Origin of the sequence: Acinetobacter portensis (assembly GCF_010646905.1) — a bacterium.
GTDB classification, from domain to species: Bacteria; Pseudomonadota; Gammaproteobacteria; order Pseudomonadales; family Moraxellaceae; genus Acinetobacter; species Acinetobacter portensis.
Genome location: NZ_JAAARQ010000002.1, coordinates 1,384,117 through 1,441,787, shown reverse-complemented (window position 1 = coordinate 1,441,787; position 57,671 = coordinate 1,384,117). Strand labels below are relative to the sequence as shown.

Below are 57,671 nucleotides of genomic sequence, written 5' to 3'. Positions count from 1 at the left end.
CCTCCAAATTTGCCTTTTGCCAAATGTATTAATCAATTGAGAAACCTAAAAATAAATTTTTTGAATCTTGGTAATCTAATTTTCTGCCCTGAATATCAATGCTTACTCTTTTTTAAGAATAGACAACTTATAGAAATTCATTTTTTACAGAGTTAGCATTAAGCCTTACATTGCTTTTTGATATGATCACACTTATTAAGATCTAATTTTATCGGTGATAAAAATGGCTGTAGAACGTTTACATATTCAAAAACGCTTTTCTGAAATTGCGATTTCAGGCAACTTAGTCCATCTTGCAGGACAACTTGCTTCAGATTTAACGCTCGATATTAAAGGTCAAACTCAACAGACTTTAGATTATATTGACCAATTTCTTGCAGATGCAGGCACAGACAAAAGCCATATTTTATCTGTGATGATTTTTGTGAAAGATATTGAAGTTAACTATGCACCAATGAATGAAGTTTGGGATGCATGGGTTTCAGATATTGATGCCCTACCGCGTACATGCATAGAAGCAAACATGAATAAATCTGAAATTTTAGTTGAAATGACTGTGGTTGCTGTTAAACCATAATTCAAGTTCGATAAAAAAGCATGCAAATCGCATGCTTTTTTTTAATTTGTTAACTTCAATTGTGATGTCGATTTATTGGCATAAAATTCATATTTTTTTACAGGAGCAATATCCTGTTCAATAAGATCTAGATCATCAAAAACTTTAAACTCATCTTTTAATTGCTGAAGCTTGGGTACGCCATAAAAATGACAAACTCGATACCCTGCCAATTTTAAAAGCTGATCTTGGTAAATTGCATCTTTATGCTTTTTCGCTACTGAGTAATCTTCTACAACAACAATTGCAATGACTTCATTTTGCTGACCTAAAACGACAAAATCAGCAATCATATTTCGATATTTTGAACGTGTATGATTAAATTTTGTTGTTAATAATGAGTCAAAAGAAACATGTGCTAAAACTGTATATTTAGGCAAAACTTGCTTTAAACGAGAAAAAGTGAGTTGCTCATTTGCAGTGAAAATTGCACGTTGCTTCAACTTACTATCGTGAGGCTTTACACCAGACCTTAAATTTCTAACCGCTAAAAAAACAATTAAGGCTAAAAATAAAGCTCCTATTAAAAAATAAATAATCATGACTTAATCCTTTAACTTTCTTTTTATGTTTTTAAATGAACATATTGCTCATTCATATCATTACAAAACCAATTTCATTCTTATTAATTAAAATCAATTTCAAGTTAATTCTTATCTTAATCAATCAACATTCCATATTGACCAATCATGCTAAAAGAGATAAATACCCTGTTAATAACTAAATCACTTTATCTTAAAAATTATTTTGAAAGTGAGTTTTTTACAATAATCATTAGAAATTTCCGATGAAATCACTCCAATAAAAAAGGACTCCTTAGAGTCCTTTTTCCACAACTAAATTAAGCTTTTGATTTAGGTTTAGACTTTCCTTTTGGTTTTGAACCACCAAATGGTTTTTTCGCATCGCCCGTTTCACGAGGAGGTAAACCCGTATGTTGCGTTAAAATTTGACCACGTTCAGGACGTTTCTTTGTATTTGAAGGGCGACCTTGACCGTTTCCAGCCTTTTGATTACGTGCCACATTTTCAGCACTACGTTTTTGTGAATCACCAGCAACTGTCGAGTTTTTCTTACGTGCCGATTGATACTGACCTTCCGTACTAGACGCAGGTTGATAAGTCGGAATTAAATGATGTTTCGAGTTACCAATTAAATCAGCACGTCCCATTTCCTTTAATGCTTCACGTAATAAAGGCCAGTTATTCGCATCATGGTAACGCAAGAATGCCTTATGCAAACGACGACGCTTATCACCTTTCACAATATCGACAGTTTCAGTATAACGTGCCACTTTCGCAAGTGGATTTTTACCTGTGTGATACATGGTTGTTGCAGTTGCCATTGGTGATGGATAGAAAGTCTGTACCTGATCGGCACGGAAACCATTCTTTTTCAACCAAATCGCAAGGTTCATCATGTCATAATCGGTGGTACCCGGATGCGCTGCGATGAAGTAAGGAATAAGGTATTGTTCTTTACCTGCTTCTTTACTAAAACGATCAAACATTTGTTTGAAACGATCATAGGTTCCAATACCCGGCTTCATCATTTTATTGAGTGGGCCTTTTTCTGTATGTTCAGGCGCAATTTTAAGGTAACCACCAACATGATGCGTCACTAATTCTTTTACATATTCAGGGTTTAAAACGGCTAAGTCATAGCGTAAACCTGAACCAATCAGAATCTTTTTAATGCCTTTGAGTGAACGTGCTTTGCGATACAACTGTGTTAACGGTGCGTGGTCGGTATGTAAATTTTGACATACACCAGGAAAAACACATGATGGCTTACGACAGTTTTTCTCAATTTCAGGATCTTTACATGCCAAACGATACATGTTGGCTGTCGGACCACCTAAGTCTGAAATAATACCTGTGAAGCCCGGTGCTGTATCACGAATCTTTTCAACTTCACGCAAAATTGATTCTTCAGAACGGTTCTGAATAATACGACCTTCATGCTCAGTAATTGAACAGAACGTACAACCACCAAAACAACCACGCATGATATTGACAGAGAATTTAATCATATCAAACGCAGGGAAACGCGCATTAGCATAAGATGGATGTGGCAGACGTGCATAAGGCAAGTCAAACACATAGTCCATCTCTTCCGTCGTTAACGGAATTGGTGGAGCATTCAACCAAACATCACGTTCGCCATGCTTTTGAACCATTGCACGAGCATTACCCGGATTGGTTTCTAAATGCAAAATACGGTTCGCATGCGCATATAAAACAGGATCTGCAACAACCTCTTCAAATGCAGGCAGACGAATAACAGCCAATTCACGTGGCGGTAATTTATGCTTAATCGCTTTAGAAGATGGCTGTAACTGCACAATTTGCGTATCGGGCGCTAAATTATCACCCTCTCGAACAATCGGATTTGAAACAGGTTCTTTCTGGAAACCTTGATATTGAGTTGGGCTTTCTTTACCTTTCTCAATTTCACAGCCTTCTAAATCTTCAGTCATCACATAAGGGTTGATGATTGGATCTACACGACCAATAGCATCCACATCATTCGATGCAATTTCAACAAATTTGGCTTTAGACGCACGGTTATGTTTATTAACAATGAATGCTGTACCACGAACATCTGTAATGTCTGTGATCTTTTCACCACGCGCTAAACGATGCATGATTTCAGTAATTGAACGCTCGCCATTACCGTACATCAATAAATCGGCTTTAGAATCCATCAACACCGAACGACGGACTTTATCTGACCAATAATCATAATGTGCAATACGACGTAACGATGCTTCAATACCACCTAACAAAACAGGCACGTCAGGATACGCTTCACGCACACGCTGACAATAAACTGTTGCCGCGCGGTCTGGACGTTTATTTGGAACATTATCTGGAGAATATGCATCATCAGAGCGGATTTTACGATCTGCTGTATAACGGTTGATCATGGAATCCATGTTCCCTGCCGTTACACCCCAAGCAATATTAGGTTTGCCTAATACACGGAACGCATCAACATTGGTCCAATCAGGCTGAGCAATAATACCCACACGGAAGCCTTGCGCTTCTAGCGTACGGCCAATAATGCCAGAACAGAAAGATGGATGATCGATGTACGCATCACCGCATACTAAAATAAAATCACAACTGTCCCAACCGAGTTGATCCATTTCCTCGCGTGACATCGGCAAAAATGGCGCAGGGTCAAAACAAGACGCCCAATATTTGTCGTAATCAAACAACGCAGTTGGCGCTGTCTGCATGGTATAAGCAGTAGACATGGCTAGCAATTCTCGGCTGGCAGATGATAGGAGATCTAAAATAGATCAAAGATGAAAGCCGATCATTTTACCATGAATTCCACTCAACTTGCTCGATTGAAATTTATACAAAATATTTTAGTCAATCATTCGTACATAAAATATAAAACCCAATAGCCTTATAATCACATATAAAACCAATTAATAATAAATTAATAAAATATGTATTACTTCGCATTTATATATTATAATTAAAAACTAATTATCATTATAAATAGCTTATTCTATTATTATTTATAATATAAAAATAAAAAATATAATTAACAATATTGTTTAAATATAAAACCATCAAAAACTTATTATTATTTATGATTTGATAACACCTTGAAAATAGTAGAGTATTAAGCTAGGTTTAAAAAATAAATAAACCTTTTATATATTTAACGGGGTAAAAAATGGCTAAAGTTTCATTAGATAATTTAACTGATATTGACGGTTTTGTTGCTGCTGCACTCGTAGATAGCGAAAGCGGTCTTGCATTGGCAACTCAGGGTAATGGCAGTATAGATTTAGAATATGCTTCTGCAGGTAATACCGAAGTTTTACGTGCAAAACGTAAAGTTGCAAATGCATTAAAATTAGATGACACAATCGAAGATATTTTAATTACATTAGGCAAGCAATATCACCTGATTCGCCCTTTAGTTTCTAACGAAGCATTGTTCTTATACCTTGTATTAGATCGTTCAAAGTCTAACTTAGCAATGGCTCGTCACGAATTAAAAGCTTTTGAAAAAGAATTAGATTTTTCTTAATTATAAAAAACGACCTTTCTAAACCTTTTAGGGAGGTCGTTCAAAATTAATAAAATTGCGAGTAATTATATGGGAAATAATATTTGTGTTGCGATCGTTGGTCTGAGCCTCAATACCACCAATCAACTTAAATCATTATTCCTTAATGCAGTAAATGATGGACTCAAAATCACATGGTCAAATATTTCAAATTCAGAATTAGACTTTGTAATATTAAATCAAAATTTTATAGATTCCCCTGCTGCAATTAATATAAAAGATAAGAACATTCTTATAATCACAATTCATCATGACAAAAATAAAGATAATACTATAGAAAATAACCAGCTTTATTTGCCATTTTCAAATTTAAATATGCTAAAAGAATGGATTTCACAACATATTAAATACGAAGAAAAAACAAATACTATTAATAGGGAAAATATTAATTTAATAGATACATTTAATACTATTTTCCATTCCAATCATTCAAATTTCTTTTTATGTCATATTAATAATGAACAAAATTTTGTTATTGATAGAAAAATGCATGAAATTTGGATATCAGATCATTTTGAATTTAATCATATTGAATCTTTAGCAATTGAAGCACTAGACTTTAATCAAGCAGTCAATTTTAGATCACAAACAAAGAAATATGATCTTAGCTTATGGCTATGGAATTACTTATGGTTAAATCTAAAACACGCACCAAATTCAAGTAAATCAACATGTTATAAACTAAAATATTGGCCACAACCAAATAAAAACATTCCTAAAGAAACCTTAAAAATCGCTTCTTGCTTACAGTATGGCGCAGAGATCGACACCATTACTAACCATTTAGAGATTGATCCAAAGCTTATTCATAAATTTATTTATATTGGTTTGGCATGTAACCTTCTCGAAAAAATTCACCCAAATGAAGTCAAATTCAAACTAAACAGTGAAGAAAATACATCTTCCACATTACGAAACTTTTTTAGCAAAATGCGAAAAAAACTGGGGATATAAGGACCGCTTTTGATTTTACATCCACACAAAATTGTCTTTGCTGGCTCTATGGGCGCTGGTAAATCTGCTGCAATACAATCACTATCTGATGTGCCTGTATTTACAACTGAAGCAATCAATACAGATCAAGACCGCCATAATAAAATGTTTACCACAGTCGGCATTGATTATGGAGAAATCACACTTGATGATGGCGTAAAAATTGGACTATATGGAACACCAGGACAACAACGCTTCGACTTTATTTGGTCAACCATCAGTCAAGGTGCTCTCGGCACAATTATTCTTATTGATCATACTGCCGATAACCCTTTAGAAGATTTAGATTTTTATTATGAAACCTTCAGAAAAACAAATAATAATCTAATTTTTGCAATTACCCATATTGATGAAAAATCTACGATACATACCTCTCAATATAGAGAATGGATTTCGCAACAAATACAAATGTATCCTCTCTACTTTATTGATGCCCGAAAATCAGAAGACATCCTTTTACTCATAGATACTCTTTTAAGCCAATCAGAAATCTCCCTTAGCCTCTCAGGTAACATGAATCATGCATGACCATTCACGAAAACCACCAGAGTCACTCATTCACTCATCACATCGTGCAATTTCAGATGTTTTACTTAATGTAAAAGGAATCGACTATATTCTATTGTGTACTGCAGATGGCTTTGAAATTAGCTCCGTACATAACAAGAATATTTATAATTCAAGCAAATTAGCAGCTGTAAGTAGCTCAATTGTCGCCATGATTTCTGCATTTATGCATGAAATTGATTTAAAAGGCTGCCAAAGTATCACCTTAGATGCTGAAAATGGCAAAGCCATATTAAATGCAATTCCTAATAAAAATTACCCAATGATTATGGTGGCTTTAACGAGCAAAGATATTTTATTGGGACAAGCTTTATTCTTTATAAAAAAATGTACGGAAGATATTGTCCTGTCAGATTCACACTATACAAACTAAATTTAAATCCCGATTTATTCGGGATTTTTTATGATGATTTTCTAATTTTAAGGCTCTAGCTATAATTTCTTATTTTTTAAGCATAAAAAAACACCCCCTGTCATAATACAGGGGGTGTTTTAGAATTAATGAGCTGGCGATGACTTACTCTCACATGGGTAACCCCACACTACCATCAGCGCTAAGAGGTTTCACTTCTGAGTTCGGGAAGGGATCAGGTGGTTCACTCTTGCTATTGTCGCCAGCACAACTGTTTATGCTTACTCGCTATGGTCTTAATTGCTTTCGCATGCCTAGCTTTCGTCAAATGAGTTATTAACAGATATTTGAGTTAAAGTTTAAGTTCTAGCGTTCACTAAATCAAGCATTTTGCTTTGAAATCTTTCGAAACAACAACTGTTTGGGTGTTGTATAGTCAAGCCTCACGAGCAATTAGTATTGGTCAGCTTCATGCATCACTGCACTTCCACATCCAACCTATCAACGTCGTAGTCTTCAACGGCTCTTTAGAGGACATAAAGTCCTTGGGAAATCTTATCTTGAGGTAGGCTTCCCGCTTAGATGCTTTCAGCGGTTATCCCTTCCGAACATAGCTACCCGGCGATGCGACTGGCGTCACAACCGGTACACCAGAGGTTCGTCCACTCTGGTCCTCTCGTACTAGGAGCAGATCCTCTCAAATTTCCAACGCCCACGGTAGATAGGGACCGAACTGTCTCACGACGTTCTAAACCCAGCTCGCGTACCTCTTTAAATGGCGAACAGCCATACCCTTGGGACCTGCTTCAGCCCCAGGATGAGATGAGCCGACATCGAGGTGCCAAACACCGCCGTCGATATGAACTCTTGGGCGGTATCAGCCTGTTATCCCCAGAGTACCTTTTATCCGTTGAGCGATGGCCCTTCCATACAGAACCACCGGATCACTAAGACCTACTTTCGTACCTGCTCGACTTGTGGGTCTCGCAGTTAAGCGCGCTTTTGCCTTTATACTCTACGCGTGATTTCCGACCACGCTGAGCGCACCTTCGTACTCCTCCGTTACTCTTTAGGAGGAGACCGCCCCAGTCAAACTACCCACCAGACATGGTCCTCGCTCCAGATTATGGAGCAGAGTTAGAACCTCAATATTACCAGGGTGGTATTTCAAGATTGGCTCCATCGCAACTAGCGTCACGACTTCAAAGCCTCCCACCTATCCTACACAAGTAAGATCAAAGTTCAATGTCAAGCTGCAGTAAAGGTTCACGGGGTCTTTCCGTCTAGCCGCGGGTACACCGCATCTTCACGGCGAATTCGATTTCACTGAGTCTCTGCTGGAGACAGCGCCCCCATCATTATGCCATTCGTGCAGGTCGGAACTTACCCGACAAGGAATTTCGCTACCTTAGGACCGTTATAGTTACGGCCGCCGTTTACTGGGGCTTCGATCAAGAGCTTCGCTTACGCTAACCCCATCAATTAACCTTCCAGCACCGGGCAGGCATCACACCCTATACGTCCACTTTCGTGTTTGCAGAGTGCTATGTTTTTAATAAACAGTTGCAGGGGCCTGGTTTCTGTGGCTGTCAACCGCTCAGGAAGTAAATTCCGTCACCGTCGACAGCGTACCTTCTCCCGAAGTTACGGTACCATTTTGCCTAGTTCCTTCAGCAGAGTTCTCTCAAGCGCTTTGGTCTACTCGACCTGACCACCTGTGTCGGTTTCGGGTACGATTCCTGTGTAACTGAAGCTTAGAGACTTTTCCTGGAAGTATAGTATCAGCCACTTCGCTAATAAATTAGCTTGCTATCAGTTCTCAGCATAGAGTACCCCGGATTTGCCTAAGATACATGCCTACAACCTTTCACCTGGACAACCAACGCCAGGCTGACTTAACTTTCTCCGTCCTCTCATCGCATTACACAGAAGTATTGGAATATTAACCAATTTCCCATCGACTACGCCTCTCGGCCTCGCCTTAGGGGTCGACTCACCCAGCCCCGATTAACGTTGGACTGGAACCCTTGGTCTTTCAGCGAGCGAGTTTTTCACTCGCTTTGTCGTTACTCACGTCAGCATTCGCACTTCTGATACCTCCAGCATACTTCTCAATACACCTTCATCGGCTTACAGAACGCTCCCCTACCACTTGCAATAAATTGCAAATCCGCAGCTTCGGCATGTAGTTTTAGCCCCGTTACATCTTCCGCGCAGGCCGACTCGACTAGTGAGCTATTACGCTTTCTTTAAAGGGTGGCTGCTTCTAAGCCAACCTCCTAGCTGTCTATGCCTTCCCACATCGTTTCCCACTTAACTACAATTTTGGGGCCTTAGCTGGCGGTCTGGATTGTTTTCCTCTTGACTACGGACGTTAGCACCCGCAGTCTGTCTCCCGGATAGTACTCATTGGTATTCGGAGTTTGCATCGGTTTGGTAAGTCGGGATGACCCCCTAGCCGAAACAGTGCTCTACCCCCAATGGTATTCGTCCGAGGCGCTACCTAAATAGCTTTCGGGGAGAACCAGCTATCACCAAGTTTGATTAGCCTTTCACCCCTATCCACAAGTCATCCCCTGGCTTTTCAACGACAGTGGGTTCGGTCCTCCAGTTAGTGTTACCCAACCTTCAACCTGCTCATGGATAGATCACCTGGTTTCGGGTCTATGCCCAGCAACTAATTCGCCCTATTAAGACTCGATTTCTCTACGGCTCCCCTATTCGGTTAACCTCGCTACTGAACATAAGTCGCTGACCCATTATACAAAAGGTACGCAGTCACCGGACGCAATGCCGGCTCCCACTGCTTGTATGCATGCGGTTTCAGGATCTATTTCACTCCCCTCACAGGGGTTCTTTTCGCCTTTCCCTCACGGTACTGGTTCACTATCGGTCAGTCAGGAGTATTTAGCCTTGGAGGATGGTCCCCCCATATTCAGACAAGGTTTCACGTGCCCCGCCCTACTCGTCATCATCATATAAGCCCTTTCGTGTACAGGACTATCACCTACTACGGTCGCACTTCCCAGAGCGTTCCACTAAAGCTTATATGACTTAATGGGCTGTTCCCCGTTCGCTCGCCGCTACTGAGGGAATCTCAATTGATTTCTTTTCCTAAGGGTACTGAGATGTTTCACTTCCCCTCGTTCGCCTCATACACCTATGTATTCAGTGTATGATACCTAGCTTATGCTAAGTGGGTTTCCCCATTCAGAAATCTCCGGATCACAGGATATTTGCCGCCTCCCCGGAGCTTATCGCAGGCTATTACGTCTTTCATCGCCTCTGACTGCCAAGGCATCCACCACATGCACTTAATTACTTGACTATACAACCCCAAACAGTCGTTAATCCCTACAAGGAGGATAACAACAGATTGTGTCTTTCAACACACTCATACAGTTTGTTGTCCGTAGATTTAACTACAGTACAGCTTCTATTAGATTCATATACCAAAACGCTTGATTCAGTTAATCGCTAGTTTCTCAGTTCTTCATTTCACTCAACAGTAACAAGTTACTGCTAAATTCAATTCAGTTCTGAGCCTTAAACAATTTATTTCAACTCAAATTAATCTGTTAATGATTGCTCTAGCCTTCGTCAGGTCTAGAAACTGTGATAAATCACAGAGATTACCAAGTCCGCGTATATTAACGCTTATACTTGTTAATCTCTATAAGCTATCTAGCTGTTTGTATGTTTCTTAGCTCATCTTACATTCATTTGACTACCAAGTAGTCAATGATGTGATGGTGGAGACTAGGAGAGTCGAACTCCTGACCTCCTGCGTGCAAAGCAGGCGCTCTACCAACTAAGCTAAGTCCCCAGCTTATCATTAGATTCAATGTATCTTTGCTTTCTGTTTGCTCAGTACTCTCATACTGCGTTAGTCAGATTTGGTGGGTCTGACAAGACTTGAACTTGTGACCCCACGCTTATCAAGCGTGTGCTCTAACCAACTGAGCTACAGACCCTCAGATACATCTTCATGAAGAACAACTTGTTGTGGATTCTTACCAATCGTCAATCTTTCGTTAAGGAGGTGATCCAGCCGCAGGTTCCCCTACGGCTACCTTGTTACGACTTCACCCCAGTCGTCGGCCACACCGTGGTAAGCGTCCTCCTTACGGTTAGACTACCTACTTCTGGTGCAACAAACTCCCATGGTGTGACGGGCGGTGTGTACAAGGCCCGGGAACGTATTCACCGCGGCATTCTGATCCGCGATTACTAGCGATTCCGACTTCACGCAGTCGAGTTGCAGACTGCGATCCGGACTACGATCGGCTTTTTGAGATTAGCATCCTCTCGCGAGGTAGCAACCCTTTGTACCGACCATTGTAGCACGTGTGTAGCCCTGGTCGTAAGGGCCATGATGACTTGACGTCGTCCCCGCCTTCCTCCAGTTTGTCACTGGCAGTATCCTTAAAGTTCCCACCCGAAGTGCTGGCAAATAAGGAAAAGGGTTGCGCTCGTTGCGGGACTTAACCCAACATCTCACGACACGAGCTGACGACAGCCATGCAGCACCTGTATGTAAGCTCCCGAAGGCACCAATCCATCTCTGGAAAGTTCTTACTATGTCAAGACCAGGTAAGGTTCTTCGCGTTGCATCGAATTAAACCACATGCTCCACCGCTTGTGCGGGCCCCCGTCAATTCATTTGAGTTTTAGTCTTGCGACCGTACTCCCCAGGCGGTCTACTTATCGCGTTAGCTGCGCCACTAAAGTCTCAAAGACCCCAACGGCTAGTAGACATCGTTTACGGCATGGACTACCAGGGTATCTAATCCTGTTTGCTCCCCATGCTTTCGTGCCTCAGTGTCAGTATTAGGCCAGATGGCTGCCTTCGCCATCGGTATTCCTCCAGATCTCTACGCATTTCACCGCTACACCTGGAATTCTACCATCCTCTCCCATACTCTAGTCTCCCAGTATCGAATGCAATTCCTAAGTTAAGCTCAGGGATTTCACATCCGACTTAAAAGACCACCTACGCACGCTTTACGCCCAGTAAATCCGATTAACGCTCGCACCCTCTGTATTACCGCGGCTGCTGGCACAGAGTTAGCCGGTGCTTATTCTGCGAGTAACGTCCACTATCCTAGAGTATTAATCTAAGTAGCCTCCTCCTCGCTTAAAGTGCTTTACAACCAAAAGGCCTTCTTCACACACGCGGCATGGCTGGATCAGGGTTCCCCCCATTGTCCAATATTCCCCACTGCTGCCTCCCGTAGGAGTCTGGGCCGTGTCTCAGTCCCAGTGTGGCGGATCATCCTCTCAGACCCGCTACAGATCGTCGCCTTGGTAGGCCTTTACCCCACCAACTAGCTAATCTGACTTAGGCTCATCTATTAGCGCAAGGTCCGAAGATCCCCTGCTTTCCCCCGTAGGGCGTATGCGGTATTAGCAGCCGTTTCCAACTGTTGTCCCCCACTAATAGGCAGATTCCTAAGCATTACTCACCCGTCCGCCGCTAAGTTAGGTAGCAAGCTACCTTTCCCCGCTCGACTTGCATGTGTTAAGCCTGCCGCCAGCGTTCAATCTGAGCCATGATCAAACTCTTCAGTTTAATATTGCTTAGTGCCTTAAAGGGCACCAATCTTGGCTCATCAATTTTCTGACAAATATTTCTCAAATAAACTTCGAGTAATTTCTACCATTCAATCAATGAAAATAATTTCGATCGATCAACCAGTAAAAATCCACACAAGTTGTTCTTCATAATCTCTTAATGATCTTCTTGCTACTTCGTCAGTAGCAAGCTAGGTCGGCTATATTACTCTCTATCTCTAGAAAGTCAACTAGTAATTTCAAATTATTTTAAACTTTCTTTCTAAAACCCAATCTTAACACTTCATGCTAAGTTACTGTTTTATCAGAAGTTTTAATCTTCATCACCGCCGATGGATGTGCATTCTACAGGATTTTTGATGGCTTGCAACACCTATTGAAAATATTTTATTTTGCATGTTTATTTTATAATCTATAAAACTCATAAATACATGAAATTTAAATATAATTTATTTTTAAATTAATTCATTATTATAGAATCAACAAATCAAAATAAACATAAGAACTTGTTTTATATATAATTATTAAAAACCAAAACCAATTCCTGTTTAAATAAAATTCAATTTTTGCTTCATTTACCAACAATGTGATGAATAAGCATTCAATATTCGTTTTTCATTCCATAAAAGACTTCAAATTATGAAGTTCATCCCTCTATAAAAAAAGCCACTACTAAATAAGTAATGGCTTTTTAAATCTAAAATTGCAATTTATTTAGAACTTCATACTCATGCGTGCCCAATAATTACGCCCTGTATTGTTAAATTGTTGAGTGGCAAAATCATCACCAAAGCCAGAGCTTCCCATTTTATTCAAATGCTCGGTATAGGTTTTATCTAACAAGTTATCTATACCAATAGATAAATCCACATCTTTCGTTAAGTTATAAGATCCATTAATAGACAAGGTCGTAAAGCCTGAACTTTTTTTCAGGTCATAACCTACGATATTACCCTCATTTAAACTTACTCGGTTTTGCCCATCCACAACACGCCATAACAAACCAATATTATATTTGTCTTGCACATAACGTAAGTTTACACGTGCTTCTAAAGGTGAAATTTGTGGTAAAGGTGTATTGTCTGTGGTGTTTTTACCCCAAGCATACATTGCGCTTACATCTGCCTGAATTGCATCTGTAAATTTATAGCCTATACCCGCTTCCGCACCAGCAATAACAGCATCGACATTGCGTGAATCTACCGTATTTTGCTTTCCAGAGCCCATACCCATTGAATGACCGTGTCCATGTCCACTGTTTTGTGATTTAGGATAAGTCATCAAAATATAATCTTTAATCATGCCTGTATAAGCAGAAGCCCAAGAATTAAAAGCTCCATGTACATGTTGATAGCCAAAATCAAGTTGTAAGGTTTTCTCAGTTTCTAACTTTTTAAAGGTATTGGCTGTTACACCATAATAATCTGTTTTAAATAACTCCCAATAATCTGGCACACGCTCTACATAGCCTAGACCAATATATGTTTTACCATCTTCATGTTCAGGATGTGTATTTTCAAAACGAATAAATGCACTAGGCAATGTTTCAGAACGGCTTTGCTGTGTTTTTAAAGCATCTACTTTAACTTGATCAATTCGCGCCCCTGCAACTACACGATTATCTCCTTCCAATTGATAAGTTAATTCACCAAAAGCGCCATATGATTGAAATTGCATATCAGACTTCAGTGGCATATCCATCGTATTCGATTTCATACCACCCGCATGTTTATTATGTTGAGAATCAACACCTGTAATAACTTGAAGTTTGTCCCATTCATGCGTCACAGCCAAACGCGTATTCAATGTACGGCGTGTTACCTGCATAGATGATGGATTATCAACCATTTCATGCATTGTCATATCATGCGTTTGAGGCACTTTTCTCAAACTATAGTTATCCATAATATGATCATTAAAACTATAGTTCACTTGTGCTTCAATTTTCTTAATGACATCAGTGACGTTTTTCTTTTCAAAACGCAAACCTAAGCTCTCACGAGCAAACTGAGATCCATCCATGCCACGACCTGCATAAACCACTTCACCATCGGCCTTCCCACCAGTAAGTTCTAGCCATGTGTTTTCATCAGGTGTCCAACCTAAAGCGACATCAGCATTCCAACGTTTCCAGTCAGATGGAACTGTATTTCCACTGCCATCCTTATAACTATCTGCAACTGAACGATTGGCATTTAAACGAACATACTTATGTTCATCGCCAATTGCTGTTTCAAGGTTATGATCCAAACGCCCAAATGACCCCATCAATACACTTGCTTGACCACGATAAGGCTTTTCAGAAGTCAACTTTTCAGGTGAACGTTCAAAAATAACCGTTGCAGCAGAACCTGTATTGGCATATTGAACGGTTTGTGGCCCTTTAATGACAGAAATTTGGTCATAACTTTCAGGTGAAATATAAGATGTAGGCGAATCCATACGACTTGGGCATGCACCTAAATTTTCCGTACCATCTGTCAAAATTTTAATGCGTGAACCAAACATGCCTCGAAATGTGACATCACCATTGGTTCCTGCACCACTATTTACAGAACTAAAACCTACAATACTTTGTAAGTAATCTGCACCATCTGTTGCAGGAATCGGTTGAATAGGCTGTTTTGGATCTGCTCGAACAATTAAGCCATTCGCATCGTTACCTGCTTGAGCAGTCACTGTAATTGGCGCAAGTTTTTTAGATTCACTTGAATCATTTGCCAATACAACTGGTGAATAACAAGCAACACAAATCGCAGCCGCAAGAGGCTGTAAAAAGAATTTTGGCTGAGCCATTTTTTTCTCACTTAAAACATAAATAAAACAAGGCTAGAGTCAGTAAAGACCCGAAATTAACGTTTGATTTATGCGAAAAGTGGCGGGGCTCGCCCTTGGGGGATAAGAAAAAGTCGTTGTAGAACAAACCAAACATGACTAAATGCCTGTTGGAATGCAATTAAGCGAACTTGAATACGATCAAATACTTCTTTTACATCTAACTCAGGTGGTAACACCAAATTTCCATACACAGTACAGTACTGACATTGATGATTTGCATCATGTTCATGTCCTGCATGTTCGGAATTTTTTTGATGTTCTGAATGTATAGAAGATTGATGTGAATGGGCACTGTGCGCTGAATATACCGTTGATGGTTTTAGCAAAAGTGCACGCGTAATGGTTTCACAGACCGGAGCAACTTGATATTGCTTCGGTAACAAAGGCTGTAAAAATACAGCGATCTGTAAAAATACTGCAAAAGCTGAAAACAGCAAGCCACTACGTAAGAGCAAAGGCAAATCCTAAAATTTGTCACAACTGAGTATAACAAAGCCCAATAAAAATTGGGCTTTGAGTTACAAACATTTGCTAATGAGTTAGCGTTTCACTGGAACATTTTCTTTTTGACGCTGACGAGCAGCTTTTTCAATTTTCTCACGCGCACGTTGGCGTTTAAGGGGAGATAAATAATCTACAAAAAGCTTGCCGTTTAAGTGATCCATTTCATGCTGAATACAAACAGCAAGAAGTTCATCTGCTTCTAACTCAAAAGCATTGCCCTCTAAATTTACAGCTTCAATTTTGACACGTGACGGACGTTCAACTTTGTCGTATATTTGAGGCACTGAAAGACAACCCTCTTCATAAGGTTGGGTATCTTCAGTTAATGGGGTAACTTTAGGGTTAATAAAAACCATGGGTTCATCTTTATTTTCAGATAAATCCATAACAATAAGCTGAATATGCTTGTCGACTTGCGTTGCAGCCAAGCCAATTCCTGGCGCTGCGTACATCGTTTCAAACATATCTGCAGCAAGCTGACGAATCTCGTCAGTAACTTCTTCGACTGGTTGTGCAATGGTACGAAGACGTGGGTCGGGAAAACTTAAAATAGGTAATAAGGCCATATTGCGTCCTCACTTATGCCATTGATCAAAAAACCAAAATGAAGGAATGCTTCATCGAAAAAATGTGTGTAAGATCGTTATTATAACGCAACTACATACATAATTTTAGGAATTATGATAATGAAAAAGGTTTTTAAAGACACATCTTATTTCAGTGTCTTGGGGTTAAAAAAACAGACGCTTGCACTTACTATTTGTGCAGGTCTAAGCATTGGTGTTGTAACGACAATTGAAGCATCAACACCGACACGTAATATCAATCCACCAGCATTAAAAGCCAACGCACCTAATGTTTATGTTGTAAAAAAGGGCGATACGCTTTGGGATATTTCAAAGAAATTTCTTAAAAATCCGTACCGTTGGCGCGAAATTTGGGCAAGTAATAAATACATTAAAAACCCACATTGGATCTTCCCTGGCGATCGCTTACTTATGTGTACCTATAATAATCGCCCAATTATTGGTAAAGATGAGGGTGATGGCTGTGACGGCATTATCCGTCGCTATGGCAATGGCACCGTTACTCTTCAACCTCAAGTTCGTATTGAGTCTTTGAATAACACGATTCCTGTCATTCCACTAGATAGAATTAAAAATTGGCTAGAGCGCTCAAGTGTCGTAGCTGCTGATTCCGTTAAAAACACACCATATATCGTTGGAGCAAAAGATCAGCGTGTCTTAGCGGCTAAAGGACAAAGTGTTTATGTTCGCGGAAATGGCTTGGAAATAGGGCAACAATACGGTGTTTACCGAGAAAATGATCCTTACATCATGCTTGATGCTAACGGTAAAAAATATAATGCTGGTTTAGAAATTGTTCAAGTTGCATCGGGAATTGCGACCAAACAAACAGGCGATCTCACTACATTAGAAATTACAGATTCTTATAACTCGGAAATCCGTCGTGGTTATTTCGTAATGCTAGAAGAAGATGCAATGTTACCAACACTGTTTTATCCAGTGAATGCGGATGAAGTCATTGCTGGCGGTAAAATTATTCGAATTCAAGGCTCAATTGGTGCTGCTGCAGTAAGAAGTGTTGTAAGCATTGACCGCGGAACAAACCAAGGCGTTAAAACAGGTCATGTATTTAGCGTAAACGAACTGGGTCAAACTGTTAAAGATCCTGTTACTCATGAGACACTGCAATTACCATCAGAAAACGTAGGTAGCATTATGGTATTCAAAACATTTGAAAATTTGAGTTATGCCTATGTTCTTGAAAGTGACCTACCTATAAATATTGGTTCCTTACTTACACCACCAATCATGAATGACTAGTTGAACGAAGATGTTGAATCATTTATCACAAACTCAGATCGAAACAATTGCGGTGTGGTATGTGGTTCAACATTCACTTTCTAGTTATTACAAAATAAAAGCACATTTTAAAAACTTAGAAGACTCACTAAAGCCAGAAAGCCTAATTGCTTGGAAGAATTTAAACCTCCATAAAAACCATATTCAACGTTTAGAAAAATTTCATACCCAAGAAGGTCAAACTGAGTTTCAACATTTACTTCAACATATTAAGCAATCTTCGGATTTTGTTATTACAGAAGCAGATTCATGCTATCCAACCCAACTTTTACCCTATAGCGATAGACCTCCTATTATTTTTGGGCAAGGCAATGAGCAAATTCTTCTACAACCACAAATTGCAATTGTAGGAAGTCGAAAATCTAGCCCTCATGGTCGACAAGTAGCGTATAACTTTGCCTATTATTTAAGTGAAAAAGGTTTTTATATTAATAGTGGTTTAGCGCAAGGAATAGATGAAGCTGCTCATCAAGGTGGGATCAAAAACCATCGAACTATTGCCGTAATGGGAACAGGTTTAGACATAACCTACCCATCTCAAAACCAAGCATTAAGACAAGAAATTATAAATCACCATGGTGCAGTCATTACCGAGTTTTTACCGACAACGAAGCCCTTGCAACAGCATTTCCCTCGAAGAAACCGAATTGTAAGCGGTTTAAGCTTAGGTATCATTGTTGCTGAGGCTAGTCTAGAAAGTGGTTCACTCATCACCGCTAAACTTGCAGCAGATCAGGGTAAATTAATATTTGCGATTCCTGGACATATTTATAGTGAACACCATCAAGGATGCCATCAACTTATTCGTGAAGGTGCAATTTTAATTGATCATCCTGAACAAGCAATTGAAGACTTAGCACTTCCAACGCAATGGCACAGCCAACAAAATTCTGAGCAAAATAACTCAACAGAATTAAGTGAAAAAGATTCTAATCAATCCTTAGATATTCCAAACTATCTCATTCCTCTTTATAAGCAACTCGATTGGGTTGGACAAAATATTGATCAGCTTGCAACAACTCTTCAACTTGATATTGCGACATTAACTGGTCATTTGATGGAACTAGAGTTAAGTGGTCTATGTATGCAACAATTAGGTTTATATGTGCGTTGTCGTTCCAATAAATAAGGTTCACAATAACCCTTTATTTTTTAAAGGTTCCCTCCCATGATCACCACCTCTGTTACAGAAGCCGCGAATTGCCTTAAACAAGGACAAGTGCTTGCCTATCCTACAGAGGCTGTTTGGGGTTTAGGCTGTGATCCACATAATGAGAAAGCCTTTCAGGAAATATTACGCTTAAAGCAGCGTCCTATTGAAAAAGGTGTGATTTTATTAGCAGGGCAAATTTCACAAGTCGAACATTTATTAAAAAATCTAAGTCCTGAAATACGAAATCAGATTATTGATTCTTGGAGTAATCGTAGTTCATCGGAACGTGCAACAACTTGGCTCCTACCAGCTACAGAAGATATTCCAACATGGATTAAAGGCAATCATCCCAAAGTTGCTGTTCGTGTAACAACCCACCCTTTGTGTATTGCTTTATGTAATGCATTTAATGGCTATATTGTGTCGACAAGTGCAAATACAGCAGGATTAGAACCTGCTCGCTCATTACAAGATGCAACGCATTACTTTAAAAATGAATTAAATTATTTGAACGGTGATTTAGGATTAAGCCGTGAACCAAGCAAAATTATAGATGCAGAAACAGGCGATATTATTCGCGCTTAAAAAACACCAAAAAAAGTGGAAAACATTTTCATAATATTTAGACAAAAAAAAGCTCAACCATATAGGGATGGCTGAGCATAAAAAAGGATGTGTAATCACATCCAGAGGGTCTTGCAAATCTCTGGCTTCACAATAAGCATGTTTTAAAACATAGGCTTAATTGCTTAACTGATGCTATTATTCATTAATCTTTTTTCAATGAGAAATAGAATTAAGGTATCTATTTATATAAAAAATATATTAATTAGGTGGTAAAATAATCATAATTCAAATTATGTTGCTATTTTATTGAGCATTTTTAAAAATTTGCTTTTTTATTCATCACTTAAAAATTAAATACATTAAACAAAAATAATACCTACATCATGTTTGTTTGATTGTTTTTTAATCAATTTAAAGTCATGAAGTCTTCTTTTGAGCAAGTAAAATTCCAACAATAATGATCACACCACCTATAGTGTGATAAATCGTCCACTCTTCTTTCAACCAGAAATATGCAATGAATGCAGTAAAAACTGGCATTAAATTCATAAAAACACTGGTTCTGTTGGGTCCATTTTGCTGAATAGATAACATCCAGATTAATGGTGCAATAAGAGAAGGAAAAATACCTGCGTATAAAACACTGACTGCATTTTCAGGGCGAATGGCGTCTAAACCAAACCAAAGTAAAAATGGTAAGTGATAAATTAATGCAAAAATAATTTGAACATACAAACTTAACATTAGCGGGATTTGTAATTTCCATTTTTTCAGAAACACGCCATAAAAAGCATAGAAAAATACAGCGGCAATCATAAGCAAATCACCAACATGACCACCCAAATTCACCAAGCTTGTAATATCACCCTGCGCAATCACAAAAATCAAACCACTAAACGAAAGCACACCACCAATCACAGCATATTTATTTGGATATTCTTTTAAAATAACCATAGACACAAAAATGGTAAAAATTGGAATAAATGCGTTAATAATCCCCATATTTGTTGCACTTGTATAATGTGCTGCCGCATATGATATGCCTTGATAAAGCACCATTCCAAAAGCAGATAAGACTGCAAGCTTGGCTAAATTAGGTTGAATCAAATGCCATTCTCGAATGACTTTCATCAACATAAAGGGTGTCAAAATAAGAAATGCGACAAACCAACGATAAAAACTAATACTCACAGGGGAAATATAATCTGCAACATAGCGTGTCACCGCAACATTTAACGCCCAAATAAATACGGCAATAAGTGGCAAAAGGACTGCCCACCAATGGGTTATTTTTGTTTGCTGATTCATAAATACTTCGTGGCTTTAAGATGTGTGATTATTGTGCAAAAAGTCTGAAACAATTGAAATACTGATTTTCAGACATTTGTATCGTATAGTCGACATACTTCCAATATTCTTCTTTTCATTCTTGTTTTCTTTTTCTGTGAGTATTCAATATGCTTGAACTTGAAAAATACATCGATGTAGAGGGTTTTTTCTATGAAAAAGATGATGTTGTTAGTCCACATGCATCTATTTGGGGAGATTTTAATTTTTGCCTAAACGGTATTTTAGAATATGAAATAGAGGGGAATATTCAACTATCTCCACCCAGTTATGGTATTTGGATTCCGCCACAAATCACACATCATTGTCATGAAGTTGAACAGACAAAAACGCATTATGTTGGCATTCGTATTCATCCAGAATTATGTAAAGACTTTTCATCACATGCTGAAATTTTAGGGGTAAGTCCATTTTTTAGAATTCTGATTGAAGAAATTTTGCAATTCAAATCTAAAGACAAAAAATCGCAAACTTATCGTCATTTATTACAGGTTTTATTGGATCAGCTTGTTCATGCACCGAAGTATCATCATTATCTTCCACAAAGCCACAACCCTGTTTTAAAAGATATTTTAGAAAACTTAGCCAAACCTAAAAATTTTACATGCAGTCTTCAACAAGTCATTTCCCACGCATCAATCACAGAACGGCATTTATTGCGTTTGTGCCAACAAGAACTCAACATGAGTATTTCTGAATGGCGTAATCGTGCCAAAATTTTGTACGCCATTACTCAATTAAGACAGGGCGAATCGATCAAAAAAGTGGGGTATGATTTAGGCTATAATCATAGTTCGAGCTTTATCGAATTTTTTAAGCGTTATACCAACCAAACACCAAGCCAAATTAAAACTTCTTAAGCTTTTTTCTGTGCCAAAACTACTCCAAAAATTGCCATAATTGTGCCAATTGAATGGTAATACATCCATTGTTCATTCAAGTAAATATAGGCAATGACCGCAGTAATAATTGGACCAAAATTGGTGAACATACTTGAACGATTTGGCCCTAAAGTTTGCATGGCTTTCATCCACATAAATGGTGCAACAATGGAGGGTAACAAGGCAGCGTAAAGTACAGGAAAAGCATTACTCGCATTAATGGTTTGCAAGCCAACTACGCATAATAATGGAAGATGAATCAATAGACCTAAAGCAGTTTGAACAAACAAACTTGCCCCCAAACTTATTGGAAGTTTCCAGTGTCTAAGCAATACGCCATATAAAGCATAAGACACAACAGCCACAATCATAAGTCCATCTCCAAAGTGAAACCCACCTTGGAAAATACCTGTAAAAGACCCACGACCAATTAAGAAAAATAAACCTATAATTGAAATAATACTGCCAATAACACCATAAATTGTCGGCTTTTCAGCAAGCACGATTAAGCTAACAAATATCGTAAAAATTGGAATAAAAGCATTAATAATGCTCATATTGGTCGCTGTGGTGGTATGCCCTGCCGTATAAGACAAACATTGATACACAACCATCGCTAACAATGATAAAAGCGTTAGTTTTCCAATATTCTTTAATATAATTTGATGTTCTAAAATTAATTTTTTATACACAAATGGAAAAATCAAAACAAGGGCAATAACTAACCGCCAAAAACTAATACTAATAGGTTCAATAACAGAGGCAGCATAACGTGTGACCACCATATTAGTGCCCCAAATCACCACAGGCACCATTGGAATGGCATAAATCCATAGTGATGTTTTTTCAGTTTCCACTTGCTGTGACATATTCGAATTCATTGAAAAGCGATGTTTAATTGTACTGAATTTAGTTTCAAAATATTAATAGAATATTCAATCATTTATCTAATAAAAAGTGCTGATTAATTCAGTTTTAAATCTTTAAAAACAATGATTGAGTCTTTTTATTCATTTTGCTTTAAATGTACAAATTTACCTCACAATCTACTTTAAATTCGCTTGCTCGAAAGCAAATTTAAAGCTACAACATTTGAGTTAATATTATTAGAGAAATAATCATGGCTTCTGTATACAACATTCCCCTAAAAAGCATTCAAGGTGAAGAGATCAGCCTTAACCAATATGAAGGCAAAGTTTTACTTCTTGTTAATGTTGCATCGAAATGTGGTTTAACACCGCAATATGAAGGCTTAGAAAAGCTTTATACGGAAAAGAAAAGTGCAGGATTAGAAATTTTAGGTTTCCCTGCAAATAACTTTTTAGAACAAGAACCTGGTTCAGATGAAGAAATTCAAGATTTTTGCTCGGTAAACTACAAAGTAGACTTCCCTCTTTTTTCAAAAATTTCAGTTGCAGGTACAGATAAACACCCACTTTATCAAACTTTGACTCAAGCTATTCCTGAACGTATTGGTGAAGGTCCTTGGTGGAAAGATCTTGTAGATTATGGTCTTACTCCAAATGAACCACCTGAAGTTTTATGGAATTTTGAGAAATTCCTTGTATCTAAAACAGGTGAAGTTGTTGCTCGTTTTGCACCAGATATTACTGCCGATGATGCACGTATCGTTGATGCGATTAATGCTGAACTCGCGAAGTAATTTGTAACAGTAATGTAAGCATGTTTTACAACGCGACATGCTTGCATTTATCTATAAATAACAACAACTTAAACTCAAAAACAAACCATTTAAAAACTTCACAATTCACACATTATTTTAATATTTGAATAACAAATACTTCACTATCTATCAAACACTTAGACCTAAGATAAATTCATAAACAAAGATGACATCGTCTATAGGTGAAGCATGAACACTCTCGTTAAAGTACTTGTATTCTCAATATCTACTGCTTTAGTTGCTGCACCTGCAATGGCTGCACCGCAAGATCATCAACCCAACAAAGCTCAAACTCAGTTTCAGCACAATAAAGCACCTGCTCCACAAAATCATCAGGCTCAAATGAATAAGCATTCTGCACAGCCTTTACAACAACATAAGCCTGTTGCCCAAAAAGCTGTAAAACCATCGCATGATTGGAGAGCAGGTCAAAAAGTTCCAAGTCAATTCCGTGGTCAACGCTATAATGTAGATCATATGAAGCATAGAAAATTGACCAAACCTGCTAAAAATGAGCAATGGATTAAGGTAAATAATGACTATGTTTTAACAAATGTGATTAGTCATATTATTCTTAAAGTAATTACTGGTTAATTTTGGAATATCTAAAAAAAAGAGCATCTTTATGCTCTTTTTTATGAAAAGAAATGTAACTCCTTTACAAAAGTCTATTTTTAATCCACATTCCACCTTTATATTCAAATTATATTTTATAAAAGCTGTCACTATTATGAAAAAAATTCTTCAAGGTGTATTACTTCCATTTGCTATTTTTAGTGCGGGCATTCTTTTAATTGGTTGTGAGCAAAATCAATCCCCCGAAACAACGACTGAACACAATACAACAGAGCTATCACAAGATTTAAATTCGAGTAGCGAAGTACATGAAAATTTAAAAAGTGGCAATGTTTTTTACGTTGTTCGTGATGTTGCAGATATGCAAATGAAAGCAGGAACTTATATTGAGCAGTTAAAACAAACCCAAACTAGCTTAGAAAATGCGGTCAATACGAAAGATCATCAACAATTACAAGCAACCGCCACTCAGTTACACACTCAGCTGAAAGAATTGAATCAGGTTTTAGAATCTCTTAATTTAAAAAGTCACGAAGTGGATAATATTCGTGCAAATATTTTATCTGCCAATGAAAAAGTATTAAGTACGCCTTTTTTAAATGGTGATGTCGATTTATCTAAAATTGATTTAACTCAAATTGAACAACAAATGGGTAGCGTTCAAAATGAAATGATCAAATTAGCAAGCATGATCATGTCTTCTGATGAGAAAAAGTCATCTTAATGTTTTTAAATCATCATATTTTTCTATTTCTTTGATTGAGCCAACACCATGCAAGTGATTATTTTTACAGGTGTTCAAGCTTCGGGTAAGTCGAGTTTTTATTTACTAAATTTAGCGCATAGTCATTTGCGTATTAATTTAGATATGTTGAAAACTCGGCATAGAGAAAATATGATTTTTGAAGCATGTTTAGCGTCTAAAACTAAAATGGTGATTGATAACACCAACCCGACCAAAGCAGACCGTGCACGTTATATTCAACGCGCTAAAGATGCAGGTTTTGAAGTCATTTCTTATTATTTTGAAACAGACTTAAAAAGTACGTTTGAGCGTAATAGTTACCGTGAAGGTAAAGCCAATATTCCTGAAGTGGGTGTTCGAGCAACCTATAAGAAATTTGAAATACCCAGTTTAGATGAAGGCTTTGATGAAATTTTTAAGGTGAAGATTGTTGGAAATGGGGAGTTCTTAGTTAGTTTAAATTAAGAACTCTCCTTAAAATTATTTTTTGTATTTAGTCATTATTTCCATCATTCGTTGCATACCTTCAAACTGTAGACTCAATAACTCTTCTACGCCCGATATAGACTCTGCCATTGAGGGTATTGGACGCTCTCCGAATTGAGCATCCTTATCAAACCAAAATTTCAACTGCCTATTTTTTAAACCACCCTTTATCAAATCTAATGCTTCTAGGCTTTTAGTTGATCCATTTTTTTGAGCTTCAGTTAAAGCTGTTCCAAATGTGAACTCTCTAGATTTTGATAAGTACAATCTTTTTTTAAGACGGAGATCCATGTGTAAAGTATGCATTTCCAAACTAAATTTATAATCATCTAAATCGGGTAGATTAAAAATTTCTTTATAGCTATCTGTAACTATCATCCAATCACTTTCAGTACATATACCATCTGCCAGACGATCTAAATCACAAGGGAACAGTTTTCTAATAGTAGTTGGTTGAATATCTATTCCCAAAGATAAATAGATTTTATGCGCCAATTCAGAACAGAATGAACTTTCACTTTCTACAAACTTAACATCTTTAGATTTATATACCTCAGTACTGTAGCTCTGAGCATAAAATTGGAGTGTATTTTTTAATACTAAATCCGAATCCATTTTGGCTAGTTTATTATTTCTAATTACTCTCCAATTAGCTTTGCAATTTTCCAACTCTAAGAATAGGGGTGAAAGATGCACTCCTTTACTACCAGTTGCATGTATAACAATTCCATCCCCTATATGAATCATTACATGACTACTGCATGCTTTCAGATAAAATAGTTTTTGTGCCGCAATTAGTTTTGGAGATACCTTATTACATCCTTCTACTAAAATTATGTCTCCGATTTTTAAATCAGATAGAGCATTTTTATAAATATCATCATTCTCATTATTCATAACCATTTAATTCAAACCAATCATTTTATTTTTCATCAATATACCTCTTCCATAAAAAAACCACCCTTTCGGGTGGTTTTTTCAATCTCAAACCGTCTCTTATTAAGCGCGGTTTTTGATTTTGCGGATCGTTTCCAACTGAGCAGCAGTTTCTGCAAGAGCAGCCAAAGCAGCAGCAGCGTCCAAATCGCTCTTTTGATTCGCTAACAAGTTTTCAGCATTTTTACGTGCTTCAAGAATTGCAGCTTCATCTAAGTTGTCGGCACGAATTGCAGAATCTGCAAGAATCGTAACAACGTGCGGTTGAACTTCAAGAACACCACCCGATACATAGATTAACTCTTCTGTACCGTTTTCCAACAGAACGCGAATCGCGCCCGGTTGAAGCAAAGTTACTAACGGAGCATGTCCAGGCATAATACCTAACTCACCGCCAGCACCTTTAGCAATTAGCATAGTTACAGTGCCAGAGTACAAAGACTCTTTTACACTTACAACATCACATTGCATAGTCGCCATGAGAATCTCCTAAATTAGAGTAGCTAATTAAAGTTTCTCGGCTTTAGCAATAACTTCGTCAATACCACCAACCATATAGAACGCTTGTTCTGGAATGTGGTCGTATTCACCAGCTAGAAGACCTTTAAAGCCACGAATCGTTTCTTTAAGAGATACTAATTTACCAGGCGCGCCAGTAAATACTTCAGCTACGTGGAACGGTTGAGAGAAGAAACGTTGGATTTTACGCGCACGGTAAACAACCAATTTATCTTCTTCTGCAAGCTCATCCATACCAAGAATTGCGATAATGTCTTTCAATTCTTTGTAACGTTGTAAAACGTTTTGAACTGAACGAGCAATTTCGTAATGCTCAGTACCAACTACTAATGGATCAAGTTGGCGTGAAGTTGAGTCAAGTGGATCGATCGCTGGGTAAATACCAGAAGATGCGATGTCACGGCTCAATACAACAGTCGCGTCTAAGTGAGCGAATGTAGTAGCAGGCGATGGATCTGTTAAGTCATCGGCAGGTACGTATACCGCTTGAATTGACGTAATAGAACCAGACTTAGTAGATGTAATACGTTCTTGAAGAACACCCATCTCTTCTGCAAGAGTTGGCTGGTAACCTACTGCAGATGGCATACGACCTAGAAGTGCAGACACTTCGGTACCAGCCAATGTGTAACGGTAAATGTTGTCAACAAACAACAATACGTCACGGCCTTTACCGTTTTCGTCTTTCTCATCACGGAAGTATTCAGCCATAGTCAAACCAGTTAACGCTACGCGTAAACGGTTTCCTGGTGGCTCATTCATCTGACCGTAGACCATTGCTACTTTGTCTAGAACGTTAGAATCTTTCATTTCGTGATAGAAGTCATTACCTTCACGAGTACGCTCACCAACACCAGCAAACACAGATAAACCTGAGTGAGCTTTAGCGATGTTGTTGATCAATTCCATCATGTTTACAGTTTTACCAACGCCGGCACCACCGAACAGACCAACTTTACCACCTTTAGCAAACGGGCAAAGTAAATCAATTACTTTAATACCAGTTTCTAAAAGGTCAGTAGAAGCCGCTTGTTCAGCATAAGAAGGTGCTGCGCGGTGAATCGGTAAACGTGCTTCTGTCGCAACAGGACCAGCTTCGTCGATTGGGCGACCAAGAACATCCATGATACGACCCAAACATGCTGTACCTACAGGTACAGAGATTGGAGCACCAGTGTTAACTACGTTCAAACCACGCTTAAGGCCTTCAGTAGAACCCATTGCAATAGTACGAACTACGCCATCACCAAGTTGTTGCTGAACTTCTAAAGTAGTTTCAGTACCATCTACTTGGAGAGCGTCATAGATCTTAGGAACGCTGTTGCGTTCAAACTCGACGTCGATTACCGCGCCGATGATCTGAATGATACGACCGCTATTCATTGCTGTCTCCTCAATTCAAAATAATGTTAAACGGCAGCGGCACCACCAACGATCTCAGAAATTTCCTGAGTAATCGCGGCTTGACGCAGCTTGTTATAAATAAGTTGTAGGCTCTTAATGATGTCGCCTGCGTTGTCAGTTGCAGCTTTCATTGCAACCATACGAGCAGACTGCTCACATGCGATGTTTTCAATCACACCTTGGTAAACTACAGACTCAATGTAACGAACCAATAAGCCATTTAAAAGCTCTTCAGCTTCTGGCTCATAGATATAATCCCAACCGTATTGACGGTTAAGAGACTCGTCACCTTCAGCAGCAGCTAAAGGAACAAGTTGTTCGATTTTTTGATTTTGAGTCATGGCATTTACAAAGCCGTTTGATACTAGATAAATACGATCTAACTCGCCTTTATCATAAGCATCTAACATCACCTGCACAGAACCAGTTAACTGTTCAAGACTTGGTGCATCGCCTACATTCGTAGTCGCACCAAGAACTTTACCGCCGTAGTTTTTAAAAAACGAAACCGCTTTTTGACCAATTAAAGCAAATTGAACTTCAATTGACTGCTCTTGTTGTTGCTGTACATGCTTAACAACTTTCTTGAACAAGTTAATGTTCAAGCCACCTGCCAAACCACGATCTGAAGAAACAACGATATAGCCAACGCGCTTTACAGGACGTTCAACCATATAACGGTGTTTGTATTCAGGATTCGCTTGTACCAAATGAGCAATTACACGGTGCATATTTTCGGCATACGGACGGCCTTGAGCCATGCGCTCTTGCGCACGACGCATCTTAGAAGCTGCTACCATCTGCATCGCGCGAGTAATCTTTTGCGTGCTTTTGATACTAGCTACTTTGGCGCGAATTTCTTTTAAATTTGCCATACGCTTAACCTAGTATTCGAAGGCCCTTGCGAGCCTCCGAAGGTTGATTCCGTGAACCAAACCAACACTAAATTTCAAACCAGTTGAAACTTAGTAAGTTTGAGTCGCTTTAAAGCTTTCAATACCTGCTTTGAATGCTGCTTCGATTTCTTTATCCCAAGCACCAGACTCGTCAATTTTTTGCATTAACGCAGCATTTTCTGAACGGAAGTAAGAAACAAGTGCAGCATCAAAGTCTACAATTTTCTTAACTTCAACGTCAGTCATATAACCTTCGTTAGATGCATAAATTGAAACAGCTTGGTCAGCGATTGAATATGGAGCATATTGTTTTTGCTTCATTAATTCAGTTACGCGTTGACCGTGTTCTAATTGCTTACGAGTTGCTTCATCAAGGTCAGAAGCAAACTGTGCGAACGCCGCTAATTCACGATATTGAGCCAAAGCGGTACGGATACCACCAGACAATTTTTTGATGATCTTAGTTTGCGCAGAACCACCAACACGAGATACAGAGATACCCGCGTTCACAGCAGGACGAATACCTGAGTTGAACAATGATGTTTCTAGGAAGATCTGACCATCAGTAATCGAAATTACGTTCGTTGGTACGAATGCAGATACGTCACCCGCTTGAGTTTCAATAATCGGCAATGCAGTTAATGAACCAGTTTGGCCTTTAACTTCACCGTTAGTGAATTTCTCAACGTAGTCAGCAGATACACGAGAAGCACGTTCAAGTAGACGTGAATGTAGATAGAACACGTCACCTGGATACGCTTCACGACCTGGTGGACGGCGTAAAAGCAATGAAATTTGACGATACGCAACAGCTTGCTTAGACAAGTCATCATAAATGATAAGCGCGTCTTCACCACGGTCACGGAAGTATTCACCCATTGTACAGCCAGAGTACGGAGCAAGATAAAGCATTGCTGCTGGATCTGATGCACCTGCTGCTACAACAGTTGTATACGCCATAGCGCCAGTTTCTTCTAGCTTGCGTACAACGTTAGCGATAGTCGATTGTTTTTGACCAATTGCTACGTATACACATTTAATGCCAGAGTTTTTCTGAGCGATGATCGCATCGATCGCCATTGCTGTTTTACCAGTTTGACGGTCACCAATGATCAACTCACGTTGACCACGGCCTACAGGGATCATTGTATCTACTGATTTATAACCAGTTTGTACAGGCTCATCCACTGATTGACGCCAAATTACGCCTGGTGCTACTTTTTCAACAGCATCAGTTAATTTAGCATCAATTGGGCCTTTAGCATCAATTGGGTTACCCAAAGCATCTACTACACGGCCTAAAAGTTCTGGACCAACCGGAACTTCTAATACACGACCTGTGCAACGAGCTTTTTGACCTTCTTGAAGGCTTAAGTAGTTACCTAAAACAACGACGCCCACTGAATCCTGTTCTAGGTTCAGTGCCATACCAAAAAGGCCGCCGTCGAATTCGATCATCTCACCGTACATTGCATCAGCAAGACCGTGAATACGCACAATACCGTCGGAAACCATAACAATGGTCCCTTCGTTCTTAGCGGTTGCGCTGGTGTCCAGATCGCCGATACGCTGTTTAATGAGCGCACTGATCTCGGATGGATTCAGTTGTTGCATTGCGCTATACCTCAATCTTTTTAAAGTTCAGTCTTCAAGCAATTAAGCAAGAAGACGAGTCCGCATTTTTTCAAGCTTGTTAAGCGCAGAATCATCTATCACTTGGTCGCCTGCACGAATAACTACACCAGCAATTAACTCTGGTTTAACTTCTACAGAAACGCTTACTGCTGCTTCGAATTTTTTCTCTAATGCATGTGCAAGTAATTGTTCTTGTACAGAAGTTAATGGGAATGCTGATTCAATCACAACATCCACAGTATTGTTATTCTGTGATTTGAGCTGTTCGTATTCTGCTGCAATTTCAGGTAGAAGTGATAAACGGCCGTTTTCGGCAAGCAATGTCAAAAAGTTTGACACTGCAGCGTTTTGTTCTTCACCTAAAACTTTAGCAATCACACTCACCTGCTCAGCAGGAGTAAGCTCAGGGCGATTTAAGAAAGCTGAAAATGCTTCGTCTTGCACCGCAGCACTGAGCAATTCAAGTGCTTTTGACCAAGAGTCAGTTGCACTTTGCTCAGAAGCGTACGCAAATGCTGCTTTAGCGTATGGGCGTGCCAACGTCAAGAGTTCAGCCATAATCTGCCTCTCTTAAAGTTTAGCAGCCAGCTGAGTCAGCATGGCATTGTGAGCTTCTGCGTCAACTTGTTGGCTAAGAATTTTCTCAGCACCAACAACTGCAAGAGCAGCGACTTGTTGACGTAATTCTTCGCGAGCAGAATTGATTTCAGTATCAACAGCTTCTTTAGCCTGTTGACGAATACGCTCACCTTCAGCTGACGCTTGAGTACGCGCTTCTTCTACCAATTGCGCACCGCGACGGTTCGCTTGTTCGATCAATTGAGCCGCTTGTGCTTTCGCTGCGTCTAATTCAGCTTTCACTTGAGCTTGCGCATCGGCAAGATCAGCTTTCGCTTTTTCAGCAGCATTTAAGCCATCAGCGATTTTACGCTGACGCTCACTAATCGCATTGATTAGTGGTGGCCATACAAACTTCATGCAGAATGCGACAAACATCGCAAAAGCAATCGCTTGGCCAATCAATGTGAGGTTGATATTCATTGCTATTCCTCAATAGTTTAATTTAGGAATTAAGCTGATTAACCTACAAATGGATTAGCGAAGATGAAGAACAAGCCAATACCAACACCGATCATAGGCACAGCATCTAGAAGACCTGCGATTAAGAACATACGAGTTTGTAGTTGCGGAGCTAATTCTGGTTGACGAGCTACAGCTTCAAGGAAGCGACCGCCCAAAAGACCAAAACCAATCGCTGTACCTAAAGCACCAAAAGCGATCAAGATAGCAGATGCAATTGCAACTAGACCTAAAGTGAGTTCCATGATAATTCCTCAGAGGTTAGGTTTTATACCAAGTTAAATTAAAAAAAATTATAGGCCCAACCATCTTGTGATAGTTAGGCGATACCATTAATGTTTTTCGCTAGCCATACTCAAGTATACGATAGTTAGCATCATGAAAATGAATGCTTGTAACGTAATAACAAGAATGTGGAAGATCGCCCAAGGCACAGACAGAGCCCATTGGATCCAAAACGGTAATAACGCGATTAAGATGAAGATTAATTCACCTGCATACATGTTACCGAACAGTCGAAGAGCCAACGAAACTGGACGTGCAAGGAATGTTACTAATTCAAGAATTAAGTTCACTGGAATTAATAACGCTTTTGCAACTGGGTTACTTGGGTTAAATGGGTTAAGTGCCAATTCGCCAACAAAACCACTAATACCCTTTTCACGAATACTATAGAACAAGATTAAAACAAATACAGACAATGACATACCAAGGGTAATGTTAGGGTCCGTAGATGGAACGATCTTGAAGTAAACGTGATGAGGGTCCATACCAAATACGTGTGCACCAATCAATTGAGCTGTATACGGGATAAAGTCAACTGGCAGTAAATCCATTGCGTTCATGAGGAAAATCCACACGAAAATGGTTAATGCTAATGGCGCAATTAAACGTGATTTGCCATGGAAAGTGTCGCGAACACTTGAGTCCACAAATTCAATGATCATTTCAATTGCAGACTGGAACTTGGTAGGAATACCAGAGTTTGCAGCTTTCGCTACACACCAGAATAACAAACAGAAAATCACACCGAGCGTGATAGACCAACCCATAGAATCCAAGTGAATAGCAGTGAACCCCATCTGTTGAGCTTCATCAGCAGTTTCAGCTAACTTCCAAGAACCGTCTGGCATTTTGCCATAGGTCATGTTAGTCAAGTGATGCTTGATATACTCGGTCGAAGTAAGGGCATGTTCTTCAGCAGCCATAAATCACACCTGGTCAATGTCAAATACTAATATAGAGAGAACGAATATCGCGTGCTGCTTGATATCTCGTTCAACTCCAAAAAAACTTTTCAATTTTTTGATGTGCTTAGACTCGTTTCTGAAAGCGTGATACACAAAAAGGTGCAACCCACGACATGGCTTGAACGAGAATAAAACCACAAAACAATGCTGCCGCTGACAACGGCTTAACATTGCTCAAAATTAAAATGAATCCAACGATCACTATAGCAAACTTGCCCATCATGCCCCTATACATGTTCAAAAGAACTTGCTTCGTTGCTCGTGCGCCTGCCGTTCGAAACGACTGCCAAGAAAAATAACTACTGGCTAGCCAACAAACAAGTGCACCTAAAGCCGCACTATAAGCTGCAGTTGAGTCTTTCAAGACCAACGCAATCAAGGCTGAAACAGGAATCATACATGCTTGCATGAGGACTAAAGCTTTCGCTAATCGTCGATCAATCAAGCGACTAGTTCGGCTCATATACTTATCCACTTACAGCATTAATGCTTGACAAGTTTAACAGGTGATCGATTTTTATCGGAGGCATTATAGAGTTAGCCCCCTAAACATGCAATCATTTCCCGACCTAAGTCGAGTTTTTTTGCAACTATGTAACATTGTATTGGTATTTATTTTTGTTTAATAAACACATTACTTTCGTGCATTTAATACACATTTTTGTACTTCTTGAGCCAAATTACTCCATCCAACCACAAAGTCCCCTTCCCCGCTCATACTTTCATCCACCTTCTGAAACTCAATTTCACCCAGTTTTTGATATTGATTGCGACTGGCATGACCTTCTGCAAGTAAACACATTTTAGTCAAAGGACGACTATCATTTAAGTATTTAATTTGCGTAACAGTAGGTGCCATATGAGGGTCTGAAGTTAATGCACCTGCAAATTTTAAATTTAACGAACGTTCTAAATATTGATAAGCATCATGGAATGACCAATAAGGCTTTGTATATAACGTTACATTTAATTTATTTGCAGCAACCAACATGTCTTTTGCAAATTTTTGAGCATTTGCCCAATATTCAGCACGATGTTCTGGTTTTTGTTGTGAACGTAATGCGGCAATAAAGAAACCAATTCGAACCGCATTATTTGGATCTAACCAAACATGAGTATCGACTGTTGATTTTAATGATTCACCACGAACACCACGTTGTGGTAAGGCTTGAATAATCCCTGACTCTAAAATTGAAATAGCAGATGAGTTATTTGCCAATAATTTATTGAGCGGAGCCTCATGCTGAGGTCCTAACCAAATCACCAATGATGCATCTTGAATTGTCTTACGATGTGCTGGCGTTAAAGTGACATCATGACCAGACTGATCTTTCAATAATAATATTGGCTCTTCCACACCCTGTGTAATTTTTTGAGCAATTAAATAAATTGGATGTGTAGACACAACAACCGCCTGAGACCAACTCAAACTGCTGAGTAATGTAAAAACACAAAATGCAAAAAAACGGGACATGGAAAAATCACTTAAACGCCTCAATAATGTTATAGTATAACAAATTGATAAAAATACATATCCTGAATCGAAACTCTATTCACTTCATGTTAAAATTCAATGTATATTTTTTGCTCTAAATCTATGAGGTTGCTATGGGCTTATGTTCTCATGAACATCACGATGCTTTACACGGCGTACATGATCATCACAATATTGATCAACGTCTAGCAGACGCTGAAAGTCTTTGTGCAACAACAGGAGCTCGACTCACACCATTACGAAAAGAAGTTTTAGAACTTATTCTTTCTGCTTCTGGCCCTGTGGGTGCGTATGACCTTTTGGCAAAACTAAAAGGTGGCTCCGAACGCCCTGCCGCACCACCAACCGTTTATCGGACGCTTGATTTTTTATTAGAGAAAGGCTTTATTCATCGCCTTACCTCTATTAATGCTTATATTCCTTGTTGTCACCCAAGAGAAGGACATCAGGCTGCGTTCTTAATTTGCACTGAGTGTAAATCTGTAACAGAGGCATCAGCACAAGGCTTATTAGAACAACTTGCAACCTTATCTGCTTCAGATAACTTTACCGCTTTTCATAGCATTATTGAAATTTCTGGAGTTTGTCAGCAGTGTCGCAACAAGCAATAACTGAACAACCTGTCATTGAACTAAAAGGCATCTTTGTTCATATAGATGGTAGAGAAATTTTAAAAAATGTAGATTTCACTTTATATGATCGTGAAATTGTCACGCTCATTGGTCCAAATGGTGCCGGAAAATCCACACTCATTAAAGTTCTGCTTGGTATTATTAAGCCAAAATCTGGAACTATTCATAGTTCAAACGAGCTTAAATTTGCGTATGTTCCACAAAAGTTTAATCCATCTTACAGCTTGCCTTTAAGAGTCAAAGATCTACTTAATCTTGAAGCCTGCCCTGCGGAAGTAAAAGCACAGATTATTCAAGATACAGGTATTGCAAAACTCGAAAATTCAAAAGTACAGCAACTTTCAGGTGGTGAACGCCAACGTGTTTTACTCGCACGTGCCTTATTAAGACAACCGAATGTTTTAGTCCTTGATGAGCCAATGCAAGGTCTCGATATTCAATCTGAAGCAGAACTTTACGACTATGTTCGTAGCCTTCCTGAAAAGTATAATTGTTCAATTCTTATTGTTTCACATGATTTACAGTGGGTAATGCAAGGAACTCAACGTGTTATTTGCCTAAACAAACATATTTGCTGTAGTGGATTACCTGAAAATATTCAGCAAGAGCCAGCCTACCAAGAAATTTTTGGCACCAACCGCGTTTTCTATCAACATCATCACAATCACTGCGGTCATGGTGATACTGCAACACCTTGCCAACATGATTCTCGCCCACACATTCACCCAGAACCGGAAGTTTAAGTCATGATGGAATGGTTACAACTACTATTGCCTGCATGGACGATGGGAACGCTTTTAGTTTTCTTAACCGCACCTCTAGGTTGTTTAATGTTATGGCGTCGGATGTCTTTCTTTGCAGACACGATGGCTCACGGTACATTATTAGGCGTTGCCGTTGCAGGTATTTTAAGTTTACCTCTGTGGGTAGGCGTGACATTTTTGGCATTATTATTGGTTGGTGTTCTATGGGTACTACATGACCCTCGCCTACCTAACGATGCCCTATTGGCGCTTTGCTCAGTAACATTACTATGTTCTGGTCTCTTATTAATACAATACCTACCTGCTTTACGCCCCGAATTACTTAGCTATTTATTTGGTGATTTATTACAAATTTCATGGGCCGACTTACCTATGTTTACTGTTGTAATCGCTATTGCTTTGGCTATTCTTTATAAGTATTGGACAGCACAAATTCAGATTGCAATTGACCCCGACATTGCAATGAGCGAAGGCGTAAATGCAAATTGGCAGCGTTTAATATTTATGCTTTTACTTGCTCTATTTACTGTTTTAGCTTTACGTGCTGTTGGCTCATTACTAATGGGTGCCTTATTGGTGATTCCTGCCTTAACAGCTCGCTTAGTTGCACATTCACCAAAGCAAATGGTGATTTGGGCATTTATCATTGCACAAATTGGGGTTAGCGTTGGCTTATGGTCAAGTGCAGGCTTAGATATATCTACAGGATTAAGCATTGTTTTAACCATGTCGATTCTATTTGCTCTGATCTTTATTGTGCAAAAAGTGAAGAAATTAATTTAAAACTGAATACAACTTAAAAAGCCACATTAAATGTGGCTTTTTTATTCATTGCAAAATGACAGAAAAAAAAGAGACTCCTTAGCTTGGGGGAGCGAAGGAGTCTTAAAATACAAAACTTGTGGAGTTTTTTATTGTTTTGTTCTTATAGTGAGAACTGTATCACATTATTTTTTGGTGTCAAACTTTTTTGACCTTTTTTTGATCTTTTTTAAGGTGTCGATAAAATCATGGTTTGTTCATGCTTGCTGTACAAAACTGAGCAGACTTGCCACACAAGCAAACAAAACAGCAAATGTTCGATTCATTATTTTTTGTTGTTTTGCAGATTTCAACATTCTTAAAACTTTTGCTGCCAAACCTGTATAACCCGCCATTACCACCAAATCGATACTAATCATAGTAATTGCCATGATTGTATATTGATGCCACTGTGGTTTGGATAAATCTAGAAACTGAGGTAATACCGCCAATAAAAATACCACTGCCTTCGGATTACTCATATTCACGAGAAAGCCATATAGAACAAGTTGAGTTCGAGATTTATTTGGTAGATCATTTTTAATATCTATAGATTGTATCGGTGCATTCCACTGCAAGTAAGCGAGGTACAATAAATAAGTAACACCAAACCACTTCACTACCCAAAATGCCCAAGGATTTGTCGTAAATAAAACCCCTACTCCTGCAGCAACAATTGTAATTTGTAACAAAAGTGCCAGTTGCAGTCCTAAAACCTTCCAATATCCATGACGGAATCCATAATTTAATCCACTCGACATAGATGCAATTGCACCTGCACCCGGAGAAATACTAATCACCCAACATGCAAGCATGAAAGCAATCCACATTTGATAGGACATCATTAAACCGTATAAAAAAAGATCGAAGCATTATAAAACCATTCCACTTTTCATTGCTTTAAAATTCAATGATGAATTATTTGTTTTATACTATTCAGAGCTTTCCCCATCAGGCACAATAAACAAAGTTTGTAAGAAAGATAAAATATTCAGGAGCCATGAATGACCGCCCAATCTGTAATTTTGCCATTACCATCAGATCATGCTCGATTTATTGTTTTACGTTTAAAAAATTTAAGTCTTGAAGAACTCAAAGAAAAATTTGAAGATCTATTATCAACACGTGATCGCTTAATCACACAACATCCACATGCAGAAATTAAAACTGCTATCGCATTTGGTCCAGAACTTTGGGATCAACTTTATCAAAAAAGACCTGAAGGCTTTAAACAACTAACACCCATTCAAGGCTCATTTGAAATGCCTGTTGTCCCTGCCGATGTCATTATTCACATTGCATCACAACGAGCAGACTTGTGTTTCACACTGAGCCAAGCATTCTTTGATGGTATTCAAGATAAAGTTGACGTTTTAGATGAACGTGTTTGCTTCCGCCAATTTGATGGTCGAGACTTAACAGGCTTTATTGATGGTACCGAAAATCCTCAATTTCCTGATGATCGTGCTGAAACAGCTCTACTACCTGAAGAAACAGATGAGTTCGCTGATGGTTCTTTCATTTTTGCGCAGCGTTACGCACATAATTTAGAAAAATGGAAAAAGTTAAAAGTTGATGCACAAGAACATGTGATTGGTCGTACAAAATTAGAAAGTATTGAACTTGATGACGAGATTCAACCAGAAAATTCACATGTTTCTCGCACTGTTGTAGAAGATGATGACGGCGAAGAATTGGCAATTTTGCGCCACTCACTTCCTTATGGTGATGGTAAAGGCGATCAGGGCTTATTCTTTATTGCTTACACCAACGATTTAGCTATTATTGATTCAATGCTTTTGCGCATGTTTGGTACAAGCGGCGATGGTATTCACGATCGACTTCTGCACTTTGTTACACCAAAAGATGGCGCTTACTTCTTTGCACCAAGTGAAGAGCTATTAGAAACCATTTTAGAAAATTAATATTTGTAATATCAAAAATAAAAAAAGGGAGCTTTTACTCCCTTTTTAACAAATATTACTTAATAAGTAACACGGTTATAATCACGATATTCTGGCTTCCAGAAATTCGCTTCTATTGCTTCATTTAACAAATCATCAGTTATAACAGGTGCAACACCTGCTTCCATTGCTGCCTTTGCTACTTTAAATGCAATGATTTTTGAAACCTTTTGAATCTCATTCAAATCAGGTAATAAATCTGCATCAATATTTTGTAACTTTGGAGAGCAATCTGCTAAAGCATTACTTGAAGCCATTAACATGCTTTCAGTTACACGCGTCGCACCCACTGCTAACACCCCCAAACCAATACCGGGGAAAATATATGAATTATTACATTGCGAAATATTGAATGTTTTACCTTCATACTCCACAGGTTCAAATGGACTGCCCGTTGCAATAAGTGCACGACCTTCTGTCCATTTAATAATGTCTGATGGAATAGCTTCTACACGCGAAGTCGGGTTAGATAAAGGCAAAATAATTGGACGCTCACAATGTTGAGCAAGCGTTCTAATCACTTCTTCCGTGAATAAACCCGGCTGACCAGAAACACCAATGAGTACCGATGGTTTTGCATTTTTCACAACATCTAATAATGTGATGATTTCACCTTCAGATGCCCATGCAGCAACATCTTCATGATTTTGTGCCAATTTACTTTGAAAATTGAGTAAATCTGGTTGTTCATGCGTAACTAAACCAAAACGATCAACCATCAACACACGTTTACGTGCTTGTGCATCTGTTAAGCCTTCCGCAACCATTTGCGAAACAATTTGTTCTGCAATACCGCAACCCGCAGAACCTGCACCTAAGAAAGTCACCATTTGGTCTTTCAACTGTTTACCCGCAGCGCGTGAAGCAGCAATTAAACTACCAACAGATACTGCCGCTGTACCTTGAATATCATCATTAAAACAACAAACTTTATCGCGGTATTTAGTCAATAAAGGCATTGCATTCACTTGTGCAAAGTCTTCAAATTGAATTAAAACTTTTGGCCAACGACGCTGAATAGCAGCCATAATTTCATCAACAAAACTATAGTATTCTTCACCACGAATACGCGGATGTTTTAAACCCATATAAAGAGGATCATTTAACAGTTCTTCGTTATTTGTTCCCACATCAATGGTAATTGGCAACGTGTATGCTGGACTAATACCACCACATGCTGTGTATAGCGATAATTTACCAATTGGAATCCCCATACCACCAATACCTTGGTCGCCTAGACCAAGAATACGTTCACCATCCGTAATTACGATAACTTTCACATTTTTCTTATTCACATTATGCAAAATTTCATCAACTTGATAACGATCTGAATATGAAATAAATACACCACGATGACGACGATAAATATCAGAGAAACGCTGACATGCCTCACCCACAGTTGGCGTATAAATGATAGGAAGCATTTCGCTTAAACGGTTTTCAACCAAATGATAAAACAACGTTTCGTTAGTATCTTGAATATTGCGTAAATAGATATGTTTATTAATGGCTTCATCGAATGCGCTATATTGTTGATACGAGCGCTGACTTTGCTCTTCAATGGTTTCAACAACACGCGGGATTAACCCATTTAAATTAAAAGTTGTACGCTCTTCGTCGCTAAATGCCGAACCCTTATTCAAAAGGGGTAATTCTAAAAGGGTGTTACCTGCATAAGGAATATATAAAGGTTTCTTAGACTTGGTCTTATCTGATGTCATTTCCGATCTCATTGTGGCGGTCAGCAGATGAAATAATATGGGAGAATTTATTCCATCTATATTTACTTGCTATAGCTTAACGTCATTTCACCAAGAAATGTCATTTAGTTAAATGATAATGATTTTAAGATGATTTAGCCAATGAATAAAAATAGGGTTTCTATACTTTTTCCCATTAAAATCCAATATTTTTAATAGAAAAATACCAAAAATAATTCGTTTTTTATAAAAATTTAACTTTTTATGAAATTTATCTAATCTATCAATATTCTTATTTTCAGCATTTTTTGAGATTTTGTCATTTTTTTAAGAAATACCTATTACTTAAATTGGAATAGATATTTCTATCTTTTCTATTTTGGCGGCATAATTTGTCGCATATCAACAAATACACTTGCCAATCTTCTTACCCACGGCAATAAAACCAATACAACAGGAAATGCAATTGCCCAAGACACCATCCAGTTTTCAAACCAAAATGCCATAAAACCGTCATGCCAACCTAAATTTCGAAGCATATTAATAAAGGAAATAATACCGCTCATTAAACACGATAAAAAAAATGGAATAACCACAGTTGCCCATTTCACTGGAAGTTTCGGGATATCACCAAATATCATTGGACGATTTCTCGACATTTTCTATTCCTATACGCCATTTTTAAGGGCTTTTGAATATGCCATAAAGTAGCGATTAATTCTTTTTAATTCATCAAAATTCAATAAATAGACAAAATATTTATCGAACAATATTCATTCAGTACAATTGCGTTTACCTAAAGACCTCGAAATTTGCTATATTTGTCGTTTTTCCGCGACATCTTTTTCGACTGATTATGAATACGGCAATACAAGCAGCGCTCGATCATGCAGTGCAATCCCTTCAAGCTGAAGGTGTACTCCCATCTGACTGGAATAATACTAGCATTTTGACTCGTACTAAAGATCGAAGTCATGGTGATTTTGCATCTAATATTGCAATGATTGGTTCTAAAGCTGCAGGCATGAAACCCCGTGATTTAGCCGAAAAAATTCTTGCGAATCTTCCTGAAGTTGCAGATATCAGCAAAGCAGAAATTGCGGGTCCTGGTTTTATCAACTTCTTCTTAAATGCAGATCAACGTTTTATTGTTTTAGATCAAATTCAAGCACAAAAAGATCAGTTTGGTCGTACTCAAGCCAATGCTGAAAAACGCATTCAAGTTGAATTTGTATCTGCAAACCCGACTTCTAGCCTTCACGTAGGTCATGGTCGTGGCGCTGCTTACGGTATGACCGTTGCAAATTTACTTGAAGCAACAGGTGCTAAAGTAGATCGCGAATACTATGTAAATGATGCTGGTCGTCAAATGGACATCCTTGCAACATCTACATACCTTCGTTATTTAGAGCTAACAGGTCAAGAATTGGTATTCCCTAAAAATGCATACCAAGGCGACTACGTAAAAGAAATTGCTCAAAGCATTATCGACAAAGATGGCGATGCTTATGTACACCCTGTTGCCGATGTTTATAAAGATGTTCCTGAAGATGTTCAATTTGCTGCTGAACTTGATGCAGATGGCAACAAAGTTGTGCTTTCAGGCGATAAAGAAAAACATATTGATGGCTTAATCTTTAACTCTCAAACGCTTATTGGCACAGGTTATCGCGTATTCCTTCAAGCTGCATTAAAAGCCATTCTTGATGATATTAAAGATGACTTAGGCGAATTTGGCGTAACATTCAATCAATGGTTCAGCGAAGAATCATTGACAGACAAAATTGAAGAAGCACTTCAAACCCTAGATCAACGTGGCTTCTTATACGAAAAAGATGGCAACATTTGGTTTAAATCGACCGATTTTGGTGATGAAAAAGACCGTGTTGTGAAACGTCGTAATGGTCAAACCACTTACTTTGCATCTGACATCGCATATCACTTGAACAAACTTCAACGTGGTTATACAGATATTATTGATATTTGGGGTTCAGATCACCATGGTTATATTGCTCGCGTAAAAGCAGCAATTGATGCAATGGGCTATGACTCTAAAAAATTGACTGTTCTTCTGGTTCAGTTTGTAAGCTTATGGCGTGGTGGTGAGATGGTTCAAATGTCATCTCGTTCAGGTCAATTTGTAACTTTACGCGATCTTCGTAAAGAAGTAGGTATCGACGCGGCTCGTTTCTACTACGTAATGCGTAAGTCTGAACAGCACATTGATTTTGACCTAGACCTTGCTGTATCACAAAGCAAAGACAATGCCGTTTACTATATTCAATATGCGCATGCTCGTATTTGCCGTATGCTAGAAAAAGCAGTATCTACGGGTATTAATTTCTCTGTAGAAAATGCACGTCAATTTGCTGAAAAGCTAGAGCTTGATGCTGAAGCTGAAGTATTGGCAAAACTTGCTGCATATCCTGAAATTCTAACTCGCGCTGCAAATAGCTATGAACCACATCAAGTGGGTAACTATTTGAAAGAACTTGCTGCGCTATTCCATGCTTGGTACAACGAAAATAAAGTACTTGGTGATGATGCAGAATTAACGCAAGCACGTTTATTGTTGTCTGTGAATGTTCAACAAGTGCTTAAAAATGGCTTAGAGCTTCTTGGTGTAAGTGCACCTGAGAGTATGTAAGCGAAATAAATAGCTGCAAATTATTTAATTTGCAAAATGATGGTGTCCATAAGTGACATCATCATTTATTTTAAATTACGATATACAGGGAATTAATTTCCTGTAATATCAAACAGTAAACTTACAAATGTAGATGTTCCACCTTCTTAATATACTTAAGTAACATCTAATTTGATCATGTAACAATTAATAATAAATGGGGCTCCATCGTGTTTGGAAAAACTCAACGCGGCGTATCAGAAAGACCGAATAAACCCAAAAAGCCACTTATTCCTGCTTGGCTAGGAACACTTGTGGTCATTTTAATTGTACTTTCTTTTGCTGTAGCACTTCTTTTATGGAAACCTTGGGAACCCGTTCAAGCTAAAGATCAAATTGGCCCAAATCAAGATAAAGAAGAAACAAATAAAGATTATCGTTTCTATGATTTGCTTCCGCAGCAACAAGTTACCCCTATTCCTGAACAAGCTGTTCCTGAAACAAAAGATAAAAGCCCAATTGTAATTATTGAAGCACCAGCAAATAGTACCCCTGCTTCAGAGGCAACTGCAGGGATCAATACTGAACAAAATATCGCGCCTAGAACAAGCTATATCTTACAAGTTCGTAGCTATAATGATCCTGATGCGGCTGATGCCCGCCGTGCTGAAATTATTTTAAATGGTCTCTCTGCCGATGTTATGAAAACAACGGAGCGTGGAGAAACTTGGTACAGAGTAATTTCTGGCCCTTATGATTCACAAGAATCTGCACTCATTGCACAACAGACTTTACAACACAGCGGAATTGATTCCATTGTTGTAAAACGCTAAGTTCAAATTTTAAAGAATAAAAAAGATGCTTAAAGCATCTTTTTTATTCTTTAAATTCTATAGTTTAGATAAATTTTGCTCGCGAATTTTAGCCCGATTATATGCAGGTCTAAGCTTCACTTTTTCTAAATAAGCATTAATATTTGGATATTTCCCACCGATACGATCTTGTATTGCCATCAGTGGAAATGACATATGAATATCAGCAAAAGAAAAATCACCTGCAAAAAATTCATTTTTCGCTAAATAATTTTCTAAAAACTGAATATGTTCCTTCACACGTGGTTGGGTAAATCCTGTCTTAATTCCACCTGTAATTTTCTTAGCAATAGGTTTAATTAGCCATGGTACATGTTTAGGCACATTTGTAAGCACCAAAGTCATCACCAAATATGGCATAAGCGAACCTTCGGCATAATGCATCCAATATCGATATTGGTTTAAATCTGATTTTGTATTTGGTTTAAAATTTTGTTCTAAATCATAATTTTCTTGTAAATATTCTAAAATCACCGCAGATTCTGCAATCACTTCATCTTCATTACTTAAAATAGGCGACTTACCCAAGGGATGAACTTTTCTTAATTCTGGCGGTGCAGCAAATGTTGGCAATCGCTTATACAGTCTGACATCGTACTCAAGCCCCAATTCCTCTAAAGCCCAAAGAATACGAAAGGAACGTGATTGTTCTAAATGATGGAGTGTTAACATAATTGATCTCTTTTTTATTTTTGTTTCATTTGTTTAGGCATAAAAAGGAAACATCTCTTGTTTTAGAAATATTTCCTTTTAGTTTTATACCAATACCGTATTTATTTTTAAACTTCGTAATAACGTTTTAGTTACAGGCGTTTTTGAGCAAATATCTAAAATTTTTTTCTGTAACTCTTCACTTAATGAATCTACAAAATATAGACGACGCTCCATCCACTCTTCACCTTCTTTATTGGCTTTAAAGTCCGCCTCTACAGTGAATTCACCCAATTCAATTCCTTTATGCTGAGCATACATACGCAGAGTGATCATGGTGCAAGAAATTAATCCTGCACAAACTAAATCATAAGGTGCTAACCCTTTATCTTGCCCACCAAAAGATTCTGGCTTATCGGTAATAAGTTGATGTTTACCACTTGTTACCTCACCCGACCATGGTGCTTGTAATGTTTGTACTTTTGCATTTGCAATAACTGCCATAATCATATCCTTGTTTTATTTTGATGGGTGCATTCGATCTGGGAATGTTGGGGCTTCTAAACGAGGTCCTTGGTAATTTGGAATTGTGCCAAAACGCGCATCATTATTAATCCATTGTTCACGTGCATGCTGTAGTTCTTCTTGTGTACGACCAACAAAGTTCCACCACAGTAATATTGGAGATTCAAATGGCTCACCACCCAACAATAGAACTCGAGAATCGCTGTGAATTTGAACATCAATTTCAATCACACCAGGCTCTAAAACAACCATATTATCTTGGGTTAATTCATGTCCATTAATTGTTGCTGTGCCTTCTAATGCCATAAATCCATATTCAAATTTAGGATTAAGCTTTAAGCGCGTTGTTGCCATTTCTTTTACTGCTAAGTCTACACCCAGAAGTTCTGTATGTACTGCAACAGGTGATTTTGCATTTAAGAACTCACCAACCAGAACAGTAAATTCAACACCATCTTTTTCAACCACAGGCAATTCTGGATAATGATCAAAACGTGGTGCCATATTTATTTTGGCATCAGGCAATGCAATCCAAAGCTGTGCTGCATGCATTTTTGTTTCGCTATCTGGTGCAACTTCAGTATGAGAAATACCATAGCCTGCCGTCATTAAATTGACTTGTTTAGGTCGAATTAATTGCTCAGAACCAACGCTATCATTATGCAGCATTGTGCCTTCAATCATCCAAGTAAATGTTTGCAAACCAATGTGTGGATGTGGTCCAACATCTAAGCCATCACCTTTTGGAAAACTAACAGGACCTGCATGATCTAGAAAACACCAAGCACCAATCATTCTTTTATGGCGACTTGGCAAGGCACGTTTTATAATTGTACCGCGACCAATTTCAGCATTTCGAAGCGGGATATCTTGAATAAACTGATTAATGATCGTTTCACAATCATCTGACTTTGAAAGTTCTGTATAGTTTGTATTTGTCATGAGTTTACCCTGAATCTTAATGGCTATTTTTAAATAAAGTGGCTACACGGTACATTTAAATAGTAGTCTTTAATTTCTAATACGCCCACCTTTATCTTAATACTCAGAGTTCCATGAATAGGATAGTTTTTAACAACTATTCAGAATATCACTCATATCATTGAAATTCCTTACTTTATAAAACTAATATAATTAACACATTACGCTACACAACCAAGATTTAGATCACTATTTGCTTATTTTTTTTACAAAAACTTACATTTATTGTTTTATATAGTCTTTATTTATTTCATTTTTTATATTTACAATTAATATACAAATAGATAATGAACATATTTTAATCAATTTTTATTTGCAATTTCATGCATCTTTTTTATATTTTTTCTGGGGCGTATTACTGTGATGTATCAAGAATATGAGCAAGAGTCTCGCTTAATTATACGAAAAGCATTGAAAACAATGTTAGCTCGCATCCCACAACAATATCATCATGAATATTTAGAATACCAAAAAGATCTAAAGCTTAAATATCTATTACATATCAATTTAATTGGACAATTTGCTTATGCCTTATATAGCATTGCAGATTGGTTTGTTATTTCTGACGTTGGTTTGACTGCTGTTTTATATAAGTCTATTTATACCTTATTTGCATCTGTAACAACTTTATATCTGTATAAATATTATAGGAAAGTTGAAGTTTTTGATTTAATTCTACCTTGCTCAATTATTGGTGCTTCTGCACTTTGGTTTTACTTAGTTAACCTATCGGCAAGCCCCAATGTACCCATTTATATTTATTCTTCTTTGGTTTTTATTGTTTTAGCAAACTTATGTATTCAAGTTCGCTTTATGCCTGCTCTCATTACTTCTTTTCTCATTACTATTGTAAGTTTCGTTGGTGTTTACCATATTGTTGATGGCGTTGTAGGACAATTTATTCTTTACTTATTGAGTTATATACCTGTTTTAATTTTTAGCTTAGTCATGAGCTGGGGCTCTACATATAAATCTAGAAGTATTTTTTTACATCATAAATTAGATAGTTTTAATCGTCAGATTTTAGAAATAATGGCGCATACAGATATGCTCACCGGCATAGATAATCGTCGATATTTTGAACGCAGAGCCAAAAATGCAATTGAAGAAAATTCAATTACTGAAAAGCCCATTTCATTGCTCATATTTGATGTTGATCATTTTAAATCTATTAATGACAACTATGGGCATGATGTTGGTGATGGCGTACTGAAAAAAATTTCTGATGTGTGCAAAACTGTTTTACGCAAAGGTGATTTATTCGCTAGATATGGAGGTGAGGAATTTATTGCTTTGTTACCAAATACGAAAGAAAGTAATGCTTTTTTAATCGCGGAGAGACTACGTCAAAAAATTGAACATACACCTATTATTGTTCATGGGCATGGTCCTGTTTATTTTACTGTATCTGTTGGGGTAACAATCGTTGATTACCATAAAAATACTCTAGATGATGCGATTAAACAAGCCGATATTGCTTTGTATTCCGCAAAATCGGCAGGTCGTAATTTAGTGATGAAAGCGAGTTAATAAACAACTCAGATGACCTAACATTCAATTGCATTGACTGCTAAACCACCTTTAGATGTTTCTTTGTATTTTTCAGACATATCCTTCCCTGTTTCTTTCATGGTCTGTATAACTTTATCTAAAGATACAAAATGCTCACCATCACCACGTAAAGCCATTTGTGCCGCGTTAATTGCTTTAACAGCAGCAATAGCATTACGTTCAATACATGGAATTTGTACCAATCCACCAATAGGATCACACGTTAATCCTAAGTTATGTTCTAGTCCAATTTCAGCAGCATTTTCTACCTGCTGAGGCGTACCACCAAACATCTCAGCCAACCCTGCCGAAGCCATTGCACAAGCAGATCCAACTTCGCCTTGGCAACCAACTTCAGCACCCGAAATAGAAGCATTTAACTTACATAAAATTCCAATCGCTGCGGCTGCAAGGAAAAATCGAACGATTAAATCATCGTTAATGGAAGGGTCATTTTTTAAATAATAATAAAGTACAGCAGGAATAATGCCTGATGCGCCATTGGTTGGTGCTGTAACAACACGTCCACCTGCGGCATTTTCTTCATTTACCGCTAAGGCATATAAATTCACCCATTCCATTGCTTGGAAAGATGAAAAGATTAGCTCTTTACGCGTATGATTCTGTAGCATTGCATGAAGCTTTTTAGCACGTCGCTTCACTGCCAAGCCACCAGGGAGCACACCTTCATTGGTCAAACCATTTTGAATACATTCCTGCATGACCGCCCAAATAGAAAGGATTTTTTCACGAATCTGCTGTTCATTTAGCCATTTTTTTTCATTTTCTATCATGATTTGGCTAATACTACAGTTCTGCGCATCGCAATGTGCCAATAACTCTGCCGTGTTTTGAAAAGGAAATGGAACATCGGCAGTTACTTTTGTCGAAACAGGTTGTGACGTTTCTTGATGATCTAAAATAAATCCACCACCTACCGAATAATAAGTATTTTCATAGATGACTTTCCCACTCAAATCAAAAGATTCTATGCTCATTGCATTTGGATGGTACGGTAGAGATTCGTTCGAGAATATTAAATCTGTTTTTGAGCAAAATTTAATTTTATGTCTTCTATCAATATTCAAAGCTTGCTGTTGTTCGATTTCATTAAAGTATTCAGCGTTCTTATTCGTATCTATGGTTTCAGGGCTAAAACCCATTAGACCAAGTAAGGTTGCCTGATCTGTTGCATGACCAACGCCTGTAGCAGATAGTGAACCGTATAATGTAATTTTGATGCGATGTACTTTACTCAGCAATTGTTGCTGTTTCAAAGCATTGATGTATTGGTACGCTGCTCGCATGGGACCAACGGTATGGGAGCTTGATGGGCCAATTCCAATTTTAAATAAATCAAATACGCTAAGAGTCATTTGGTCTTATTATCTCGAGTGTGTTGAAGTTCAATGTCTACAATATTCTTTTAATAGAACGTTATTTTTATGGGTACACCATGAAAGTCACTCTTATCCATAGAATGACTTTATTACTTATGATATTGCCTTAAGTTTCTTTAGTTTTATATTTGTGGAATGTAATGTTTTCTCATATCAAATAGCTGTTAATATTTCTAAATTATCTTAGAATATCCCACATAGTCACAACTATAGTATAGAGCTTTTAATGCCACAAACCTTGTCTTGCCCTCCATTTCCTCACAACCTGCAATCTAACTTTACTTTTATTGACTTATTTGCTGGAGTTGGCGGTTTCCGCATGGCATTACAAAATATCAATGGGCATTGCGTTTTCACAAGTGAGTGGAATAAACATGCTCAAGAAACATATTTTCAAAATTATGGTGAATATCCTGAAGGTGACATTACTTTAGAGGAAACTAAGCAAAAAATTCCTCAGACGTTTGACATTTTGTGTGGGGGTTTTCCATGCCAAGCTTTTTCTATTGCAGGCAATCAAAAAGGCTTTCAAGAAACGCGTGGTACGTTATTTTTTGATATTGCAGAAATTGCTGAAAAACATCAACCTAAAGTGATTTTTTTAGAAAATGTAAAAAATTTAGTTTCTCATGATAAAGGAAACACTTTTGAAGTCATTAAAAATACACTGAAAAATCTAGGCTATGCTGTTTACTACAAAGTATTAAACAGCATGCTACATGCTAATGTCCCGCAAAATCGTGAACGTATCTTTATTGTGGCATTTCATGAAGCTAAAGTTCCAAATCATGCTGAATTTGATTTTCCTAATGAAATTCCACTTACAAAAACAATTCATAACTTTTTAGAAAAAGAACAGGTTGATCAAAAATATTATTACAAGCCTGAGCACATGTACTATCCAATACTTAAAGAAAGTATGGTTTCACGTGATACTCTCTATCAATGGCGTCGTGTTTACGTACGTGAAAACAAAAGTAATGTTTGCCCGACTTTAACTGCAAATATGGGTGCAGGTGGGCATAACGTACCTTTACTTGTTGATGACTATGGAATTCGTAAACTTACCCCGAAAGAGTGCTTTGCTTTTCAGGGTTACCCTGTAGACAAAATGGTTTTCCCTGAAAAAATGGCGAATAGTGCTTTATATATGCAAGCGGGTAACTCTGTCACTATGCCATTGATTCAACGGATTGGAGAGCAGATTTTGAAGGTGATTCAAGGCTAAAAATGTGATTCACCATTTCAATTAATTGTTGGTGGATTTCTGGTATTTTTTGACTTAAATCCACCGTATAAAAATGAAGTGGTACTGACAACATTTCAATCGACATAGAATAGTTTTCATCAATTGCTGGATACAGAAGCATGCCTGAACATTGAGTTTCAGGTTCTTTCAACTTATAGCTCATGACATAGGTATAAATTTGCCGAATATAATCACTTTTAATTCGTGATGTATCTCGATACTGACTCTTCAGCATGTCGGAAAATTTAGTATCGATAACCAATAGCTTTTGTTTGCTTCGAATCATCATATCCAGAGCCATATTTGGGAAATAATGTTCAACCCCATTGATTGGATGTTTTAGATCTAAATCGATTTTTGAACCTTTACCTGACACGACTCGATATATTATTCTATCCAAATTGAGCTTGAAGAAGCCTGCAACACCTTTTTCAAATACCTTTCTGAGTTTTTCATCACTCAACATTAATTCAGGCTGCACATGCTCACCGAGTTGCGTTGTCATGATATACATGTCATGAATCAGTTTGGATAAATAAATGGCTTTCTTACAAACATGCTCAAAGCTTGAAAAATGATCTTGTTCTACACGATACACACGGCTCGCAACCACGCCATAACTTTTCAGTTCAAACTGAATTTTAGATAATTTCCTTCGTATTTCCTTCTCAACTTGAAAATTCAAAACCAGCTCTACAGCACTCAGCATATATGCATGGCGAGCTGTGTTATAAGTCGTCTCATTATACGAACAGAAAACGCGTCCTTTCGATAAAGACTGTCTAATTGCAGTTTGATAATGATTAATTTTGCCCTTTACGACACTTAATTCTGCCTGCTTAGAACGTAGCTGTTTACGTAGGTGTTGCTGTATATAATCATCTAAATGCTCTACAAGTACGATACCTATCAGATTTTCCAAGCCATCAGCTTGTGCTGTATCGAATTTATTGGTTGCATGTTCATGTACATACTCAGATGCATATAACAATAAAAACCATAAATTCTGAATAGGAATAATTTTAGACATTGCTGGTGCAACCCATATTAAAAATTAATTTTTTCGAGTTGCTCTAATTCGTCATACCAATATTCGGCCAACAATGGTTTTATTTCATTTTCAACGACATTTTGCATCCACAAGATTTGTTCAGCGGTATCTCCTAACTTATGCGTCGGCACAAAGAAACTATGACCCAGCATATAAGAAGCACCATTTTTTTTCTCAATCTGTTGATTCAAGCCCTCAACAAAGTTACGGATTTTTTCCGTAACAGCAAGGTCTATATCAAATTGTTCTTGTAGCCATGTTACCCATGACTCATTCAGCATTGGCTTTAAGTTAAAGAAACTAAAACGACGTCTAAATGCAAAATCCATATGGTTAAGTGATTTATCTGCAGTATTCATCGTACCGATAATATAAAGATTCTCAGGTATATAGATTTTCTCTAAATCATATTTACGATAAGTCAGACTCATCGCATATTGCTCACTGCGTTTACTGTTTTCTAGTAAAGTTAGCATTTCACCAAAAATGACGGATGGATCACCACGGTTAATCTCATCGAAAATAAATACGTATTTTTGCTCAGGATTTTTCTTCGCTACCTCAATCATTTGAAGGAATGGACCATCAATCAATTCCAATTTTCCATCTGAACGCGGACGCCAGCCACGAATTAAATCTTCATAAGCATAGTTTGGATGGAACTGCACATTTTGAATATTCTCTGCATTCGGATATTCGACCATGACTTTGGCCAACTGCTGTGCTAGCCACGTTTTTCCGGTTCCTGGCGGGCCTTGCAAAATGATATTTTTCTTATCATTAAGCTGAATCAAATATTTTTGTAAAGTTGCAATATCCAGAAAACAGCCCTTTTTCAGCACATATTCTAAAGTATATTGCTCACAAATAATGAATTGAGAGAAATCAAATTCATCTAAAAATTTTAAATAATTATTATCACCTAAAACTGCTCTAGGTGCTCCCCTACTGGTGCATTCATTAAAAGAATTCCACTCTATATTACTTTCATCTATCTGCTTTTTTAAAATTTTTATTTCATTTTTCGATTCTTCTATATTTTTGATATCAATATCAAAGAGTTTTTTATCAAAGAAGATTTCATCCCAACTTAAGATGACTTTTTCATGAGCTAACCCACCATATGATTTTTTATAATTTTCCTCTTGATTAAACCACTTTACAAATTCACCAACCAAAATATCTCGGTCTAATATTTGCGATGTAGTGATCAAAGGGCTTTTGTGTGTATCTTTTAATTCGGCCTTATTAAGGACTGAATCTTGAGGAATCAAATCCAATAATTCATCAGGTAAAAAAGCTGGATATAAGTCATGAATGGCCTGTAAAACACTAAGACCTGCTTCAACTTGTCCTAATGCTTGGTTCGGTGAATTTTTTGTTTCAGGGCCAATACTCGGGCAATCTAATAAGTCAGGATATAAATAAAAGTCTTTTTTTGTAATAACTTCTGGTAAAAAACTAATGATATTCAAGTGAATAGAATATGATTTTATTTTTGTTTTATTTTCATCTTTATATTCATCAACTCTCTTATCTGTAATTTTAGCAATGGCTTTTAAACCATTTGAATAAGTTTCTCGTTTTCTACCATCTTCTCCACTGAGTACAAGAAAAACAAAATCATCTTTTGCAACTTTATCAAATAGCCATGTAATTCCAGGAATAATAATTTGAGTTTCATGATCCAAAATTTTTTTAATTGAATCCTGATCGTTCGTACGAATTGAAAAAAAAGACATAAGTTCCCTGTAAAAAATTATTTTCTCTATTTCAATATTATAGGCATAAAAAAGGACGCCTAAGCGTCCTTTTTTAATGAATCATTTCCGTTAGGAAATTATTCCCACTCGATAGTCGCTGGTGGTTTAGACGATACGTCATACACAACACGAGAAACGTCAGCAATTTCGTTCATGATACGAGTAGAGATTTTGTCTACAAGGTCATATGGAAGATGAGCAAAACGAGCTGTCATAAAGTCAACTGTTTCAACCGCACGAAGTGCAATCACCCATGCATAACGACGACCATCGCCAACAACACCAACAGATTTTACAGGTTGGAATACAGCAAATGCTTGAGCAGTTTTGTCATACCAACCGCTTGCACGAAGCTCTTCCATGAAAATAGCATCTGCTAAACGTAAAATGTCAGCATATTCTTTTTTCACTTCACCAAGAATACGAACACCTAAACCCGGACCTGGGAATGGATGACGGTAAAGCATTTCAAACGGAAGACCTAAAGTTGTACCTAAACGACGAACTTCGTCTTTGAACAAATCACGGATTGGCTCAACCAATTCGAATGCTAAATCTTCAGGTAAACCACCCACGTTGTGGTGTGATTTAATCACATGTGCTTTACCGTTCTTAGTTGCAGCAGATTCGATTACGTCTGGGTAAATCGTACCTTGCGCAAGGAAGTTTACGCCATCAAGCTTACGCGCTTCTTCAGCGAATACTTCAATGAACTCACGACCAATGATTTTACGTTTTTTCTCAGGATCAACTTCGCCTTTAAGCGCAGTTAAGAAACGCTCTTCCGCATCGGCACGAATTACACGGATACCCATATTTTTCGCGAACATTTCCATTACTTGCTCGCCTTCGTTCAAACGAAGTAAACCGTTATCTACGAATACGCAAGTCAATTGATCGCCAATTGCGCGGTGAAGTAATGCAGCCACAACAGATGAATCTACACCACCTGAAAGACCTAATAATACTTTTTGATCACCAATTTGCGCGCGAAGTTGTTCAACACGTAAATCGATAATATTTTCAGAGTTCCATAAGTTACGGCAACCACAAATACCGTGAACAAAGTTAGAAAGTAATTCAGCACCTTTAGCCGTGTGAGTTACTTCTGGATGGAACTGGATACCATAGAAACGACGAGCTTCATCAGATACCATTGCAAATGGGCAGCTTGGTGTGCTTGCAGTAACTTGGAAACCTTCTGGAATTGCAGTTACTTTGTCACCGTGGCTCATCCACACTTTCAATTGATTAGCGCTATCTTCAAGATCGCCAATCAATTTGTCACGTACTTGGATATCGACTTCTGCATAACCAAATTCATGCACATCACCCGGCTCTACTTTACCGCCAAGTTGTTGTGACATTGTTTGTAGGCCATAGCAGATACCAAGAACAGGCACACCTAAGTTGAACACAACTTCAGGGGCACGTGGACTACCAGCTTCATAAACACTTTCTGGACCACCTGAAAGAATGATCCCGTTTGGGTTAAATGCACGAATGTCTTCTTCAGACATATCAAATGCGTACATTTCTGAATAAACACCAGCTTCACGTACACGACGTGCAATAAGCTGACTATATTGAGAACCGAAATCCAAGATAAGGATACGATCTTCAGTAATTTGGGTATTGGTAGTCATGGCAAACAACTATGCAGGCAACGAATATAAGCGCGACATTCTAACATTTTTAAAGCAACTACGCACACTATTCGGACAAGCTAAATAAAAAGGTATTTTTCAAACTTATATGCTTAAAAAACACCAACGATATAATAAAAATTAATGTGTCATTTTTTCGATATGAACAACTTCAATATCTGTTGCTCTGTGACGATGCGTATCTACTTCGCCAATCACTTTCACTTGATCGCCCACTTTTAAATTTATTGCACGAGAAAGATCATCATCAACATCTAATAAAATTGAAGCGGTTGAATCTTTAAGTTCAAAGCTTTCTTCAGTTATTTTTTTCGTAATTGTGCCAGTTAAAGTCACCGCAGTTTCATCTGCTAACTTTTGAGCTTTAATGATTTGAACATGATTCTTTGCAGCTTCCTGAATAATCACGTGATCATCTTTGCCTGCCCATGCACTTACCGTTGCAACCATTGAGCTAGCCAATACAACAAACAATGCTACTTTTTTCATATTCATTATCCACTTAATCATTAAGCTTAATATTTAAGCAAATAATGACTCATGTTAAAGCTGATGTTTTGTAAAGTAAAAAAGGCTTCCTTAATAGAAGCCTTTTTTGTTCGATCTATTCAAAGCATTATTTTTCAATCAAATGATCTAAACTGATTTTTCCTGCACCATGTAACATAAGAAAGAATAAACCGCCCGCCATAGATAAGTTTTTCATTAAGTTAATTGCATCGTCTGCACCACCATGAAAAAGAAATGCGGTAATTAAGCTAAACACACCTAAACCCAAAGCTGTAAAACGTGCTTGAAAACCAAAGAGCAACGCCAAACCACCACCAAATTCAACTAAAATCGTAAGGGGCAATAATGCAGCAGGAACGCCCATTGCTTCCATATAACCAGCAGTTGCAGCGTAGCCTGTAATTTTACCAAAGCCTGCAACAATAAAAATATACGCAATTAAAAGACGTGCTAACAAACTTACAATCGCATTCATTTGATTTTGATTCACAATATTTTTAACAACAACATTTGGATTAAACATTTTAAAACCTATTATTGGATCATTTCTGAAGATGCGCCCATTCTAATGTTCAAAATTTGTGGAATAAATACGCAAAATTAACACCCATCGTTTTATATTTAGAACAAATACGATTAAAAATAATTATTTTTTAATACTGACTTTCACGACATGGACTGCTAGGATTTGACTACATTTTTAAGTGTCTAGCCCTAATGGAACTCATTGATTTTATATTGCATGTAGATGATCACTTACTCGAATTCATTACCAATTATGGGGTCTGGATTTACGCTATTTTGTTTCTGATTATCTTTGTTGAAACAGGCTTAGTGGTTATGCCATTTTTACCCGGTGATAGCTTATTATTTGCAGCAGGTGCGCTTGCAGCATCTACAGGGGCTATGAACCCATGGGTACTTATTGCTTTATTATTTTTAGCCGCTGTACTTGGCGATACATTGAATTACCACATTGGTAAATATATTGGGCCACGTGTTTTTGAAATTGAATCTCGGTTTATTAATAAGCAACATTTAGTTAAAACCCAAAACTTCTTCGAGAAGCATGGTGGTAAAACCATTATTTTCGCCCGTTTTATTCCATTTGCTCGTACTTTTGCGCCATTTGTTGCAGGCGCAAGTCACATGAATTACAAATACTTTTTAAGCTATAACGTGATTGGTGGTTTCTGTTGGATTTCATCTTTTATTGTTTTAGGTTACTTATTTGGCAATATGCCAATTGTTAAAGATAATTTCACGCATCTTATTTTCGGTATTATTATTATTAGTGTATTACCTGGCATTATTGGTTTTGCAAAACAGAAGTTTTTTAAGTCAAAATCTGATTAAAAAAATCGTGCCACAACAGGCAACATGCATACAATGAGTAATAGAGCCGATCCTTTGTAAAATTGATCGGCTTTTATTTTATTTAAATGTCCCGATAAAATTGCACGACCAAAAGACATCCAAAACATAGCTGTTGGCACTAAAACCAAACAAAATACGGCATACACCAAAATACAGTTGGTCGCATTATCCCAAGTTTCTACTGGAAAAATTCCTGCTGCAAATAACAAAGCTTTCGGATTTTTTAAAGTCGCAAAAAACAATTGGCGGGGACGAATAGAGGTATGGCGCTGATTATGCTGTTCTAAGTATGAAAGCCTCCATAAACGAAATGCTAACCACAAAACATATGCCGCACTAAATAAATGCAGAATTGTGATGAGATGTGGCCATGTTGGAGAGCATAAATGAATGAACAACGCCCACAAACTAATTGCGTAAAAATAGCCCAACAATTGTGTTGGAATAAAGAGGCTTGTTTTTGCAATACCCTGCTGATGTGCCGAACTCGCCAACAATGCATTGGTCGGTCCAGGGATCATCAAAACAGCAATTACTGCTAAAGCAAAAAGCCAATTTTCTATCATTTAAACACATTTACACCAAAAGTTAGGTGCACACATTAAACGAAAGTTATGAAAAATAACAAGATATTGACTTTTTCAAAATGAAAACTAATGAGGTCATTTTAAGTTAAAATTATTTTAAACATTTGTTTTTATTTATTTTATGTATGAAACATTTGCTAATAGTTTCACTCTGTTATTTATCTAAAACCGAATAACAGAGTGAAATTTCAATTAAGAAGTCGCTTTATTTCTTACAATAATTGGGCAAGCCTTAAATTGAGCAGACTGAACAATTGCCTCTTGCTGACCCAATAATTTAGAAATTTCAGTCTTTTTGGTATTTGAAGATTGTCCCATATTAACCGAAATGCTCGGACCAAAACCCCAACCACCACGCCCCCAACCACCGCCTAAACCAACACCAACACCCATACCTGTACGTTTTTCAGGTTGTACGCCATTGTCTAAATGTTGTTGAATTCGATTATATTCCGCTTGAAGTTGTTGACAGTTTAACGCTTGAAACTGAGTTGGTGAAACATAAGTCGGCTTAGTGGTCGTTGCACATGCACCTAAAAAAACAGTACTAGTTGCAAGTAAAATAAGTGGGAGTACTTTCATATTATTATCTCAAATGTTGTTCTAGCTCATTGAACAATAATTTATAGGCCTGCGTCAATTTATGTTCTGCCGCTAAATGGATAAGTGGTAGATTTTTATGATGAGATTCTTTCATTATGACAGATGGTGGCAACATACTTGCCAACACAGGTAAACCTTCATCTTTTAATTGCTGAACCACTTCACGTGGTAGTTTTGCTTGATGTTGATATTGATTGACTACAATACCTTCTATAGCCAACTGATCATTATGATCATCTTGTGTTTCCAAAATATTTTCAATAAGCGTTTGCAATGCGCGTTTTGAAAATACATCACAGTCAAAAGGAATAAGCACCC

General features: G+C 37.8%; 55 protein-coding genes, 2 tRNA genes and 3 rRNA genes (1 of these 60 running past the window's edge). 22 read left to right on the top strand and 38 right to left on the bottom strand.

Annotation, left to right across the window (positions count from 1 at the left end; all coding sequences use genetic code 11):
• Nucleotides 1-223: 223 nt before the first annotated feature.
• Entirely contained in the window at nt 224-577 is a 354-nt protein-coding gene (locus GTK57_RS06880) for a RidA family protein (protein WP_152873758.1), read from the top strand.
• A gap of 41 nt (nt 578-618) precedes the next feature.
• On the opposite strand, the gene GTK57_RS06875 is transcribed toward GTK57_RS06880, so the two are convergent.
• Entirely contained in the window at nt 619-1,158 is a 540-nt protein-coding gene (locus GTK57_RS06875; protein ID WP_152873759.1) for a DUF2726 domain-containing protein, read from the bottom strand.
• Nucleotides 1,159-1,457: 299 nt separating this feature from the next.
• Nucleotides 1,458-3,878, bottom strand: a complete 2,421-nt coding sequence (locus GTK57_RS06870) for a YgiQ family radical SAM protein (RefSeq protein ID WP_163122065.1) — start codon at nt 3,876-3,878, stop codon at nt 1,458-1,460.
• 434 nt (nt 3,879-4,312) lie between these two features.
• Between GTK57_RS06870 and GTK57_RS06865 the strand changes: the two genes are divergently transcribed.
• The 4 genes from GTK57_RS06865 to GTK57_RS06850 all read left to right on the top strand — a co-directional run bounded on the left by GTK57_RS06865 (nt 4,313) and on the right by GTK57_RS06850 (nt 6,644).
• Nucleotides 4,313-4,672 carry a roadblock/LC7 domain-containing protein gene (locus tag GTK57_RS06865; RefSeq protein ID WP_152873761.1) on the top strand — a complete coding sequence of 120 codons (360 nt, stop codon included), beginning with the start codon at nt 4,313-4,315 and terminating at the stop codon, nt 4,670-4,672.
• A gap of 69 nt (nt 4,673-4,741) precedes the next feature.
• Nucleotides 4,742-5,665 (top strand): hypothetical protein, encoded by a 924-nt coding sequence (locus tag GTK57_RS06860; RefSeq protein WP_163122062.1) that lies wholly within the window; start codon nt 4,742-4,744, stop codon nt 5,663-5,665.
• 9 nt (nt 5,666-5,674) lie between these two features.
• Nucleotides 5,675-6,232, top strand: coding sequence for a GTP-binding protein (locus GTK57_RS06855; protein ID WP_152872855.1), 558 nt, complete (start codon nt 5,675-5,677; stop codon nt 6,230-6,232).
• Nucleotides 6,225-6,644, top strand: a complete 420-nt coding sequence (locus GTK57_RS06850) for a roadblock/LC7 domain-containing protein (RefSeq protein WP_152872856.1) — start codon at nt 6,225-6,227, stop codon at nt 6,642-6,644. The genes GTK57_RS06855 and GTK57_RS06850 overlap by 8 nt, the downstream gene beginning before the upstream one ends.
• Nucleotides 6,645-6,775: 131 nt before the next feature.
• On the opposite strand, the gene rrf is transcribed toward GTK57_RS06850, so the two are convergent.
• The 8 genes from rrf to def form a co-directional block, all read right to left on the bottom strand.
• Nucleotides 6,776-6,890, bottom strand: a 5S ribosomal RNA gene (gene rrf / locus GTK57_RS06845).
• 165 nt (nt 6,891-7,055) lie between these two features.
• Nucleotides 7,056-9,951: ribosomal RNA gene (locus GTK57_RS06840) — 23S ribosomal RNA — on the bottom strand.
• 422 nt (nt 9,952-10,373) lie between these two features.
• Nucleotides 10,374-10,449, bottom strand: a tRNA-Ala gene (locus tag GTK57_RS06835).
• Nucleotides 10,450-10,520: 71 nt separating this feature from the next.
• Nucleotides 10,521-10,597 (bottom strand) — tRNA-Ile (locus tag GTK57_RS06830).
• A 61-nt stretch (nt 10,598-10,658) separates the two neighbouring features.
• A 16S ribosomal RNA gene (locus GTK57_RS06825) occupies nt 10,659-12,195 on the bottom strand.
• The 16S, 23S and 5S rRNA genes sit together here with 2 tRNA genes alongside, the layout of an rRNA operon.
• Nucleotides 12,196-12,911: 716 nt before the next feature.
• Nucleotides 12,912-14,993: a TonB-dependent copper receptor gene (locus GTK57_RS06820; protein WP_163122059.1), complete on the bottom strand. Its 2,082-nt coding sequence runs from the start codon at nt 14,991-14,993 to the stop codon at nt 12,912-12,914.
• Nucleotides 14,994-15,061: 68 nt separating this feature from the next.
• Complete coding sequence (locus GTK57_RS06815; protein ID WP_163122056.1) at nt 15,062-15,490, bottom strand: DUF2946 family protein; 429 nt, start codon at nt 15,488-15,490, stop codon at nt 15,062-15,064.
• Nucleotides 15,491-15,574: 84 nt separating this feature from the next.
• The gene (def, locus tag GTK57_RS06810; protein WP_163122053.1) at nt 15,575-16,105 is read right to left on the bottom strand and encodes a peptide deformylase; all 531 of its coding nucleotides are present in this window, start codon (nt 16,103-16,105) and stop codon (nt 15,575-15,577) included.
• 120 nt (nt 16,106-16,225) lie between these two features.
• Between def and GTK57_RS06805 the strand changes: the two genes are divergently transcribed.
• Genes GTK57_RS06805 through GTK57_RS06795 form a run of 3 tightly spaced genes read left to right on the top strand, consistent with a single transcriptional unit; the run spans nt 16,226 to nt 19,163 of the window.
• Nucleotides 16,226-17,386 (top strand): LysM peptidoglycan-binding domain-containing protein, encoded by a 1,161-nt coding sequence (locus tag GTK57_RS06805; protein WP_163122050.1) that lies wholly within the window; start codon nt 16,226-16,228, stop codon nt 17,384-17,386.
• Between the two features lie 10 nt (nt 17,387-17,396).
• On the top strand, nt 17,397-18,554 hold the full coding sequence (gene dprA, locus GTK57_RS06800; protein ID WP_163122046.1) for a DNA-processing protein DprA: 1,158 nt from the start codon (nt 17,397-17,399) through the stop codon (nt 18,552-18,554).
• A gap of 39 nt (nt 18,555-18,593) precedes the next feature.
• Nucleotides 18,594-19,163, top strand: coding sequence for an L-threonylcarbamoyladenylate synthase (locus GTK57_RS06795; protein WP_152875850.1), 570 nt, complete (start codon nt 18,594-18,596; stop codon nt 19,161-19,163).
• Between the two features lie 399 nt (nt 19,164-19,562).
• On the opposite strand, the gene GTK57_RS06790 is transcribed toward GTK57_RS06795, so the two are convergent.
• Nucleotides 19,563-20,453: a DMT family transporter gene (locus tag GTK57_RS06790; RefSeq protein WP_163122043.1), complete on the bottom strand. Its 891-nt coding sequence runs from the start codon at nt 20,451-20,453 to the stop codon at nt 19,563-19,565.
• Nucleotides 20,454-20,602: 149 nt separating this feature from the next.
• Between GTK57_RS06790 and GTK57_RS06785 the strand changes: the two genes are divergently transcribed.
• Entirely contained in the window at nt 20,603-21,352 is a 750-nt protein-coding gene (locus GTK57_RS06785; protein WP_163122040.1) for a helix-turn-helix transcriptional regulator, read from the top strand.
• Here the strand turns inward: GTK57_RS06785 and GTK57_RS06780 are convergent.
• Complete coding sequence (locus GTK57_RS06780) at nt 21,349-22,242, bottom strand: DMT family transporter (RefSeq protein ID WP_163122037.1); 894 nt, start codon at nt 22,240-22,242, stop codon at nt 21,349-21,351. The two genes, GTK57_RS06785 and GTK57_RS06780, sit on opposite strands and share 4 nt — an antisense overlap.
• Nucleotides 22,243-22,490: 248 nt before the next feature.
• On the opposite strand from GTK57_RS06780, the gene GTK57_RS06775 reads away from it, so the two are divergent.
• From GTK57_RS06775 to GTK57_RS06760, 4 genes are all read left to right on the top strand, one after another.
• Nucleotides 22,491-23,036 (top strand): glutathione peroxidase, encoded by a 546-nt coding sequence (locus GTK57_RS06775; protein ID WP_163124643.1) that lies wholly within the window; start codon nt 22,491-22,493, stop codon nt 23,034-23,036.
• A gap of 210 nt (nt 23,037-23,246) precedes the next feature.
• Nucleotides 23,247-23,651: an RcnB family protein gene (locus GTK57_RS06770; protein WP_163122034.1), complete on the top strand. Its 405-nt coding sequence runs from the start codon at nt 23,247-23,249 to the stop codon at nt 23,649-23,651.
• A gap of 136 nt (nt 23,652-23,787) precedes the next feature.
• Nucleotides 23,788-24,357 carry a hypothetical protein gene (locus GTK57_RS06765; protein WP_163122031.1) on the top strand — a complete coding sequence of 190 codons (570 nt, stop codon included), beginning with the start codon at nt 23,788-23,790 and terminating at the stop codon, nt 24,355-24,357.
• Between the two features lie 48 nt (nt 24,358-24,405).
• Nucleotides 24,406-24,843: an AAA family ATPase gene (locus tag GTK57_RS06760; protein ID WP_163122027.1), complete on the top strand. Its 438-nt coding sequence runs from the start codon at nt 24,406-24,408 to the stop codon at nt 24,841-24,843.
• Between the two features lie 15 nt (nt 24,844-24,858).
• Here the strand turns inward: GTK57_RS06760 and GTK57_RS06755 are convergent, their stop codons facing one another.
• The 11 genes from GTK57_RS06755 to GTK57_RS06705 form a co-directional block, all read right to left on the bottom strand.
• Nucleotides 24,859-25,767 (bottom strand): C40 family peptidase, encoded by a 909-nt coding sequence (locus tag GTK57_RS06755; RefSeq protein ID WP_163122024.1) that lies wholly within the window; start codon nt 25,765-25,767, stop codon nt 24,859-24,861.
• Between the two features lie 96 nt (nt 25,768-25,863).
• Complete coding sequence (locus GTK57_RS06750; RefSeq protein WP_152875392.1) at nt 25,864-26,280, bottom strand: F0F1 ATP synthase subunit epsilon; 417 nt, start codon at nt 26,278-26,280, stop codon at nt 25,864-25,866.
• A gap of 27 nt (nt 26,281-26,307) precedes the next feature.
• A complete protein-coding gene (gene atpD / locus GTK57_RS06745) occupies nt 26,308-27,702 on the bottom strand; it encodes a F0F1 ATP synthase subunit beta (RefSeq protein WP_152875390.1) in 1,395 nt (464 codons plus the stop codon).
• A 26-nt stretch (nt 27,703-27,728) separates the two neighbouring features.
• Nucleotides 27,729-28,598: a F0F1 ATP synthase subunit gamma gene (gene atpG, locus GTK57_RS06740; RefSeq protein ID WP_152875388.1), complete on the bottom strand. Its 870-nt coding sequence runs from the start codon at nt 28,596-28,598 to the stop codon at nt 27,729-27,731.
• Nucleotides 28,599-28,688: 90 nt separating this feature from the next.
• Entirely contained in the window at nt 28,689-30,233 is a 1,545-nt protein-coding gene (gene atpA / locus GTK57_RS06735) for a F0F1 ATP synthase subunit alpha (RefSeq protein WP_163122022.1), read from the bottom strand.
• Nucleotides 30,234-30,275: 42 nt separating this feature from the next.
• Complete coding sequence (locus tag GTK57_RS06730; protein WP_152875385.1) at nt 30,276-30,812, bottom strand: F0F1 ATP synthase subunit delta; 537 nt, start codon at nt 30,810-30,812, stop codon at nt 30,276-30,278.
• A 12-nt stretch (nt 30,813-30,824) separates the two neighbouring features.
• Nucleotides 30,825-31,295, bottom strand: coding sequence for a F0F1 ATP synthase subunit B (locus tag GTK57_RS06725; protein WP_152875384.1), 471 nt, complete (start codon nt 31,293-31,295; stop codon nt 30,825-30,827).
• 38 nt (nt 31,296-31,333) lie between these two features.
• Nucleotides 31,334-31,579: a F0F1 ATP synthase subunit C gene (gene atpE / locus GTK57_RS06720; RefSeq protein ID WP_000424060.1), complete on the bottom strand. Its 246-nt coding sequence runs from the start codon at nt 31,577-31,579 to the stop codon at nt 31,334-31,336.
• 87 nt (nt 31,580-31,666) lie between these two features.
• Entirely contained in the window at nt 31,667-32,542 is an 876-nt protein-coding gene (gene atpB / locus GTK57_RS06715; protein ID WP_152875382.1) for a F0F1 ATP synthase subunit A, read from the bottom strand.
• A 106-nt stretch (nt 32,543-32,648) separates the two neighbouring features.
• A complete protein-coding gene (locus GTK57_RS06710) occupies nt 32,649-33,047 on the bottom strand; it encodes an ATP synthase subunit I (protein ID WP_152875380.1) in 399 nt (132 codons plus the stop codon).
• A 171-nt stretch (nt 33,048-33,218) separates the two neighbouring features.
• On the bottom strand, nt 33,219-34,058 hold the full coding sequence (locus tag GTK57_RS06705) for a metal ABC transporter solute-binding protein, Zn/Mn family (RefSeq protein WP_163122019.1): 840 nt from the start codon (nt 34,056-34,058) through the stop codon (nt 33,219-33,221).
• Between the two features lie 134 nt (nt 34,059-34,192).
• On the opposite strand from GTK57_RS06705, the gene GTK57_RS06700 reads away from it, so the two are divergent.
• The 3 genes from GTK57_RS06700 to znuB are packed head-to-tail and all read left to right on the top strand — an operon-like array spanning nt 34,193 to nt 36,258.
• On the top strand, nt 34,193-34,690 hold the full coding sequence (locus GTK57_RS06700) for a transcriptional repressor (protein ID WP_152875377.1): 498 nt from the start codon (nt 34,193-34,195) through the stop codon (nt 34,688-34,690).
• Nucleotides 34,672-35,454 carry a zinc ABC transporter ATP-binding protein ZnuC gene (gene znuC, locus GTK57_RS06695; protein WP_378226843.1) on the top strand — a complete coding sequence of 261 codons (783 nt, stop codon included), beginning with the start codon at nt 34,672-34,674 and terminating at the stop codon, nt 35,452-35,454. Before GTK57_RS06700 ends, znuC begins: the two co-directional genes overlap by 19 nt.
• Nucleotides 35,455-35,457: 3 nt before the next feature.
• Nucleotides 35,458-36,258: a zinc ABC transporter permease subunit ZnuB gene (znuB, locus tag GTK57_RS06690; protein ID WP_163122017.1), complete on the top strand. Its 801-nt coding sequence runs from the start codon at nt 35,458-35,460 to the stop codon at nt 36,256-36,258.
• 236 nt (nt 36,259-36,494) lie between these two features.
• Here the strand turns inward: znuB and GTK57_RS06685 are convergent, their stop codons facing one another.
• Nucleotides 36,495-37,118 (bottom strand): LysE family transporter, encoded by a 624-nt coding sequence (locus GTK57_RS06685; protein ID WP_163122014.1) that lies wholly within the window; start codon nt 37,116-37,118, stop codon nt 36,495-36,497.
• Between the two features lie 162 nt (nt 37,119-37,280).
• On the opposite strand from GTK57_RS06685, the gene GTK57_RS06680 reads away from it, so the two are divergent.
• Nucleotides 37,281-38,201, top strand: coding sequence for a Dyp-type peroxidase (locus GTK57_RS06680; protein ID WP_163122012.1), 921 nt, complete (start codon nt 37,281-37,283; stop codon nt 38,199-38,201).
• A gap of 59 nt (nt 38,202-38,260) precedes the next feature.
• On the opposite strand, the gene GTK57_RS06675 is transcribed toward GTK57_RS06680, so the two are convergent.
• Nucleotides 38,261-39,961, bottom strand: a complete 1,701-nt coding sequence (locus GTK57_RS06675) for an NAD-dependent malic enzyme (protein ID WP_152875370.1) — start codon at nt 39,959-39,961, stop codon at nt 38,261-38,263.
• Nucleotides 39,962-40,314: 353 nt separating this feature from the next.
• Nucleotides 40,315-40,599 carry a DUF2798 domain-containing protein gene (locus GTK57_RS06670; protein ID WP_152875367.1) on the bottom strand — a complete coding sequence of 95 codons (285 nt, stop codon included), beginning with the start codon at nt 40,597-40,599 and terminating at the stop codon, nt 40,315-40,317.
• A 197-nt stretch (nt 40,600-40,796) separates the two neighbouring features.
• Between GTK57_RS06670 and argS the strand changes: the two genes are divergently transcribed.
• Together argS and GTK57_RS06660 are read left to right on the top strand one after the other, a co-directional pair.
• Nucleotides 40,797-42,587 (top strand): arginine--tRNA ligase, encoded by a 1,791-nt coding sequence (gene argS / locus GTK57_RS06665; RefSeq protein ID WP_152875365.1) that lies wholly within the window; start codon nt 40,797-40,799, stop codon nt 42,585-42,587.
• A gap of 209 nt (nt 42,588-42,796) precedes the next feature.
• On the top strand, nt 42,797-43,399 hold the full coding sequence (locus GTK57_RS06660; protein ID WP_163122010.1) for an SPOR domain-containing protein: 603 nt from the start codon (nt 42,797-42,799) through the stop codon (nt 43,397-43,399).
• 57 nt (nt 43,400-43,456) lie between these two features.
• On the opposite strand, the gene GTK57_RS06655 is transcribed toward GTK57_RS06660, so the two are convergent.
• The 3 genes from GTK57_RS06655 to GTK57_RS06645 form a co-directional block, all read right to left on the bottom strand.
• Complete coding sequence (locus GTK57_RS06655) at nt 43,457-44,110, bottom strand: glutathione S-transferase family protein (protein ID WP_152874245.1); 654 nt, start codon at nt 44,108-44,110, stop codon at nt 43,457-43,459.
• Between the two features lie 84 nt (nt 44,111-44,194).
• Entirely contained in the window at nt 44,195-44,593 is a 399-nt protein-coding gene (locus tag GTK57_RS06650; protein WP_152874244.1) for an OsmC family protein, read from the bottom strand.
• Nucleotides 44,594-44,608: 15 nt separating this feature from the next.
• A complete protein-coding gene (locus GTK57_RS06645; RefSeq protein WP_152874243.1) occupies nt 44,609-45,556 on the bottom strand; it encodes a pirin family protein in 948 nt (315 codons plus the stop codon).
• 459 nt (nt 45,557-46,015) lie between these two features.
• Between GTK57_RS06645 and GTK57_RS06640 the strand changes: the two genes are divergently transcribed.
• Nucleotides 46,016-47,125, top strand: a complete 1,110-nt coding sequence (locus GTK57_RS06640; protein WP_163122009.1) for a GGDEF domain-containing protein — start codon at nt 46,016-46,018, stop codon at nt 47,123-47,125.
• A gap of 17 nt (nt 47,126-47,142) precedes the next feature.
• Here the strand turns inward: GTK57_RS06640 and GTK57_RS06635 are convergent, their stop codons facing one another.
• On the bottom strand, nt 47,143-48,522 hold the full coding sequence (locus tag GTK57_RS06635; protein ID WP_152874241.1) for an L-serine ammonia-lyase: 1,380 nt from the start codon (nt 48,520-48,522) through the stop codon (nt 47,143-47,145).
• 250 nt (nt 48,523-48,772) lie between these two features.
• Here GTK57_RS06635 and dcm point away from each other — a divergent pair, with 250 nt between their 5' ends.
• Nucleotides 48,773-49,774: a DNA cytosine methyltransferase gene (dcm, locus tag GTK57_RS06630; RefSeq protein ID WP_152874240.1), complete on the top strand. Its 1,002-nt coding sequence runs from the start codon at nt 48,773-48,775 to the stop codon at nt 49,772-49,774.
• Here dcm and GTK57_RS06625 read toward each other — a convergent pair.
• The 5 genes from GTK57_RS06625 to GTK57_RS06605 all read right to left on the bottom strand — a co-directional run bounded on the left by GTK57_RS06625 (nt 49,719) and on the right by GTK57_RS06605 (nt 55,309).
• Nucleotides 49,719-50,825, bottom strand: a complete 1,107-nt coding sequence (locus tag GTK57_RS06625) for a 5-methylcytosine restriction system specificity protein McrC (RefSeq protein WP_152874239.1) — start codon at nt 50,823-50,825, stop codon at nt 49,719-49,721. The genes dcm and GTK57_RS06625 overlap by 56 nt on opposite strands.
• 17 nt (nt 50,826-50,842) lie before the next feature.
• Entirely contained in the window at nt 50,843-52,588 is a 1,746-nt protein-coding gene (locus GTK57_RS06620) for an McrB family protein (protein ID WP_152874238.1), read from the bottom strand.
• A 98-nt stretch (nt 52,589-52,686) separates the two neighbouring features.
• Nucleotides 52,687-54,255 (bottom strand): glutamine-hydrolyzing GMP synthase, encoded by a 1,569-nt coding sequence (gene guaA, locus GTK57_RS06615; protein ID WP_152874237.1) that lies wholly within the window; start codon nt 54,253-54,255, stop codon nt 52,687-52,689.
• A gap of 141 nt (nt 54,256-54,396) precedes the next feature.
• Nucleotides 54,397-54,765, bottom strand: coding sequence for a NirD/YgiW/YdeI family stress tolerance protein (locus GTK57_RS06610; protein ID WP_152874236.1), 369 nt, complete (start codon nt 54,763-54,765; stop codon nt 54,397-54,399).
• A 127-nt stretch (nt 54,766-54,892) separates the two neighbouring features.
• The gene (locus tag GTK57_RS06605; RefSeq protein ID WP_152874235.1) at nt 54,893-55,309 is read right to left on the bottom strand and encodes a DoxX family protein; all 417 of its coding nucleotides are present in this window, start codon (nt 55,307-55,309) and stop codon (nt 54,893-54,895) included.
• A gap of 194 nt (nt 55,310-55,503) precedes the next feature.
• Here GTK57_RS06605 and GTK57_RS06600 point away from each other — a divergent pair, with 194 nt between their 5' ends.
• Nucleotides 55,504-56,142, top strand: a complete 639-nt coding sequence (locus GTK57_RS06600; RefSeq protein WP_152874234.1) for a DedA family protein — start codon at nt 55,504-55,506, stop codon at nt 56,140-56,142.
• Here GTK57_RS06600 and GTK57_RS06595 read toward each other — a convergent pair.
• The 3 genes from GTK57_RS06595 to GTK57_RS06585 form a co-directional block, all read right to left on the bottom strand.
• Nucleotides 56,139-56,729 carry a LysE family translocator gene (locus GTK57_RS06595; protein ID WP_152874233.1) on the bottom strand — a complete coding sequence of 197 codons (591 nt, stop codon included), beginning with the start codon at nt 56,727-56,729 and terminating at the stop codon, nt 56,139-56,141. The genes GTK57_RS06600 and GTK57_RS06595 overlap by 4 nt on opposite strands.
• A gap of 213 nt (nt 56,730-56,942) precedes the next feature.
• Nucleotides 56,943-57,332 (bottom strand): hypothetical protein, encoded by a 390-nt coding sequence (locus tag GTK57_RS06590; protein WP_152874232.1) that lies wholly within the window; start codon nt 57,330-57,332, stop codon nt 56,943-56,945.
• A 4-nt stretch (nt 57,333-57,336) separates the two neighbouring features.
• Nucleotides 57,337-57,671 carry the 3' portion of a ParA family protein gene (locus GTK57_RS06585; protein WP_152874231.1) on the bottom strand. The gene runs 508 nt beyond the window's last position, so the window shows 335 of its 843 coding nt (coding positions 509-843); the start codon falls outside the window, past its right edge — the gene reads right to left on this strand; its stop codon occupies nt 57,337-57,339.

What these genes read in the sequence shown, in the direction of transcription:
- GTK57_RS06880 (WP_152873758.1), top strand. Translation starts at nt 224, where the DNA reads ATGGCTGTAGAACGTTTACATATTCAAAAACGCTTTTCTGAAATTGCG.
- GTK57_RS06875 (WP_152873759.1), bottom strand. Translation starts at nt 1,158, where the DNA reads ATGATTATTTATTTTTTAATAGGAGCTTTATTTTTAGCCTTAATTGTT.
- GTK57_RS06870 (WP_163122065.1), bottom strand. Translation starts at nt 3,878, where the DNA reads ATGTCTACTGCTTATACCATGCAGACAGCGCCAACTGCGTTGTTTGAT.
- GTK57_RS06865 (WP_152873761.1), top strand. Translation starts at nt 4,313, where the DNA reads ATGGCTAAAGTTTCATTAGATAATTTAACTGATATTGACGGTTTTGTT.
- GTK57_RS06860 (WP_163122062.1), top strand. Translation starts at nt 4,742, where the DNA reads ATGGGAAATAATATTTGTGTTGCGATCGTTGGTCTGAGCCTCAATACC.
- GTK57_RS06850 (WP_152872856.1), top strand. Translation starts at nt 6,225, where the DNA reads ATGCATGACCATTCACGAAAACCACCAGAGTCACTCATTCACTCATCA.
- GTK57_RS06820 (WP_163122059.1), bottom strand. Translation starts at nt 14,993, where the DNA reads ATGGCTCAGCCAAAATTCTTTTTACAGCCTCTTGCGGCTGCGATTTGT.
- def (WP_163122053.1), bottom strand. Translation starts at nt 16,105, where the DNA reads ATGGCCTTATTACCTATTTTAAGTTTTCCCGACCCACGTCTTCGTACC.
- GTK57_RS06805 (WP_163122050.1), top strand. Translation starts at nt 16,226, where the DNA reads ATGAAAAAGGTTTTTAAAGACACATCTTATTTCAGTGTCTTGGGGTTA.
- dprA (WP_163122046.1), top strand. Translation starts at nt 17,397, where the DNA reads ATGTTGAATCATTTATCACAAACTCAGATCGAAACAATTGCGGTGTGG.
- GTK57_RS06795 (WP_152875850.1), top strand. Translation starts at nt 18,594, where the DNA reads ATGATCACCACCTCTGTTACAGAAGCCGCGAATTGCCTTAAACAAGGA.
- GTK57_RS06790 (WP_163122043.1), bottom strand. Translation starts at nt 20,453, where the DNA reads ATGAATCAGCAAACAAAAATAACCCATTGGTGGGCAGTCCTTTTGCCA.
- GTK57_RS06785 (WP_163122040.1), top strand. Translation starts at nt 20,603, where the DNA reads ATGCTTGAACTTGAAAAATACATCGATGTAGAGGGTTTTTTCTATGAA.
- GTK57_RS06780 (WP_163122037.1), bottom strand. Translation starts at nt 22,242, where the DNA reads ATGTCACAGCAAGTGGAAACTGAAAAAACATCACTATGGATTTATGCC.
- GTK57_RS06770 (WP_163122034.1), top strand. Translation starts at nt 23,247, where the DNA reads ATGAACACTCTCGTTAAAGTACTTGTATTCTCAATATCTACTGCTTTA.
- GTK57_RS06765 (WP_163122031.1), top strand. Translation starts at nt 23,788, where the DNA reads ATGAAAAAAATTCTTCAAGGTGTATTACTTCCATTTGCTATTTTTAGT.
- GTK57_RS06760 (WP_163122027.1), top strand. Translation starts at nt 24,406, where the DNA reads ATGCAAGTGATTATTTTTACAGGTGTTCAAGCTTCGGGTAAGTCGAGT.
- GTK57_RS06755 (WP_163122024.1), bottom strand. Translation starts at nt 25,767, where the DNA reads ATGGTTATGAATAATGAGAATGATGATATTTATAAAAATGCTCTATCT.
- GTK57_RS06750 (WP_152875392.1), bottom strand. Translation starts at nt 26,280, where the DNA reads ATGGCGACTATGCAATGTGATGTTGTAAGTGTAAAAGAGTCTTTGTAC.
- atpD (WP_152875390.1), bottom strand. Translation starts at nt 27,702, where the DNA reads ATGAATAGCGGTCGTATCATTCAGATCATCGGCGCGGTAATCGACGTC.
- atpG (WP_152875388.1), bottom strand. Translation starts at nt 28,598, where the DNA reads ATGGCAAATTTAAAAGAAATTCGCGCCAAAGTAGCTAGTATCAAAAGC.
- atpA (WP_163122022.1), bottom strand. Translation starts at nt 30,233, where the DNA reads ATGCAACAACTGAATCCATCCGAGATCAGTGCGCTCATTAAACAGCGT.
- GTK57_RS06730 (WP_152875385.1), bottom strand. Translation starts at nt 30,812, where the DNA reads ATGGCTGAACTCTTGACGTTGGCACGCCCATACGCTAAAGCAGCATTT.
- GTK57_RS06725 (WP_152875384.1), bottom strand. Translation starts at nt 31,295, where the DNA reads ATGAATATCAACCTCACATTGATTGGCCAAGCGATTGCTTTTGCGATG.
- atpE (WP_000424060.1), bottom strand. Translation starts at nt 31,579, where the DNA reads ATGGAACTCACTTTAGGTCTAGTTGCAATTGCATCTGCTATCTTGATC.
- atpB (WP_152875382.1), bottom strand. Translation starts at nt 32,542, where the DNA reads ATGGCTGCTGAAGAACATGCCCTTACTTCGACCGAGTATATCAAGCAT.
- GTK57_RS06710 (WP_152875380.1), bottom strand. Translation starts at nt 33,047, where the DNA reads ATGAGCCGAACTAGTCGCTTGATTGATCGACGATTAGCGAAAGCTTTA.
- GTK57_RS06705 (WP_163122019.1), bottom strand. Translation starts at nt 34,058, where the DNA reads ATGTCCCGTTTTTTTGCATTTTGTGTTTTTACATTACTCAGCAGTTTG.
- GTK57_RS06700 (WP_152875377.1), top strand. Translation starts at nt 34,193, where the DNA reads ATGGGCTTATGTTCTCATGAACATCACGATGCTTTACACGGCGTACAT.
- znuB (WP_163122017.1), top strand. Translation starts at nt 35,458, where the DNA reads ATGATGGAATGGTTACAACTACTATTGCCTGCATGGACGATGGGAACG.
- GTK57_RS06685 (WP_163122014.1), bottom strand. Translation starts at nt 37,118, where the DNA reads ATGTCCTATCAAATGTGGATTGCTTTCATGCTTGCATGTTGGGTGATT.
- GTK57_RS06680 (WP_163122012.1), top strand. Translation starts at nt 37,281, where the DNA reads ATGACCGCCCAATCTGTAATTTTGCCATTACCATCAGATCATGCTCGA.
- GTK57_RS06675 (WP_152875370.1), bottom strand. Translation starts at nt 39,961, where the DNA reads ATGACATCAGATAAGACCAAGTCTAAGAAACCTTTATATATTCCTTAT.
- GTK57_RS06670 (WP_152875367.1), bottom strand. Translation starts at nt 40,599, where the DNA reads ATGTCGAGAAATCGTCCAATGATATTTGGTGATATCCCGAAACTTCCA.
- argS (WP_152875365.1), top strand. Translation starts at nt 40,797, where the DNA reads ATGAATACGGCAATACAAGCAGCGCTCGATCATGCAGTGCAATCCCTT.
- GTK57_RS06655 (WP_152874245.1), bottom strand. Translation starts at nt 44,110, where the DNA reads ATGTTAACACTCCATCATTTAGAACAATCACGTTCCTTTCGTATTCTT.
- GTK57_RS06650 (WP_152874244.1), bottom strand. Translation starts at nt 44,593, where the DNA reads ATGGCAGTTATTGCAAATGCAAAAGTACAAACATTACAAGCACCATGG.
- GTK57_RS06645 (WP_152874243.1), bottom strand. Translation starts at nt 45,556, where the DNA reads ATGACAAATACAAACTATACAGAACTTTCAAAGTCAGATGATTGTGAA.
- GTK57_RS06640 (WP_163122009.1), top strand. Translation starts at nt 46,016, where the DNA reads ATGTTAGCTCGCATCCCACAACAATATCATCATGAATATTTAGAATAC.
- GTK57_RS06635 (WP_152874241.1), bottom strand. Translation starts at nt 48,522, where the DNA reads ATGACTCTTAGCGTATTTGATTTATTTAAAATTGGAATTGGCCCATCA.
- dcm (WP_152874240.1), top strand. Translation starts at nt 48,773, where the DNA reads ATGCCACAAACCTTGTCTTGCCCTCCATTTCCTCACAACCTGCAATCT.
- GTK57_RS06625 (WP_152874239.1), bottom strand. Translation starts at nt 50,825, where the DNA reads ATGTCTAAAATTATTCCTATTCAGAATTTATGGTTTTTATTGTTATAT.
- GTK57_RS06620 (WP_152874238.1), bottom strand. Translation starts at nt 52,588, where the DNA reads ATGTCTTTTTTTTCAATTCGTACGAACGATCAGGATTCAATTAAAAAA.
- guaA (WP_152874237.1), bottom strand. Translation starts at nt 54,255, where the DNA reads ATGACTACCAATACCCAAATTACTGAAGATCGTATCCTTATCTTGGAT.
- GTK57_RS06610 (WP_152874236.1), bottom strand. Translation starts at nt 54,765, where the DNA reads ATGAAAAAAGTAGCATTGTTTGTTGTATTGGCTAGCTCAATGGTTGCA.
- GTK57_RS06605 (WP_152874235.1), bottom strand. Translation starts at nt 55,309, where the DNA reads ATGTTTAATCCAAATGTTGTTGTTAAAAATATTGTGAATCAAAATCAA.
- GTK57_RS06600 (WP_152874234.1), top strand. Translation starts at nt 55,504, where the DNA reads ATGGAACTCATTGATTTTATATTGCATGTAGATGATCACTTACTCGAA.
- GTK57_RS06595 (WP_152874233.1), bottom strand. Translation starts at nt 56,729, where the DNA reads ATGATAGAAAATTGGCTTTTTGCTTTAGCAGTAATTGCTGTTTTGATG.
- GTK57_RS06590 (WP_152874232.1), bottom strand. Translation starts at nt 57,332, where the DNA reads ATGAAAGTACTCCCACTTATTTTACTTGCAACTAGTACTGTTTTTTTA.